The sequence below is a fragment of the Achromobacter aegrifaciens genome, from assembly GCF_902859965.1.
Classification (GTDB): Bacteria; Pseudomonadota; Gammaproteobacteria; order Burkholderiales; family Burkholderiaceae_B; genus Achromobacter; species Achromobacter aegrifaciens.
This window is the reverse complement of record NZ_CADIKO010000003.1, coordinates 57,672-114,051: the sequence shown is the minus strand read 5'-3', so window position 1 is coordinate 114,051 and position 56,380 is coordinate 57,672. Positions and strand designations below refer to the sequence as shown.

Annotated in this window: 53 protein-coding genes and 1 tRNA gene (2 of these 54 only partly in view); 27 read left to right on the top strand and 27 right to left on the bottom strand. The window is 66.3% G+C overall.

Annotation, left to right across the window (positions count from 1 at the left end):
- The 7 genes in view from glyS to def are tightly spaced (at most 33 nt apart) and all read left to right on the top strand, a layout consistent with a single transcriptional unit that may run on beyond the window.
- Positions 1-1,519: the 3' portion of a glycine--tRNA ligase subunit beta gene (gene glyS, locus HV793_RS19545; RefSeq protein ID WP_175163783.1), read on the top strand. It extends 620 nt beyond the left edge of the window; 1,519 of the gene's 2,139 nt are visible here — the last part of the coding sequence; the start codon falls outside the window, past its left edge; its stop codon occupies positions 1,517-1,519.
- Positions 1,516-2,055: a D-glycero-beta-D-manno-heptose 1,7-bisphosphate 7-phosphatase gene (gene gmhB, locus HV793_RS19540; protein WP_054457520.1), complete on the top strand. Its 540-nt coding sequence runs from the start codon at positions 1,516-1,518 to the stop codon at positions 2,053-2,055. Before glyS ends, gmhB begins: the two co-directional genes overlap by 4 nt.
- A gap of 4 nt (positions 2,056-2,059) precedes the next feature.
- On the top strand, positions 2,060-2,788 hold the full coding sequence (locus HV793_RS19535; protein ID WP_054457522.1) for a lysophospholipid acyltransferase family protein: 729 nt from the start codon (positions 2,060-2,062) through the stop codon (positions 2,786-2,788).
- Positions 2,775-3,770 carry a M48 family metallopeptidase gene (locus tag HV793_RS19530; RefSeq protein WP_175213809.1) on the top strand — a complete coding sequence of 332 codons (996 nt, stop codon included), beginning with the start codon at positions 2,775-2,777 and terminating at the stop codon, positions 3,768-3,770. Before HV793_RS19535 ends, HV793_RS19530 begins: the two co-directional genes overlap by 14 nt.
- A 20-nt stretch (positions 3,771-3,790) precedes the next feature.
- Positions 3,791-4,933 carry a 2-aminoethylphosphonate--pyruvate transaminase gene (locus HV793_RS19525; RefSeq protein WP_175213808.1) on the top strand — a complete coding sequence of 381 codons (1,143 nt, stop codon included), beginning with the start codon at positions 3,791-3,793 and terminating at the stop codon, positions 4,931-4,933.
- A 12-nt stretch (positions 4,934-4,945) separates the two neighbouring features.
- Entirely contained in the window at positions 4,946-5,341 is a 396-nt protein-coding gene (gloA, locus tag HV793_RS19520) for a lactoylglutathione lyase (RefSeq protein ID WP_054457526.1), read from the top strand.
- A gap of 33 nt (positions 5,342-5,374) precedes the next feature.
- Entirely contained in the window at positions 5,375-5,908 is a 534-nt protein-coding gene (gene def, locus HV793_RS19515; RefSeq protein ID WP_054457527.1) for a peptide deformylase, read from the top strand.
- 38 nt (positions 5,909-5,946) lie between these two features.
- Here the strand turns inward: def and HV793_RS19510 are convergent, their stop codons facing one another.
- Positions 5,947-8,193 (bottom strand): acyl-CoA dehydrogenase, encoded by a 2,247-nt coding sequence (locus HV793_RS19510; RefSeq protein ID WP_125473211.1) that lies wholly within the window; start codon positions 8,191-8,193, stop codon positions 5,947-5,949.
- Between the two features lie 153 nt (positions 8,194-8,346).
- On the opposite strand from HV793_RS19510, the gene HV793_RS19505 reads away from it, so the two are divergent.
- A complete protein-coding gene (locus HV793_RS19505; protein ID WP_175181095.1) occupies positions 8,347-9,576 on the top strand; it encodes a nucleoside recognition domain-containing protein in 1,230 nt (409 codons plus the stop codon).
- 50 nt (positions 9,577-9,626) lie between these two features.
- Here the strand turns inward: HV793_RS19505 and pyk are convergent, their stop codons facing one another.
- A complete protein-coding gene (gene pyk, locus HV793_RS19500) occupies positions 9,627-11,069 on the bottom strand; it encodes a pyruvate kinase (RefSeq protein ID WP_054457531.1) in 1,443 nt (480 codons plus the stop codon).
- A gap of 106 nt (positions 11,070-11,175) precedes the next feature.
- Here pyk and HV793_RS19495 point away from each other — a divergent pair, with 106 nt between their 5' ends.
- A complete protein-coding gene (locus HV793_RS19495; protein ID WP_125473214.1) occupies positions 11,176-12,318 on the top strand; it encodes a glycerate kinase in 1,143 nt (380 codons plus the stop codon).
- Between the two features lie 55 nt (positions 12,319-12,373).
- On the opposite strand, the gene rsmA is transcribed toward HV793_RS19495, so the two are convergent.
- Genes rsmA through HV793_RS19480 form a run of 3 tightly spaced genes read right to left on the bottom strand, consistent with a single transcriptional unit; the run spans position 12,374 to position 17,169 of the window.
- Complete coding sequence (gene rsmA / locus HV793_RS19490; RefSeq protein ID WP_119451439.1) at positions 12,374-13,165, bottom strand: 16S rRNA (adenine(1518)-N(6)/adenine(1519)-N(6))-dimethyltransferase RsmA; 792 nt, start codon at positions 13,163-13,165, stop codon at positions 12,374-12,376.
- A gap of 18 nt (positions 13,166-13,183) precedes the next feature.
- A complete protein-coding gene (locus HV793_RS19485) occupies positions 13,184-14,770 on the bottom strand; it encodes a peptidylprolyl isomerase (RefSeq protein ID WP_175213807.1) in 1,587 nt (528 codons plus the stop codon).
- Positions 14,767-17,169 carry an LPS-assembly protein LptD gene (locus HV793_RS19480; protein ID WP_175214056.1) on the bottom strand — a complete coding sequence of 801 codons (2,403 nt, stop codon included), beginning with the start codon at positions 17,167-17,169 and terminating at the stop codon, positions 14,767-14,769. Before HV793_RS19480 ends, HV793_RS19485 begins: the two co-directional genes overlap by 4 nt.
- Positions 17,170-17,338: 169 nt before the next feature.
- Here HV793_RS19480 and HV793_RS19475 point away from each other — a divergent pair, with 169 nt between their 5' ends.
- The 6 genes from HV793_RS19475 (at position 17,339) to HV793_RS19450 (ending at position 22,367) form a co-directional block, all read left to right on the top strand.
- A complete protein-coding gene (locus tag HV793_RS19475) occupies positions 17,339-18,379 on the top strand; it encodes an aminoglycoside phosphotransferase family protein (protein WP_119451437.1) in 1,041 nt (346 codons plus the stop codon).
- Entirely contained in the window at positions 18,379-19,065 is a 687-nt protein-coding gene (gene murU, locus HV793_RS19470; protein ID WP_175213806.1) for an N-acetylmuramate alpha-1-phosphate uridylyltransferase MurU, read from the top strand. Before HV793_RS19475 ends, murU begins: the two co-directional genes overlap by 1 nt.
- 147 nt (positions 19,066-19,212) lie before the next feature.
- Positions 19,213-19,911 carry a DUF6776 family protein gene (locus HV793_RS19465; RefSeq protein WP_054457540.1) on the top strand — a complete coding sequence of 233 codons (699 nt, stop codon included), beginning with the start codon at positions 19,213-19,215 and terminating at the stop codon, positions 19,909-19,911.
- A 121-nt stretch (positions 19,912-20,032) separates the two neighbouring features.
- Positions 20,033-21,658 (top strand): FAD-dependent oxidoreductase, encoded by a 1,626-nt coding sequence (locus HV793_RS19460; protein ID WP_175213805.1) that lies wholly within the window; start codon positions 20,033-20,035, stop codon positions 21,656-21,658.
- On the top strand, positions 21,655-21,882 hold the full coding sequence (locus HV793_RS19455) for a hypothetical protein (RefSeq protein ID WP_054457542.1): 228 nt from the start codon (positions 21,655-21,657) through the stop codon (positions 21,880-21,882). Before HV793_RS19460 ends, HV793_RS19455 begins: the two co-directional genes overlap by 4 nt.
- Positions 21,879-22,367 (top strand): MarR family winged helix-turn-helix transcriptional regulator, encoded by a 489-nt coding sequence (locus tag HV793_RS19450; protein WP_175213804.1) that lies wholly within the window; start codon positions 21,879-21,881, stop codon positions 22,365-22,367. Before HV793_RS19455 ends, HV793_RS19450 begins: the two co-directional genes overlap by 4 nt.
- On the opposite strand, the gene HV793_RS19445 is transcribed toward HV793_RS19450, so the two are convergent.
- The 6 genes from HV793_RS19445 to HV793_RS19420 all read right to left on the bottom strand — a co-directional run bounded on the left by HV793_RS19445 (position 22,364) and on the right by HV793_RS19420 (position 28,247).
- Positions 22,364-22,684: a 4a-hydroxytetrahydrobiopterin dehydratase gene (locus tag HV793_RS19445; RefSeq protein ID WP_119451434.1), complete on the bottom strand. Its 321-nt coding sequence runs from the start codon at positions 22,682-22,684 to the stop codon at positions 22,364-22,366. The two genes, HV793_RS19450 and HV793_RS19445, sit on opposite strands and share 4 nt — an antisense overlap.
- 69 nt (positions 22,685-22,753) lie before the next feature.
- Positions 22,754-23,401 carry a YiaD family glycine zipper/OmpA-like lipoprotein gene (locus tag HV793_RS19440; RefSeq protein ID WP_054457545.1) on the bottom strand — a complete coding sequence of 216 codons (648 nt, stop codon included), beginning with the start codon at positions 23,399-23,401 and terminating at the stop codon, positions 22,754-22,756.
- A 233-nt stretch (positions 23,402-23,634) separates the two neighbouring features.
- Positions 23,635-24,951 carry an MFS transporter gene (locus tag HV793_RS19435; RefSeq protein WP_225589007.1) on the bottom strand — a complete coding sequence of 439 codons (1,317 nt, stop codon included), beginning with the start codon at positions 24,949-24,951 and terminating at the stop codon, positions 23,635-23,637.
- Between the two features lie 41 nt (positions 24,952-24,992).
- Complete coding sequence (gene argE / locus HV793_RS19430; protein WP_175182156.1) at positions 24,993-26,177, bottom strand: acetylornithine deacetylase; 1,185 nt, start codon at positions 26,175-26,177, stop codon at positions 24,993-24,995.
- Positions 26,178-26,207: 30 nt separating this feature from the next.
- A complete protein-coding gene (locus HV793_RS19425; RefSeq protein WP_054457547.1) occupies positions 26,208-27,410 on the bottom strand; it encodes a pyridoxal phosphate-dependent aminotransferase in 1,203 nt (400 codons plus the stop codon).
- Between the two features lie 42 nt (positions 27,411-27,452).
- Positions 27,453-28,247 carry an HpcH/HpaI aldolase family protein gene (locus HV793_RS19420; RefSeq protein ID WP_175213803.1) on the bottom strand — a complete coding sequence of 265 codons (795 nt, stop codon included), beginning with the start codon at positions 28,245-28,247 and terminating at the stop codon, positions 27,453-27,455.
- Between the two features lie 165 nt (positions 28,248-28,412).
- Here HV793_RS19420 and HV793_RS19415 point away from each other — a divergent pair, with 165 nt between their 5' ends.
- Entirely contained in the window at positions 28,413-28,892 is a 480-nt protein-coding gene (locus tag HV793_RS19415) for an Lrp/AsnC family transcriptional regulator (RefSeq protein ID WP_054457549.1), read from the top strand.
- Between the two features lie 26 nt (positions 28,893-28,918).
- Here HV793_RS19415 and HV793_RS19410 read toward each other — a convergent pair whose 3' ends face one another.
- The 6 genes from HV793_RS19410 to HV793_RS19385 form a co-directional block, all read right to left on the bottom strand.
- Entirely contained in the window at positions 28,919-29,575 is a 657-nt protein-coding gene (locus HV793_RS19410; RefSeq protein WP_175213802.1) for an HAD family hydrolase, read from the bottom strand.
- A 100-nt stretch (positions 29,576-29,675) separates the two neighbouring features.
- On the bottom strand, positions 29,676-32,108 hold the full coding sequence (locus HV793_RS19405; protein ID WP_175213801.1) for a TonB-dependent siderophore receptor: 2,433 nt from the start codon (positions 32,106-32,108) through the stop codon (positions 29,676-29,678).
- Between the two features lie 87 nt (positions 32,109-32,195).
- Positions 32,196-33,164, bottom strand: a complete 969-nt coding sequence (locus HV793_RS19400; protein ID WP_175213800.1) for a FecR family protein — start codon at positions 33,162-33,164, stop codon at positions 32,196-32,198.
- Positions 33,161-33,676, bottom strand: a complete 516-nt coding sequence (locus HV793_RS19395; protein WP_054457552.1) for a sigma-70 family RNA polymerase sigma factor — start codon at positions 33,674-33,676, stop codon at positions 33,161-33,163. The genes HV793_RS19400 and HV793_RS19395 overlap by 4 nt, the downstream gene beginning before the upstream one ends.
- Positions 33,677-33,872: 196 nt before the next feature.
- Positions 33,873-33,948: transfer RNA gene (locus tag HV793_RS19390), tRNA-Lys, on the bottom strand.
- A gap of 151 nt (positions 33,949-34,099) precedes the next feature.
- Positions 34,100-34,846 carry a 3-oxoacyl-ACP reductase family protein gene (locus HV793_RS19385; RefSeq protein WP_175213799.1) on the bottom strand — a complete coding sequence of 249 codons (747 nt, stop codon included), beginning with the start codon at positions 34,844-34,846 and terminating at the stop codon, positions 34,100-34,102.
- Between the two features lie 115 nt (positions 34,847-34,961).
- Between HV793_RS19385 and HV793_RS19380 the strand changes: the two genes are divergently transcribed.
- Both HV793_RS19380 and HV793_RS19375 read left to right on the top strand, forming a co-directional pair.
- Positions 34,962-35,579, top strand: coding sequence for a TetR/AcrR family transcriptional regulator (locus HV793_RS19380; RefSeq protein ID WP_054457553.1), 618 nt, complete (start codon positions 34,962-34,964; stop codon positions 35,577-35,579).
- Positions 35,580-35,583: 4 nt separating this feature from the next.
- Complete coding sequence (locus tag HV793_RS19375) at positions 35,584-37,173, top strand: sensor domain-containing diguanylate cyclase (protein WP_175213798.1); 1,590 nt, start codon at positions 35,584-35,586, stop codon at positions 37,171-37,173.
- 3 nt (positions 37,174-37,176) lie between these two features.
- Here the strand turns inward: HV793_RS19375 and HV793_RS19370 are convergent, their stop codons facing one another.
- Entirely contained in the window at positions 37,177-39,264 is a 2,088-nt protein-coding gene (locus HV793_RS19370) for an AsmA family protein (protein WP_175213797.1), read from the bottom strand.
- Positions 39,265-39,610: 346 nt separating this feature from the next.
- Here HV793_RS19370 and HV793_RS19365 point away from each other — a divergent pair, with 346 nt between their 5' ends.
- Complete coding sequence (locus HV793_RS19365; RefSeq protein ID WP_175213796.1) at positions 39,611-41,533, top strand: LTA synthase family protein; 1,923 nt, start codon at positions 39,611-39,613, stop codon at positions 41,531-41,533.
- Positions 41,534-41,552: 19 nt separating this feature from the next.
- On the opposite strand, the gene HV793_RS19360 is transcribed toward HV793_RS19365, so the two are convergent.
- Complete coding sequence (locus tag HV793_RS19360) at positions 41,553-42,158, bottom strand: DNA-3-methyladenine glycosylase I (protein ID WP_054457558.1); 606 nt, start codon at positions 42,156-42,158, stop codon at positions 41,553-41,555.
- 239 nt (positions 42,159-42,397) lie between these two features.
- On the opposite strand from HV793_RS19360, the gene HV793_RS19355 reads away from it, so the two are divergent.
- Positions 42,398-42,859, top strand: a complete 462-nt coding sequence (locus HV793_RS19355) for a YkgJ family cysteine cluster protein (RefSeq protein WP_059373686.1) — start codon at positions 42,398-42,400, stop codon at positions 42,857-42,859.
- Between the two features lie 8 nt (positions 42,860-42,867).
- On the opposite strand, the gene HV793_RS19350 is transcribed toward HV793_RS19355, so the two are convergent.
- Both HV793_RS19350 and HV793_RS19345 read right to left on the bottom strand, forming a co-directional pair.
- On the bottom strand, positions 42,868-43,731 hold the full coding sequence (locus HV793_RS19350) for an alpha/beta hydrolase (RefSeq protein WP_175213795.1): 864 nt from the start codon (positions 43,729-43,731) through the stop codon (positions 42,868-42,870).
- Positions 43,732-43,919: 188 nt separating this feature from the next.
- Positions 43,920-44,702: a helix-turn-helix transcriptional regulator gene (locus HV793_RS19345; RefSeq protein ID WP_119451421.1), complete on the bottom strand. Its 783-nt coding sequence runs from the start codon at positions 44,700-44,702 to the stop codon at positions 43,920-43,922.
- A 104-nt stretch (positions 44,703-44,806) separates the two neighbouring features.
- Here HV793_RS19345 and HV793_RS19340 point away from each other — a divergent pair, with 104 nt between their 5' ends.
- The 3 genes from HV793_RS19340 (at position 44,807) to HV793_RS19330 (ending at position 46,061) form a co-directional block, all read left to right on the top strand.
- A complete protein-coding gene (locus HV793_RS19340; protein ID WP_054457561.1) occupies positions 44,807-45,247 on the top strand; it encodes a Fur family transcriptional regulator in 441 nt (146 codons plus the stop codon).
- A complete protein-coding gene (locus HV793_RS19335) occupies positions 45,244-45,663 on the top strand; it encodes a hypothetical protein (protein ID WP_054457562.1) in 420 nt (139 codons plus the stop codon). Before HV793_RS19340 ends, HV793_RS19335 begins: the two co-directional genes overlap by 4 nt.
- Before the next feature lie 110 nt (positions 45,664-45,773).
- Complete coding sequence (locus tag HV793_RS19330) at positions 45,774-46,061, top strand: hypothetical protein (protein WP_054457563.1); 288 nt, start codon at positions 45,774-45,776, stop codon at positions 46,059-46,061.
- Between the two features lie 11 nt (positions 46,062-46,072).
- Here HV793_RS19330 and HV793_RS19325 read toward each other — a convergent pair whose 3' ends face one another.
- Genes HV793_RS19325 through HV793_RS19305 form a run of 5 tightly spaced genes read right to left on the bottom strand, consistent with a single transcriptional unit; the run spans position 46,073 to position 50,491 of the window.
- On the bottom strand, positions 46,073-47,092 hold the full coding sequence (locus HV793_RS19325) for a fumarylacetoacetate hydrolase family protein (RefSeq protein WP_175213794.1): 1,020 nt from the start codon (positions 47,090-47,092) through the stop codon (positions 46,073-46,075).
- Positions 47,089-47,631 carry a VOC family protein gene (locus HV793_RS19320; protein WP_054457565.1) on the bottom strand — a complete coding sequence of 181 codons (543 nt, stop codon included), beginning with the start codon at positions 47,629-47,631 and terminating at the stop codon, positions 47,089-47,091. The genes HV793_RS19325 and HV793_RS19320 overlap by 4 nt, the downstream gene beginning before the upstream one ends.
- Positions 47,632-47,639: 8 nt before the next feature.
- Positions 47,640-48,617, bottom strand: coding sequence for a Bug family tripartite tricarboxylate transporter substrate binding protein (locus tag HV793_RS19315; protein ID WP_175213793.1), 978 nt, complete (start codon positions 48,615-48,617; stop codon positions 47,640-47,642).
- Between the two features lie 30 nt (positions 48,618-48,647).
- The gene (locus HV793_RS19310) at positions 48,648-48,851 is read right to left on the bottom strand and encodes a hypothetical protein (protein WP_054457567.1); all 204 of its coding nucleotides are present in this window, start codon (positions 48,849-48,851) and stop codon (positions 48,648-48,650) included.
- On the bottom strand, positions 48,848-50,491 hold the full coding sequence (locus tag HV793_RS19305; RefSeq protein WP_175213792.1) for an FAD-dependent monooxygenase: 1,644 nt from the start codon (positions 50,489-50,491) through the stop codon (positions 48,848-48,850). The genes HV793_RS19310 and HV793_RS19305 overlap by 4 nt, the downstream gene beginning before the upstream one ends.
- A gap of 172 nt (positions 50,492-50,663) precedes the next feature.
- Here HV793_RS19305 and HV793_RS19300 point away from each other — a divergent pair, with 172 nt between their 5' ends.
- Entirely contained in the window at positions 50,664-51,404 is a 741-nt protein-coding gene (locus HV793_RS19300) for a helix-turn-helix transcriptional regulator (RefSeq protein WP_225589009.1), read from the top strand.
- A gap of 25 nt (positions 51,405-51,429) precedes the next feature.
- Here HV793_RS19300 and HV793_RS19295 read toward each other — a convergent pair whose 3' ends face one another.
- A complete protein-coding gene (locus HV793_RS19295) occupies positions 51,430-52,395 on the bottom strand; it encodes a LysR substrate-binding domain-containing protein (RefSeq protein ID WP_054457570.1) in 966 nt (321 codons plus the stop codon).
- A gap of 626 nt (positions 52,396-53,021) precedes the next feature.
- Here HV793_RS19295 and HV793_RS19290 point away from each other — a divergent pair.
- The 3 genes in view from HV793_RS19290 to HV793_RS19280 are tightly spaced (each overlapping or abutting the next) and all read left to right on the top strand, a layout consistent with a single transcriptional unit that may run on beyond the window.
- Complete coding sequence (locus HV793_RS19290; RefSeq protein ID WP_125472049.1) at positions 53,022-54,368, top strand: MFS transporter; 1,347 nt, start codon at positions 53,022-53,024, stop codon at positions 54,366-54,368.
- Positions 54,368-55,459 carry a M14 family metallopeptidase gene (locus HV793_RS19285; RefSeq protein ID WP_175213791.1) on the top strand — a complete coding sequence of 364 codons (1,092 nt, stop codon included), beginning with the start codon at positions 54,368-54,370 and terminating at the stop codon, positions 55,457-55,459. Before HV793_RS19290 ends, HV793_RS19285 begins: the two co-directional genes overlap by 1 nt.
- Positions 55,459-56,380, top strand: the 5' portion of a protein-coding gene (locus tag HV793_RS19280; protein ID WP_175213790.1) for a M14 family metallopeptidase. 170 nt of this gene lie beyond the right edge of the window; only the first 922 of its 1,092 coding nucleotides appear in the window; its start codon is at positions 55,459-55,461; the stop codon falls past the right edge of the window. Before HV793_RS19285 ends, HV793_RS19280 begins: the two co-directional genes overlap by 1 nt.

Below are 56,380 nucleotides of genomic sequence, written 5' to 3'. Positions count from 1 at the left end.
CGTATCCTTCGCCGACGCCGACGCCTACGCCGCCACCCTGGCCGAAAAGGGCCGCGTGGTGGCCTCGTTCGAAGGTCGCCGCGACGAGATCCAGCGCCAGTTGCTGGACCATGCCGGCCGCCTGAACGCCACCCTGGGCGACGATCCCGAAGTGGCCGCGCTGCTGGACGAAGTCACGGCCCTGGTCGAACACCCAACCGTCTACGTGGGCCAGTTCGAAGAGCAGTTCCTGCAAGTGCCGCAGGAATGCCTGATCCTGACCATGCGGCTGAACCAGAAATACTTCCCGCTGTTCGATCCGGCTACCGGCCGCCTGACGCACCGCTTCCTGATCGTCAGCAACATGCACACCGACAATCCGGTGAACATCATTGAAGGGAACCAGCGCGTGGTGCGCCCGCGCCTGGCCGATGCGCAGTTCTTCTTCGAAACCGACCGCAAGACGCCGCTGGCGGCGCGCGTCGAACAACTGGGCTCGATCGTCTACCACAACAAGCTGGGCACCCAGCTGGAACGCGTGGAGCGCGTGCGCGCCATCGCCCGCGGCGTGGCCGAGCAACTGGGCGGCGACGTCTCCGCCGCCGACCGCGCGGCCATGCTGGCCAAGGCCGACCTGGGCTCGAACATGGTGGGCGAATTCCCCGAGCTGCAAGGCGTCATGGGCGCCTACTACGCGGCCGGCGACGGCGAGCCCGACAGCGTGGTGCAGGCCCTGCGCACGCAGTACCGCAACCGCTACGACGCGCCCGTCACCGCCGACACGCTGACCGCGGCCACCCTGTTCATCGCCGAGCGCGTGGAAACCATGGTCGGCATCTGGGCCATCGGCCTGGCGCCCACCGGCGAGCGCGACCCCTTCGGCCTGCGCCGCGCCGCGCTGGGCCTGATCAGCGCCTTCGAACAACTGGCCGCAGGCGGCTGGCTCAAGATCAGCGAGGCCGGCCCCCTGTCGCTGGACGGCCTGCTGGAACTGGCCGCAGGGACCTTCCCCGCCGGCAAGATCCCCGCCGACACGCTGGCCGAAGTCCGCGCCTTCATCTACGAACGCTACCGCAACCAGCTGATCAATGACTTCGACCGCAATGCCGTCGAAGCCGTGATCGCGCTGACCCCGCCGTTGCACCAGGTGGCCGAGCGCGTGCGCGCGGCCGCCGCCTTTGCGCAGCTGCCCGAGGCCGCCAGCCTGGCCGCCGCCAACAAGCGCATCGGCAACCTGCTCAAGAAGGCCGAAGGCGAGATCGGCGCGGTGAACGATGCCGCGCTCGTGGAACCGGCTGAAAAGGCCCTGGCCGCCGCCGTTTCCGCGCTGCGCCCGAAGGCCGAGGCGCAACTGGCCGCGGGCGACTTCGCCGGCAGCCTGAGCACGCTGGCCCAGGTCCGCGAAGCCGTGGACGCCTTCTTTGCCGACGTCATGGTCATGGCCGAAGACCCGGCCGTGCGCGCCAACCGGCTGGCCCTGCTGGGCCAGTTGCATGGCCTGATGAACCAGGTCGCTGACATCTCCAGGCTGGCACAGTGAAACTCATCATCCTAGACCGCGACGGCGTCATCAATCAGGACAGCGATTCGTTCGTCAAGAATCCGGACGAATGGATCGCCCTGCCCGGCAGCCTGCAGGCCATCGCCCGGCTGACGCAGGCGGGCTGGAAGGTGGTGGTCGCCACCAACCAGTCGGGCCTGGCGCGCGGCCTGTTCGACATGGACACCCTGACGGCCATCCATACCAAGATGCGCCGCGAACTGGCCGCCGCTGGCGGCAGTATCGACGCGGTCTTCATGTGCCCACACGGCCCCGATGACAATTGCTCCTGCCGCAAGCCCAAGCCCGGCATGTTCGAACAGATCGGACACCGCTACGACGTCGACCTGGCTGGCGTGCCGGCGGTGGGCGATTCGCTGCGCGACCTGCAGGCCTCGTCGTCGGTCGGCTGCTCGCCCTGGCTGGTGCTGACCGGCAACGGCAAGAAAACGCTGGCCAAGGGCGGTTTGCCTGACAACACCCGCGTCTGCGACGACCTGTCGGCCGTGGTCGACGCGCTGCTGCAGGACCATTGATCCAATGGCCCGCCTACGTTCGCTGCTGTACTTCCTGTTCCTGGCCGTCACGGTCATTCCCTATGCCTTCGCCTGCATCCTGTGGGCGCCGCTGCCGCTGCACTGGCGCTACAAGCTGACCGTGGGCTGGCCGCGCCTGGCCATCTGGGGCGCGCGCTTCTTCTGCGGCATCCGCTGGCAGGTCAAGGGCTGGGAAAACCTGCCCGACGGCCCGGCGGTGCTGCTGTCCAAGCACCAGTCGGCCTGGGAAACGCTGTTCTTCCCGGCCCACATGCCGCGCGAAGTCTGCTTCGTCTACAAGAAGGAACTGCACATGGTGCCGTTCTTCGGCTGGGGCTTGGCGCTGCTGCGCATGATCCCGATCGACCGCGCCAAGGGTCGCGATGCCTTCGATCAAGTGGTCAAGCAAGGCCAGACGCGCCTGGACGAAGGCCGCTGGCCCCTGCTGTTCCCCGAGGGCACCCGCGTGCCGCCCGGCAAGACCGGCCGCTTCAAGATGGGCGGCGCGCTGCTGGCCTCGCGCACCGGCGCGGTCGTCATCCCCGTGGCGCATAATGCCGGCGAATGCTGGCGCCGCAACGCCTTCGTGAAGTATCCGGGCATGGTTACCGTGTCCATCGGTCCCGCGATAGAATCCAAGGGACTCTCCCCCGAGGAACTGAACAAAAAGGTTCAGGACTGGATCGAAGGGGAAATGCGGCGTCTCAATCCAGAAAGGTATGGCCAGCACTGATCAGCTCGAACTCCTGTTCGACGAACAGCAGCACGACGCGCCCACGGGCGCGCCGCCGCTGAACGCCGCGCCAAAGGCTCCGGCCGCGCCTGAGGCGGCCTCGCCCAAGCCGGTCCCGCCCAAGCCCCTCTTCCCCGATCTGCCGCCGGCCGCCGCCCCTGCGGGCGAACCGCTGCTGACGCTGTCGCCCAACGCGGCCTCGCTCGTCCCCACGCCCTGCCCCGACCCGCTGCCGCCCGGCGCGCGTTGGCGCGAGGTCGCGACCGAGCAGCAGTCCATCGGCTTCGTGCTGCTGCGCTCGCGCCGCCGCAGCATAGGCTTCGTGATCACTGACGACGGCTTGCGCGTCACCGCCCCGAACTGGGTGACGCTGACGCAGGTGGACGACGCCGTGCGCGAGAAGGCCCGCTGGATCCTGACCAAGCTGCGCGAATGGCATGCCCGCAAGCAGCAGCTGGCCATGGCGCATACGCGCTGGCAGCCGGGAGGCGAACTGCCCTACCTGGGCAAGCGCATCGTGATCGGCGTGGGCGGCGACAGCCGCCAGGCCAGCCTGTCGGGCGATGCCGACGCCCCCCAGGACGGCGACACCCTGTGGCTGGCGCTGCCGTCCTCGGCGGACCAGGGCCGCATCCGCGATTCGGCCCAAGCCTGGCTGCAGCAGCGCGCCGGCGCCTGGTTCGGCGCGCGCCTGGCCCACTTCCTGCAAGTCAGCGGCCTGAAGATCCGGCGCTGGCGCCTGTCGTCGGCCGCCACCCGCTGGGGCTCCTGCACCAGCGACGGCAACATCATGCTGAACTGGCGCCTGATCCATTTCGCGCCCGCCATCATCGACTACGTCATCGCCCACGAGCTTGCCCATTTGCGCGAAATGAACCACAGTCAGGACTTCTGGCGCGAAGTGGGGCAGATCCTGCCCGATTTCGAAGACGCCAAGAACATCCTGCGACGTCACGACCCCGCATCCTTGCCTCAGTTCTGAAGCATTCTGGAGACACGAAAATGTTGCTGCTGATTCCGGGCCCGGTCACGACCGACGCGCGGGTGAAGGCCGCCATGGCGCAAGACTATGCACCGTGGGACAACGATTTCCGTCAGACCTACCGGCAGGTCTGCGATGGCGTCCTGCGGGCGGCGCAGGCGTCGCCCGACGAGCACGCCGCGCTGGCGCTGCCGGGCTGCGGCCACTTCGCGGTGGAAGCCGCCATCCGCAGCTTCATCCCCGCCGGCGGCCGCCTGCTGGCGCCCTCCACCGGCGCCTACGCCGCCCGCCTGCAAAAGCTGGCCGGCGATGCCGGCCGCGTCGCCGTGCCGCTGCCCGTAGGCCCCACAGAGCGGATCGATCCGCAAGCGGTCGCGCAGGCGCTGGAACAGGATCCCACGCTCACGCACCTGGCGCTGGTCTACAGCGAAACCGGCAGCGGCATCTGCCACGACGTGCCCGAACTCGCGCGCATCGCGCATGCGCTGGGCCGCCGCGTCATCGTCGACGCCGTATCCGCCTTCGGCGCGCTGCCCCTGGAGCTGCACGCCCTGCCCGCCGTGGAGGCAGTGGTGCTGACGGCCAACAAGTGCCTGGAAGGCATGCCCGGCGCCGCCTTCGTGGTGGCGCGGCGCGACAGCCTGGAAGCGGCGCGCGGCATCGCCGGCAGCTGGTCGCTGGACCTGGCCGACATCTACCAGCAAAGCCAGCAGCCCAATGCCGGCCCGCGTTTCACGCCGCCCGCGCCCACGCTGGCCGCGCTGGCCGTGGCGCTGGAGCTGCACCGCGAAGAAGGCCGCGAAGCCCGCCTGGCGCGCTACACCGCCAACATGCACACGCTATATGATGGCGTCAGGGAACTGGGCCTGGCGCCTTACCTGCCGCCCGCGCTGCAGGGGCCCATCGTCGTCAACGTCCGCGCCCCGGATGCGCCGACCTGGAACCTGCAATTGTTCGTGGACGCCCTCAAGCGCCGCGGCTACGTGCTCAGCAACTTCTACAACACCGAACAACCTTCGTTCCGGGTCGGCTGCATCGGCGCCTTCGGGCCAGACCAGATGCGGCAGGCAGTCGACGCCATGGGCGGCGCGCTGCGCGACATCGGCATCACCCGGGAAGCCGCCGGCAACGGCGGATTCTTCCCGTTCCCCCTCACCGCTTAAGGAAACCATCCCATGCGTATGCTCCACACCATGCTGCGAGTCGGCAATCTCGACAAGTCCATCGACTTCTACACCAATGTGCTCGGCATGCGCGTCCTGCGCCGCAACGACTACCCCGAAGGCAAGTTCACGCTGGCCTTCGTCGGCTACCAGGACGAATCCGAAGGCGCCGTCATCGAACTGACCCACAACTGGGACACGGACAAGTACGACCTGGGCACCGGCTACGGCCACATCGCCCTGGAAGTGGACAACGCCTACGAAGCCTGTGACAAGGTCAAGGAAAAAGGCGGCAAGGTCACGCGCGAAGCCGGCCCGATGAAGCACGGCAAGACGGTCATCGCCTTTGTCGAAGACCCCGACGGCTACAAGATCGAGTTCATCCAGAAAAAGGGCCGCCAGGACTGAGCCCCGCGCGGCCAAAGCCAGGAAGACACCTCAATGATCCACACCATCCTGAAAATGGGCGACCCGCGGCTGCTGCGCGTGGCCGCGCCCGTGGAGCGCTACGACACGCCCGAGTTGCATGCGCTGATCGACGACATGTTCGAAACCATGGCCGCCGCGCAAGGGGTGGGCCTGGCCGCGCCGCAGATCGGCGTGGATCTGCAGCTGGTGATCTTCGGCTTTGACCGCAACGAGCGCTATCCCGACGCCCCCGCCGTGCCGCAGACCATCCTGTGCAATCCCGTCATCACGCCGCTGTCGGACGAGATGGAAGACGGCTGGGAAGGCTGCCTGTCGGTGCCGGGCCTGCGCGGTGTGGTGCCGCGCTACCGCCGCATCCGCTACAGCGGGCGAGATCCCTACGGCCAGCTCATCGAACGCGAGGCCGAGGGTTTTCATGCCCGGGTGGTGCAGCACGAATGCGATCACCTGATCGGCCGGCTCTACCCGTCGCGCATCCAGGACTTCAGCAAATTCGGGTTCACTGAAATCCTGTTCCCGGACATGGATCCGAATCAGGACGACTAAGGCCCCGCTCCCGCCTTGCGGGGGCTTGCGTCCCTACTCTAAGCCTCGCCGGAGTCCGCCTTGGCGGCCTGCGGCGACAACTCCTCGGGCGCGAAATCGTCCACCTGCAACACCCGCGAGACCAGGGCTTCGGCCTCTTCCAGCGAGGCCGCCTGCGCGTCGGTAATGGCGCCGCGCTGATGGGCTTCGCGCCAATCGCGCACGCCGGACTGGCGCAGGCGGTCGCGCAGCGGCTGCACGGCGTCCGCCAGCGCGAAGGCGCGGGTCAGAAGGCCTACCGGATCGTCGCCGGCAGCGCCGGCGTCGCGATGCAGGTCGGCCGCCAGGCGCACATGCGTGGGCGAAGGCTTGAGCAGCAGTTCAGCGCATTCCCGGGTCAAGGCGTCGCTCGGCCCCTTGGCCAGGCGCAGCGGCAGGATGGCCGCGCGCAGTCCCCACGACAACACGCGGCCCGGCAGATTGCGCAGGACCTGATCCATGCTTTTCTCGATGCTGGCGTAGCCCTGCTCCAGGCACCACTGCACCAGCGGCAGATCGTCGTGCTTGCGGCCCTCGTCTTCCCAGCGCTTGAGCACCGCCGACTGCAGATACAGTTCGGACAGGATGTCGCCCAGGCGGGCGGAGATCATTTCCCGGCGCTTCAGGCCTCCGCCCAGCTGCGCCAGCGTGGCATCGGCCAGCAGCGCGAAGCCCGAGGCATAGCGGCCCAGCCGCCGGTAGTGGCCGGCCACGGGACCGGATGAAGGCGCAGGCGCCAGCACCCCGCCAGTCCAGGCGCGGCCGATGGCCCGCAGCGCGTTGATGCCTGTGTGGCGCAGATGCCGCCAGAACACGTCGTGGAAGACCTCCATGCCACGGTCTTCGTCGGGGTTGCCCAGCGCCAGGATTTCCGGCATCAGATAGGGATGGGCGCGGATCGCGCCCTGGCCGAAGATGATCAGGTTGCGCGTCAGGATGTTGGCGCCCTCGACCGTGATGGCGATGGGCACGGCGCGGTACAGCGCGCCCAGGTAATTGCTGGGACCGTCGATGACGGCGCGGCCGGCATGGATGTCCATCGCGTCGTTGACCGAGCCGCGCATGCGCTCGGTGGCGTGGTACTTCATGATGCCCGAGACCACTGCCGGCTTGACGCCCTGGTTCAGCGCGGCGCAGGTCAAGCGCCTGGCGGCTTCGACCAGATAGGCATTGCCCGCCAGCCGGGCCAGCCCTTCCTGCACGCCCTCGAACTTGCCGACGGGAATGCCGAACTGTTCGCGCACGCGGGCATACATTCCCGTGGTGTGCGCGCACATCACGGCGGCCGCGGCCGACAGAGACGGCAAGGAAATGCCCCGCCCCGCCGCCAGCGCGCTCATCAGCATCTGCCAGCCATGCCCGGCGCGCTCGGCGCCGCCGATCAGCGCGTCCAGCGGCACGAACACGTCGCGCCCGCGGTTGGGGCCGTTCTGGAAGACCTGCATGGCGGGCAGGTGGCGGCGCCCGATCTCCACGCCGGGCGCTTCGGTCGGCACCAGCGCGACCGATATGCCAATGTCCTTGGCGCCGCCCAGGATGCCGTCGGGGTCCGATAGCTTGAAAGCCAGCCCCAGCACCGTCGCCACCGGCCCCAACGTGATGTAGCGCTTGTGCCAGTTCAGCCGGATGCCGATCAGTTCGCGCCCGTCGATCACCTGGCGGCAGACCACGCCCGTGTCCACCATGGACGCGGCGTCCGAACCGGCCTCGGGGCTGGTCAGGCCGAAGCATGGCACCTCGCGGCCGTCGGCCAGCCGCGGCAGCCAGTAGTCGCGCTGCGCCGGCGTGCCGAACTGCATCAGCAATTCGCCGGGGCCCAGCGAATTGGGCACCATGACGGTGACGCCCGCGGTGATGGAGTAGGCCGAAATGCGCCGCACGACCTCGGAGTGCGCATAGGGCGAAAAGCCCAGGCCGCCGTAGCGCCGCGGAATGATCATGCCGAAGAAGCGTTCGGCCTTCAGGAAGTCCCATACCTCGGGCGGCAGATCGCGCCGGTTCCAGGTGATGTCCCATTCGTCCAGCATGGCGCAAAGCCGCGCCAGCGGGCCGTCTATGAAGCGCTGCTCGTCCGCGGTCAGCGTGGCCGCCGGCACGTCCAGCAGCTTGCGCCAGTCGGGATTGCCGGTGAACAGATCAGCATCCCACCAGGTGTCGCCGGCCTCGATGGCTTCGCGCTCCGTCGCCGACATGGCGGGCAGTGCGTTGCGCGCCCAGCGGTAAGCGGGTTCCGAGATGCGGCGCCGGCGCCATGCGTTGAAGTCCATGAGTTTTCCTCACTGTTATGGCCCCAGGCCCCAGGGCGTATCAGGTCAAAGTACCAGAATTGGCGGCGTCGGGCCAAGCTGCGGCCTGCCGACTCTGCGACAATGGGCCTCGGCGCGCAGCGCGCAATCCATCGCTATCCGGGCAGTCTCCGCATGCTGAACAAACTCTGGCTGGGCTTTTTCCTTACCGCGGCCGCGGCGGCGCTGTACCGCTGGCTGGTCATCGGCGACCCCGATGTCTTCCGCATGATGGTCGCCAGCCTGTTCGACATGGCGCGCGTGTCGGTGGAAGTGATGGTGCTGCTGTTCGGCACGCTGACGCTGTGGCTGGGCTTTCTGCGCATCGCCGAGGGCGCTGGCCTGGTGGAAAAACTGGCGCGCGTGCTGGGACCGCTGTTCGCGCGCCTGATGCCCGGCGTGCCGCGCAACCACCCGGCCATCGGTCTGATCACGCTGAACTTCGCCGCCAACGGACTGGGCCTGGACAACGCCGCCACGCCCATCGGCCTGCGCGCCATGCGCGAACTGCAGTCGCTCAATCCCACGCCCGAAACCGCCAGCAACGCGCAGATACTGTTCCTGGTGCTGAATGCGTCATCGCTGACCCTGCTGCCGGTGACGCTGTTCATGTTCCGCGCGCAGCAGGGCGCGCCGGACCCGACGTTGGTGTTCCTGCCGATCCTGCTGGCCACCAGCGCATCGACCCTGGCAGGTTTCCTGGCCGTGGCGGCCTGCCAGCGCCTGCGCCTGATCGATCCGGTCGTGATGCTGTGGCTGGGCGGCACGGCGCTGCTCATGGGCGGATTCATGGCGCTGCTGGCCAGCATGTCGGCGGCGGCCATCGCCTCGCTGTCGTCGCTGCTGGGCAATCTGGTCCTGTTCGGCATCCTGATCGCCTTCCTGGTGGCGGGCGCCTGGAAGAAGGTGCCGGTCTACGAGGCCTTCATCGAAGGCGCCAAGGAAGGCTTCGACATCGCCAAGAGCCTGCTGCCCTATCTGGTCGCGATGCTCTGCGCGGTGGGCGTGCTGCGCGCATCGGGCGCGCTGGATTTCCTGCTGGACGGCATCCGCTGGCTGGCGGTGCAAGCGGGATGGGACACGCGCTTCGTGGATGCCCTGCCTACCGCGCTGGTCAAGCCATTCTCGGGCAGCGCGGCGCGCGCCATGATGCTGGAAACCATGACGCATTTCGGCGTGGACAGCTTCCCCGCGCTGCTGGCCGCGGTGGTCCAGGGCAGCACCGAGACCACCTTTTACGTGCTGGCGGTGTACTTCGGATCGGTGGGCATATTGCGGGCGCGCCACGCGGTGGGCTGCGCCCTGATTGCCGACCTGGCCGGCGTGCTGGCGGCCATCGGCGTGTGCTACTGGTTCTTCGGCTGAAACCCGCCGCGCGGCAAGGAGCGCCAGGGCGGCGCTCCTGCCCCGCCGTATCAATCCACCAGCAGGATCTTCATGCCGTTGGTGCCACCGCTGTCGCGGTAGAAGTCGCCCTTGGTCAGGATCACCCAGTCTCCGGTCTGCACCAGGTTGCGCTTGCGCAGCTCATCGATGGCGGCGTTGCTCAGGTCGGCAGGCTCGTAGTCCGACGGCGCGAACGGAATCGTGTAGACGCCGCGGAACATGGCCACGCGGTTTTGCGTGATGCTGTGCGGGCTGTAGCAGTAGATAGGCACGCCCGAGCGGATGCGCGACATGATCAGCGGCGTGTGACCGCTTTCGGTCAGCGAAATGATGGCCTTGACGCCGGGAAAATGGTTGGCCGCGTACATGGCCGCCAGCGCGATGGTCTCGTCGCAACGGGTGAAGGTCTCGCCCAGGCGGTGATGCGACTTGGTCGAGGTCGGGTGCTTTTCCGCGCCCAGGCAGACGCGGGCCATGGCCTGCACGGTTTCCACGGGATACTGGCCCGATGCGCTTTCCGCCGACAGCATGACGGCGTCGGTGTAGTCCAGCACCGCGTTGGCCACGTCGGACACTTCGGCGCGCGTGGGCATGGGGCTGGAGATCATCGACTCCATCATCTGCGTCGCGGTGATGACGACCTTGTTCAGCGTGCGGGCGTGCTGGATGATGCGCTTCTGGATGCCGACGAGTTCGGCATCGCCCACCTCCACGCCGAGGTCGCCGCGCGCCACCATCACGCCGTCGCTGGCGCGGATCAGCGCGTCCAGCGCCTCGTCGTCGGCCACGGCTTCGGCGCGTTCGATCTTGGCGATGATCCACGCCTGGCTGCCGGCGGCCGCCAGCAGCGTGCGCGCCTCATCGATATCGCTGCCATAGCGCGGGAACGACACGGCCACGTAGTCCAGTTCCATCTCGGCGGCCAGCTTGATGTCGACGCGGTCCTTGTCGGTCAGGCTGGGCGCGGACAGGCCGCCGCCGCGGCGGTTGATGCCCTTGTTGTTCGACAGCGGACCGCCCACGGTGACGGTGGTGTGGACCTCGTCGCCTTCGACGCTGTCCACCACCAGCACCACGCGGCCGTCATCCAGCAGCAGCTCATCGCCGACGCGGCAGTCCTGCACCAGTTCGGGGTAATCGATGCCGACGATGCTGGCCGTGCCCTCTTCCTTGGGATGCACGCGCGACAGCGTGAACGGCTGTCCGATCTGCAGTTGGACCAGCTTGTCCTTGAAGCGTGCAATGCGGATCTTGGGGCCTTGCAGGTCGCCCATGATGGCGACGAAGCGGCCCTGCTTGGCGGCGATCTCGCGCACCATGCGGGCGCGCTCGCGATGGTCGTCCGCGCTGCCGTGCGAGAAGTTCAGGCGGGCCACGTCCAGACCCGCGCGGATCAGCGCTTCTATGCGTTCAGGCGTCGAAGTCGAAGGTCCCAGGGTGGCGACAATTTTGGTGCGGCGCAATACGGGCATGACGATCCACTCTCGCTAAAACAACAAAAACGCTATGGTACGCCGGCCGCGCCCGCGCAGGTATCATGGGCATCACCTCAACCGAAAAACGAGCTCGACTGAACCCGTGAAAATCGTCATCGCCCCCGACTCTTTCAAAGAAAGCGTGTCCGCCCCCGATGCCGCGGCAGCCATTGCACGCGGCGTGAAGGCCGCTGTTCCCGGCGCTCACACGGTATGCATTCCGATGGCCGACGGCGGCGAAGGCACGGTCGAAGCCGTGCTCGCGGCGACCGGCGGCAAGGAGCGCCAACAGACGGTGAACGATGCGTTGGGCTACAAGGTCGACGCCGTCTGGGGCTTGCTCGAGGACGGCACGGCGGTGATCGAGATGGCCGCGGCGGCGGGCCTGGAACTCATCGCCCCTGCCAAGCGCGATCCGATGCGCGCCAGCAGCCACGGCGTGGGCGAACTGATGCTGGCAGCCTTGAACGCAGGCGCCAAGCGCATCATCCTGGGCCTGGGCGGATCGGCCACCAACGACGCGGGCGCCGGCATGCTGACTGCGCTGGGCGTGCGCCTGCTGGACGCTGACGGCCGCAGCCTGCCGCCCGGCGGCGGCGCGCTGGGCAAGTTGGCCAGCATCGATACCCACGGCCTGGATCCGCGCCTGGCCCAGATCCGCATCGACATTGCCTCGGACGTGGACAACCCTTTGTGCGGCCCACAGGGCGCCTCGCATGTGTTCGGCCCGCAAAAGGGCGCGACGCCTGAACAGGTGCTGATCCTGGATCAGATGCTGACGAATTTCGCAGATGTGTGCGCCAAGCACCTGGGCTCCGACCATCGCGACCACCCAGGCGCGGGCGCGGCGGGCGGCCTGGGATTCGCCGCCAAGGCGTTCCTGAACGCAGGTTTCCGGCCCGGCGTGGAGATCGTGGCCGAACTGGGCGGGCTGGCCCGGGCGGTCGAAGGCGCGACCCTGGTGTTCACGGGCGAAGGCCGCATGGACGCGCAGACCCTGCGGGGCAAGACTCCGGCCGGCGTGGCGAAGATCGCGCAGCGCGCGGGCGTGCCCGTAGTGGCGCTGGCCGGCTCGCTGGGCGAAGGCTACGAAGCGCTGCACGCCTGCGGCATCAGCGCCGCGTTCAGCCTGGCGCCCGGCCCCATCACGCTGCAGCAGGCGCTCACGGACGCCGAAAAGCTGCTGGCTGACCGCGCCCGCGACGTCATGCAGCTCTGGATGACCGCGCAGAAGCGCATGTTGTAGAAACCCAAACGAAGAAGCCCGCTTGCGCGGGCTTCTTCATTTTGCGGATCCAGCCTCACTCGGCCTGCAGCACTCCGGCCGCCACGAGCGCATCCGCCAGACGGATGTACCGGTCCACCGAAATATCCTCGGCGCGCGCCGTGGGCGCGATGTCCAGCGCTTCCCAGGGCACTTGCTGCGCCCAGTCCGCCAGCACCCGGCGCAGCATCTTGCGGCGCTGTGAGAATGCCCGCGCCACCACGGTTTCGAAGGCCCGCTCGCTGACCGGACGCAGACGGTCCGCCGGCAAGGGCACCATGCGCACGATCGCCGACACCACCTTGGGCGGCGGGTCAAAGGCTTCCGGCGGCACGTCGAACAGCTTGTGCATGCGGTAGCGCGACTGCAGCATCACCGACAGGCGGCTGAAGTCGCCTGAACCGGGCTGCGCGACCATGCGGTCGATCACTTCCCGCTGAAGCATGAAATGCTGGTCGCGGACGTGATCGGCCCAGGTCATCAGATGGAACAGCAACGGGCTGGAGATGTTGTAGGGCAGGTTCCCCACCACGCGCAGCGCAGGCCCGAACTGGGAAAAATCCACCGTCAAGGCATCGGCCTCGACCACGGTCAGGCGGCTGGCGTCGAACTGCTTGCGCAGGCGCGCCGCCAGGTCGCGGTCGATCTCGACCGCCGTCAGGTGATCCAGGCGTTCGAGCAACGGCCGGGTAAGCGCGGACAAGCCCGGGCCGATCTCGACCACGGTGTCGTCGCGGGCGGGCGAAACCGCCCGGACGATGGACTCGACCACGCTCTCGTCGGTCAGGAAGTTCTGGCCAAAGCGCTTGCGCGCCTGGTGCTGGGACATGTAAAGCCTGTAATGCGTTTAGCGGTTGTTCTGCTGGATCTTCTGCTGCTTTTCCAGACGATTGTCGATGTACGCCTGGGCGCGCAACTGCTCCAGCCAATCCTCGAAAGCCGGCTGGGCGCGGCGTTCAAACAAGGTCTGACGGGCCTTCATGCGAGCCATATCGTCGGTGGCGTCGTGCTGGCGGCGCTCTTCCACTTCGATCAGGTGCCAGCCGAAGGGCGATTGCACCGGTTGGCTGATTTCACCCGGCTTCAGGGCGTTCATGGCGGCCTCGAACGGCGGCACGGTTTCGCCCGGGTTCAACCAACCCAATTCGCCGCCTTGCGGGGCGGTCGCGTCCTGCGAATACTGGCGCGCCATGTCCTCGAACTTGGCGCCGCCGCTCACCAGGCGCTGACGCACCTGCTCCAGGCGCTGACGCGCCATTTCGTCGCTCATGACGGTGGAGGTCTTGATCAGGATGTGGCGCGCGCGAGTCTGCATCACTTCCACAGGGCCTTGGTGCGCAGGCGCCTGCGCGGGCGCGGCGGCGGGCTGCGGCGCCTGGGCCGGCGCCGGAGCGCGGGCCGTGCGGGCGGGCGCCGGCTGGGCGGTGCCGCGGTCCATCACCTTGATGATGTGGAAACCGTTGCCGCTCTGGATCAGGCCGCTGACCTGGCCTTTTTGCAGATTGCCGACGGCCTGAACAAACAGGTCGGGCCAGCCGTCCAGCGGGCGCACACCCATGACGCCGCCTTGCAAGGCTTCGGGACCGTCCGAGGCCGCGGCGGCCAGGCTGGCGAAGTCATCGCCACGCTTGGCTTGCGCCAGCAGGCTTTCGGCCTTCTTGCGCAGCACCGCCAGCTGCTCGGGCGACGAACCTTCCGGCACGCGCACCAGAATCTGGGCCAGGGCGTAGAGCATCGGGCCCGACGGCGCAGCGGCCTGTTGGGGTTCGGGCTGCGGCTGGGCCTGCGGTTGCGGGGCTGCCTGCGGCGCGGCGCCGAACGCCGGATTGCGCCGCTGATCCTTCAGGAACGCGTCGACTTCGGCGTCGGAAATCACGATCGTGGAATCCACCGCGCGCTGACGCAGGCGATCCGTGCGGATCTCGTCGCGCAGCGACTTGCGATAACCGTCCCAGCTCGTGCCGGTTCTTTCGATTTCCAGGCGTAGCTGGGCCACGGTGATCTTGTTGCGGGACGCAATGGTCTGGATGGCTTGGTCGATTTGCGCATCATCCACGCGTATGCCCAGGCGATCCGCCTCATGGCGCTGCACGCGCTCCATGATCAGGCGTTGCAATACCTGATGCTGCAAGGTCTGATCATCGGGCACCTGGATGCCCCGGGTCTTGAGCTCGCTCGAAATGCGCAACGACGCATCGCGCAATTCGCGCAGCGTGATCACGTCCTTGTCCACGACAGCAGCAATGCCATCGACGAACTGCTCGCGCTGCGGCGCGGGCGCAGCGTTCTTCTGCGCGGCGGAATTCGGCTTGGCGCCATTGTTCGCGGCCTTGCCGCCCTGCTCGGCCGCATGGGCCACGGGCAAGCCGGCGCACACGGCCAACAGCAGCGCATTGCCAGAGAGGCGGCGCAAAGAGTGCAACCTACGCATCATTCATACCTTTCAAATGTGGTCCCGGCAGGCACAGGCGGCGTAATGCGCGTGTAGCCGGGGATACTTCTGTTCAGCAGGTTCATCGGGTCGGTTCCCAGGGAGCCCAGACCGGTCAGTTCAAGCTGGAAGAACACCGCAGAGTTCGCGTCCGTGGCGGAGACCGCATATCGCTGGTAGACCACGCGGCCCACCCAGCAGCAATCTCCCTTGTACTCCAGGCCGGCGATGGCCTGCGTCACGCGGGGCGATTCCGTCGTATCGGCAATCGTGCTGGAAGGCCCGGAACGCAAGGAATAGTCCACCCGTCCGACACCATACCAGCGCTTGCTGAACGGCCACTGTACCGCCATGCTGACCTGGTTCTGGCCCTGCGGCTGATAGTAGACACCAGGCTGAGGGTCACGCTGATAACGATAAGACAAGGCAATCGTGGTCAAACGTTGCGGCGCCCAGCGTGCACTGATCAGACCGCGAGACCAATTGTTGTCGTATGGGTTGTATTGCGCAGCGACTTCAGTACTGAGCGTGTCCGTGAGCGCTGCGCTCGCACCAACGAGGAAGTCCGAGCGGACGTTTTCACGCGGCGTTTCGCCGGGCAACGTGACCTTCTGATCGGCGAAATACAAGCGCTGCGCGACGGCCAGCGACATGCGCTCAAAACCCGTATTGGCGTCCAGCCAGCGCGTGGTCAGCGCCGCCGTCAGTTGGTTCGCGTTCGCAATGCGATCCCAGCCGCCGCTGTAGATATTTTCCTCGAATGCCTGCGAGAAGCTGAAATCGGCCAGCGACGTGTCGTAGACCGGCAGCTTGGACTGGTCACGGTAAGGCACGTAGAGGTAGTACAGGCGCGGTTCGAGAGTCTGTGTAGATGCCTTGCCAAACAGGGTCGTATCGCGTTCGAAAATCAGGCCGGAATCCAGCGACATGATGGGCACCGTGCGCGATTGCGACTGCGGGTAGCCAAACGAGGTGCCCGCGCTGGACGTCCCAGCATTCAAGCCCAGCCAGTCCCTGCTATACCAATTGGTCTGGTATTGGGTGTAGTTCACCCCCGCCTTCGGAACTATGAACCAGCCGGGGCGCACGATCGGATAGGAAACCGTGGGATATGACTGCAAGCGGTCGCCTTCGGGGCCTGTGCGTGCGCCGTTCAGCAGGGGCTTCTTGAAGCGTACGGCAGTCGAGGTCCAGTCCACATCGAAGCCACCCCAATCGTAGCGTGCTCCGCGGAAGAAGAGTTCGGGTTCCTTATCGTACGGCGGCGACAACGGCGCATCCGGATCCTGCAGCGTCTGATACTTGTAGACCTGGGCGTATGCACTCCAGTAGCCGGAAGGCGATCCCCAGCCCACGCGCGCGCGCTGAGGCAGATAGGTTGTGGATGCCTGATTCAAGCCCAGCTGGGAAATATCCCGAAAATAATTGTCGTCCGAGACCTTGGCGAAATCCCAATCTGCATAGAAGCCATGAGAGAACGTCTGCTGGTGACGCCACCAATACATCCAGCGGTCGGTGCCCGTAATATTGTCGTTGGGCAAGTAGGTGCCATTCAGATCACCTGCGAAACCCGGACCAAGATACCGAAACTCCCCTCCGAGCTGCAGCCCGCGCTTGGAGAAGTAGCGCGGCTGCACGGTCATGTCATAGTTCGGCGCCAGATTCAGGTAGTACGGAATCGAAAAATCGAAACCGCCCTGGCTGGTCGTGCCATAGGTCGGCATCAGGAAGCCCGACTTGCGCTCCCGCTTGACCGGAAAGGTCATGTAAGGCGACGCCAGGATGGGCACGTCCTTGAAATACAGCACACCGCTGCGGGCCACACCTTCGTTCTCATCGAAGTCGATGTCGACGGTATTGGCCTTGATGTACCAGGACGGCGTTTCGCAGGCGCAGCCGCTGTACGTCACCGTGTGCAGCCGCATCTGCGAGCGGCTGAAGATGTCCGCATGCTCGGCGACGGCGAAGCCGCCGTTGGCGCCCATCCAGAAATTGGGTTTTTCGATCTCGCCCGAGGACTTGTCGACGTTGAACTTGGCATTCGGCCCGATCACCAGGGTGCCGTCGCGCATCATGCGCGCGCTGCCCTGCACGTCGACTTCGCCCGTGTCCTTGCGGTAGTTGATGCGGTCGCCCTTGATCACGCTGTCGATGCGGCGCACCTGGGCATTGCCCGTCAGGGTCAGGTCAGAGTCGGGATCGCCATCAATGCTGTCCGCCTCCATGAAGGCGGGAATGCTGTCGTCCGGCAGGCGGTGGATCCGCAGGCCCGGCGAGGTGCGCAACACGGGAGTCGCCGAGGTCGACGACGCGGCGGGAGCGCTGCCCTGGCTACCTTGGGCCTGGACGGCTCCGGCGGCGACACTGACAGCAGAGAGGATCAACCATCGAACCTTGCGCACGAGTGAAAACAGCCCTTTTTGACGATGGTGGGAACGCGACACCGGCACCCACGGAGGGCCAATGCTAACGGAAACGAGCCGGTATTATAGAGAAGCCGCGCCATAGGCCCAGACTTATGTGCTCGGGACACAATTCTCAGCAATATTGCCTTTCTGACACGGATCTTCCTTGAAAAACGATCACGACCCCCGCCTGGAGCAGATCCGCCACTGGCTGGGCGGCCTGCCCGCCAGCCTGAACCTGGCCATCGACACGCTGCGTCCGGCGTCGGCCGACGCCAGCTTCCGCCGCTATTTCAGGCTGGACGCCGGCGAGCGCACCTTGATAGTCATGGACGCCCCGCCCGCACACGAGGATTGCCGGCCCTTCCTGCACGTGGACCGTCTGCTGGCGGACGTCGGCCTGAACGTGCCTGCAGTGCTGGAGCAGGATCTGGACCAGGGCTTGCTGCTGTTGTCCGACCTGGGCGAGCAGACCTACTACCAGCGCATTCAGGCCGGACTGCCGGACAGCGAACTGCAGACGCTGTATCGAGAGGCCCTGGCCGCCCTGGTCCGCCTGCAACAGGCCTCCACTGCCGGCCTGGGCACTTATGACACCGCCCGCCTGGCTGACGAACTCAAGCTCTTCCCCGAGTGGTACGTGCAGAAGCATCACGGCGTGACGCTGGACGACAAGACCGCAAACGCGCTGGAAAAGATCTTCGCATTACTGTCCGCGAGCAATGGCGGACAGGCCCAGGTGCTGGTGCATCGCGACTACCATTCGCCCAACCTGATGGTCTGCGACCAGCCGAAGTACGGACCGAACCCGGGCATCATCGACTTCCAGGATGCGCTGGCCGGCCCCATCACCTATGACCTGGCCTCCCTGGTGACGGATGCCCGCACGACCTGGGAAGAACCCCAGCAATTGGACTGGGCCATCCGCTATTGGGAAATGGCGCGGGCGGCCGGCCTGCCGGTGGACTCGGATTTCGCGGAGTTCCACCGCGCCTATGAATGGATGGGCCTGCAACGCAACCTGCGCATCCTGGGCGTGTTCGCCCGCCTGAATCACCGCGATGGCAAGGCGCATTACCTGGCCCACATTCCGCGCATGAACGGCTACGTGCGCCAGGTGGCCCAGCGCTACGGCGTCTTCACGCCGCTGCTGCGCCTGCTGGACAAGCTCGACGACCGCCAGGTCAGCGTCGGATACACCTTCTGATGCGGGCCATGATCCTCGCGGCGGGCCGCGGCGAACGGATGCGCCCCCTCACCGACCGCCTGCCCAAGCCCCTGTTGTCCGTGGGCGGCCAGCCGCTCATCGTCTCGCACCTGCGGCGGCTGGCGGCCGCCGGCATCCGAGACGTGGTCATCAACCATGCCTGGCTCGGCCACGAAATCGAGCAGGCGCTGGGCGACGGCAGCATATACGGCGTACAGATCCGCTATTCGGCCGAAACCTCCGCGCTGGAAACCGCCGGCGGCATCGTCCAGGCGCTGCCGTTGCTGGGCGACGAGCCCTTCCTCGTCGTCAACGGCGACGTCTGGTGCGACTGGGACCCCGCCGCGGCCGCAGGCTTGGCGCGCACATTGCCTGAAGGCGGCGCCTGGCTGCTGCTGGCGGACAACCCGCCCCAGCATCCGGCTGGCGATTTCCGCCTGGATGCCGACGGCAGCGTCCATGCCCAGGGCGAACCTCGTTTGACCTTTGCGGGCATCGGCGTCTACCATCCCTCGTTGTTCGCCGACGTCCCCCGGGGCGCGGCAGCGCCCCTGGCGCCTCTGCTCCGGCAAGCCATGGCCCGCGGCCTGGTGCGCGGCGCGCGCCACCAGGGCAAATGGACGGATGTCGGCACGCCGCAGCGGCTCGCCGACCTGGATGCCGAGCTCACCGGCCAAGCACGCTGATGTCCACATATTTCACAATATCAAGGTGCGCAACCAGGCTTGTCCGCGCACCCAACGGTCCCGGCTAACGGGGTATTCTCTAGCGCTTTGACCTGCGCGCGCAGCGCGCGGGCGAGCAAACACACAGGAAGTTTTCTAGGAATGGGGATGTTTGGAAGATCGCAACGGGCTGTATTCAAGCCTTCCGTATACCAGCCCGGTCAACGCACGCGCCGCATGCCGCGCTGGCTGGTCCTGCTGCTGGTGGGCATCGCCCTGGGCGCCGGCGGCGTGCTCTTCCTGCAGACCAACTACGGCCCGCAACGCCTGACCGTGGAGCAATCCGAGCAGCTGCACAGCGAACTGAGCACCGCCAACCTGGAGCGCCAGCGCCTGCAAAGCCAGCTTGAGGAAGCCACCCAACAACGCGACGCCAACAAGTCCGGCCATGAAAAGCTGACCGCCGACCTTTCTGAAGCCCGCAGCAAGATTGACACGCTGAACAAGGAACTGGTGCTGTTCCAGGACGCCATGCCCGCCGACCCGCGCGGCGGCAACCTGGGCATCCGCTCGGCCACCTTCAAGCGCGCGCCCGGTCTGCTGGACTACCAGGTGCTGGTCATGCGCGAGGATCGCCAGGGCGCGCCGTTCAAAGGCACCCTGACCTTCTCCATCGACGGCACCTACCCCAACGGCCGCGCCGCCACCGTCACGCCGGAAGGCCCCGCCCTGAACGTCGACCGTTACGACTACGCCCTGGGCCAACTGAAGCTGCCCGACGGTTTCACTGCCAAGGTCGTGGTGCTGCGCGTGCTGGACGGCGCCCAGAAGCAGCAGGCGATGCGCATCTATTACGTGCGCAACTGATAGATACGCCGCGCCCGAAGACCCGCCCTGATCCGGCGGGTTTTTTTTGCCCCAAAAATATAGTTGCGCGCGCAACCTCTTAAGCATATAGTTGCGCAAACAACCAATTTCTGGAGACAGCATGCCGCTCCCCGCGCACGTTCCCGTCCTTATCGCCGGCGGCGGCCCCGTCGGCCTGACGCTGGCCGCCCTGCTTGCCGAATACGGCATCCCCTCGCTGACCCTGGAGGCCGACGACGACTATTGCAGCGGCAGCCGCGCCATCTGCATCTCGCGGCGGTCGCAGGAAATCATGGGCTGGGTCGGCGCCGACCGGCCCCTGACCGCCACCGGTCTGGCCTGGACCGGCGGCCGCAGCTACTTCCGCAACAGCGAAGTCCTGCATTTCGAGATGCCGCACGATCCGCTGCAGCGCTACGCGCCCATGGTCAACATCCAGCAATACGCCGTCGAGGAGTACGCCCATCAGGCCATGCAGCGCCATCCGGCGCTGGCCGAGCTGCGCTGGTCGGCGCGGCTTGCCGGCCTGAGCGCCGACGCGGACGGCGTCACGGCTGAAGTGGACATCGAAGGCGGCCGCCAGACCGTGCGCGCCGATTGGCTGATCGCCTGCGACGGCGGCCGCAGCACCGTACGCGAGGCCATGGGCCTGAAGCTGGAAGGCATGCAGTACGAAGGACGCTACGTGATCGTGGACATCGAACAGGAGTCCAGCCGCCCCGTGGAGCGCCTGGCCTGGTTCGATCCGCCTTCCAATCCCGGCTCTACCCTGCTCATGCACCGCCAGCCCGGCAACGTGTGGCGGGTGGACTACCAGATCCGCGACGACGAGGACCCCGAAGAGGCCGTAAAGCCCGAGAACGTGCTGCCCCGCGTGCAAAGCCATCTGGACATGATCGGCGAAACCGCGCCTTGGAAGCCGCTGTGGATCTCCATCTACAACGCCAAGTGCCTGACCTTGGAAAACTACCGCCACGGACGCGTGCTGTTCGCCGGCGACGCCGCCCACCTGGTGCCGATCTTCGGCGTGCGGGGCCTGAACTCGGGACTGGACGATGCCGGCAACCTGGCCTGGAAGCTGGCCTGGGTGCTGCGAGGCCAGGCTCCCGACAGCCTGCTGGACAGCTACAGCGTGGAGCGCGTCCACGCCACCCGCCAGAACCTGACCTATGGCGCCAAGAGCACCGAATTCATGGCCCCGCCGGACTTCGGATTCCGCCTGATGCGCGAGGCCGCCCTGCGCCTGGCGCTGACGGATGAGCGGGTGCGCCAGCTGATCAACCCGCGGCAATCGGCGCCCATCTCCTACGATGCCTCGCCGCTGAACCTGGATGATGGCGCGCCGCAGGCCGGCGTAACCGCCGCGCCCGGCCAGCCCGCGCCCGAATCGCTGCTGCATGATCGCGGCGCGCCGCTGCATCTCAGCGCGTGCTTTGGCGCCGGCTTCGTCGCGCTGGCGCTGGCTCCCGACACCGCTCTGGCGGCCGAACTGGACGCCCTGGCCGCCGCCACCCGCAACTCGCCCCAGCCGCTGCGCGTGCTGAAGACGGGCGATGATGCCTTGCAGGACCCGCACGGGCAGCTACGCCAGCGCTACGGCGCGCAAGCCGGCGCCGTCTACCTGCTGCGGCCTGACGGCTACGTGCTGGGACGCTGGATTGCCCCCTCGGCCGCCACCCTGCGCGCCGCGCTCAAGCCCTACTACCCCTCGATCGCACTGGACGCGCACAAGGAAGAGCTAGCATGAACAACGATGAACTGGACCAGGTCTATACCGCCATGGCGCAGACCCTGACGCGCGTCGGCGAAGAACAGGCGTCGCTCTTCCTGTCGATCCTGAGCCTGTCGCTGCTGGCCCGCGTGAGCGATGCGCGCGACGCCGCCGCGCTGCTGGCCCAGGCGGAAGCCGCCTGCCTGGCCAACGGCCCTGTGGCACACTATCCCGCCTCCGCCCCTGCCCGCCCGACGTGAAACAGCCCGCCCTGGAACGATTCCTGACCTACCGCCTGCACGTGCTCAACAAGATCACGGACAGGGACACGAATCGCGCCTATCTGGAAGAATGCGGGATTCCTCTGGGCGAGGCGCGCTGCCTGGCGGCCATCGGCCGCTACGCGCCCTTGTCGGTCAACGATCTGGCGCTGGCGGCCAATCTGAACAAGGGCCAGGCCAGCCGCTCAGCACAGGCGCTGGTGGACCGCGGCCTGGTGGAAAAGACCATGTCCGCCTCGGATGGACGCGGCGTGGTGCTGGCGCCCACCCCGGAAGGCCTGGTGCAATACCAGCGCGTCATCGACCTGATCGCCCGCCGCAATGAAGAGATCTTCGGCTGCCTCAGCGCCGACGAGCAGCTCCTGCTGGGCGACATGCTGGACCGCGTGAACAGCCATTTGCAGCCCGACGCGGACGGCTCGGAAGAGCCGCTCCCGCCCACGCCGCCAGGAAACGCGCCCTAAGCCTTGGGCGCGGTGGCGCCCAATTGCGCTGCCGCCTCGTCCATGAACTGCGCCATGCGCACATCCAGCTCGGTCACGCCGCCGGCGTCGTGGGTGGTCAAGGTCACGTCCACGCGGTTGTAGACGTTGGTCCATTCCGGATGATGATTCAGCTTCTCCGCAAACATGGCGACGCGCGTCATGAAGCCGAATGCCGCATTGAAATTGGGAAAGCGGAAACGCTTTTCGATGGCGTCGCGCATCGCCACGGCCTGCCAGCCAGACAGGGCGGCCACGGCGGTATCGGTGCCGATGCGGGCGGGAGGGAACATGCTCATGACGGACTCCAAAAAAAACGGGCGGCGGCGCGTTGCGCCAGCCGCCTCGGACACTGGGCTGGCCCAGGTTTACTGCTGGACCGCGTACAGGTAGATCTCCACCCGGCGGTTCAGCGCGCGGCCTTCGGCGGTCGCATTGTCGCCGATCGGATCGTTCGGCCCGCGGCCCTCGACCGTCAGGCGGCCCGCTGCCACGCCCTGCTTGCTGAGGTAGTCGGTCACGCTCTTGGCGCGGTTGACCGACAGGGTCTGGTTATGCGCCAGGGCGCCCGTGCTGTCCGTATGGCCGACCACCTTGGCCCGCAGTTCAGGATGCTGGTTGAGCGAGCGCGCCACGCTGTCCAGCACCGGCAACAGCGCGGGTTTGAGCTGCGTCTTGTCGGTATCGAACGACACGCCGCTGGGAATGTTGACCTTGAGACTGCCGTCGGGCATTTCGACCACGTCGATGCCCAGCGACGAAGCGCCCGACTTCTGCACGTCTTCCTTGACGACCTTCCAGTTGTAGCCAACCAGGCCGCCCGCCACCGCGCCGATGCCGGCGCCGATGGCCGCGCCCTTGCCGTGGCCGATCAAGGCGCCGATGCCGGCGCCGATCGCCGCCCCCGCGCCCGTGCCCACGGCGGTATTGGTCTGCTGCTGCGTGGCGCATCCCGCCAGCAATGCACCCGCCGCCGCAACGACTGCGATCCGGTTGAATATTGTTCTTGAGCTCATGGCAACCTCCACTTATTCCGTCGGTGTGCCGGATCATTCCGGCCAGACCATGCTAGCAAGCACACGAAGGGAGGCAGGCAACATTTTGTACTATCAGGAAGGTCCTCAAGATAGTGCAGCCGCGCTGTGGAACACGGCCGCAGCCTGGGCGGAAAGACGCTCAGGCCCGCAACAATGGGCTACATTCCATCCGCCGCCAGCCGGCCTCCGATGCGAAGGCCGGCGCCCGGCGCCTAACGCTGCTGGAACGTCCGGCGCGCCACGTTCAGCGACACCATCGCCATGAGCGCAATGGCCAGCAGGTAATAGCTGGGCGACAGCTTGGAGTCGGTGGTCGCGATCAGCCAGGTCAGGATGAATGGCGCGAAGCCGCCAAAGATCGTCACTGCAATGTTGTAGCCCAGGGACAGGCCAGTGGTGCGCACCTGCACGGGGAAGATGGCGGACATCAGCGCCGGCATGGGCGCGAAATACGCCGTCGCCAGGATGCCCAGGATGACCTGGACGATCATCAAAACGCCCACCGTCGGATACGACACCAGCAGATAGAACAAGGGATAGCACAGCAGCGCGGTCGAAAGGGCCGCGGCCATCATGATGCGCGCGGGTCCAATGCGGTCGGCCAGCGCGCCGACGAAGGGCGCGCCTACCGTCATGATGACGCCCGTGACCAGCGTCGCCAGAAAACCGATGGTAGGCGGCAGACCCAACTGGCGGATAGAGTACGTAGGCATGTACAGGGCCAGGTAGTTGCCCACCGAGCCCAGCGCCACGAAGCCAACGGTAACCAGCAGCCGCAGCTTCTGCCCCGCGAACATGTCGCTCAGCGGCGAAGCCGATGCCTCTGCCGCGCTGAACTCCGGCGTTTCATCCATGTGATGGCGGATGTAGTAGCCCACCGGCGCGATCAGCAGGCCGAACACGAACGGAATGCGCCAGCCCCAGCTTTCCAGCTGGGCCTGGGTCAGCGTCGCGTTGAGCACCGCGCCGAACAAGGCGGCCAGCAGGATCGCCGCGCCCTGGCTGGCGACCTGCCAGCTGGCGTAATAGGCGCGCCGGTCCGGCGCATATTCAATGAGGAAGGCCGTGGCGCTGCCGAACTCCCCGCCCGCCGAAAAGCCCTGGATCAGCCGGGCGACCAGGATGATGATCGATGCGGCCACGCCGATCTGCGCATGCGTGGGGACCACCACGATGATCAGCGTGCCTATCATCATCAGGAAAATGGACGCCGTCAGCGCCGCCTTGCGGCCCGCCCGGTCGGCATAGCTGCCCAACACGATGGCGCCCAGCGGCCGCATCAGGAACGACACGCCGAAGGTGGCCAGCGCCAGCAACAGCGAGGAGCTCTCGCTGGCGGACGGAAAGTACAGCTTGGCGATGATCAGCGCGAAGGTGCCATACGCGATCATGTCGAACCACTCCAGCGCATTGCCGATGGACGCGGCGATCACCGCGCGCCGCGCCTGGGCGCGCCGGTCGCCTGCCGGCGCCGCCTTGCTGCGGCCGGCGGCGGCCGCATTCCACGTTGTCTTCTCCGAATAAGCCATTTTTCCCTCTGTTATTTTCTAAAAATTAACGATCGATCAACTCATTGGCCGGTCATCGCAAGATGGCCCGCCAGCTTTTCCATGAACTGTTCGCACAGGCCGATCTGCGACAGCGCGACATACTCGTCCGGCCGGTGCGCCTGCTGCAGATTGCCGGGACCGCAAATGACCGCCGTCATGCCGGCCCGCTGGAACAGGCCGGCCTCCGTGCAATACGCCACCTTCTCGGTGCCGCGCGCGCCAGTCAGCGCCTGCGCCAACCGCGCAATCTCGGCGGTGGCGGCGGTATCGAAACCGGGCACCTCGGCCAGCGCTTCCAGCTCGATGTCGGCCTGCGGGTTCTCCGCCTTGATGCGGTCGCGCAGCTCGCCAGTGATGTAGCGGCGCAAACCGCCGATCACATCTGGCGCCAGCACGCCCGGGATGGTGCGGAATTCGAACTCGAACTGGCAACGGTCCGGGATCGTGTTGACGGACAAGCCGCCCGAGATCGTGCCGGTGTTGGCCGTGGTGTACGGCACCTCGAAGTCCTGGTCGAAAGGGCCGTTCTGGCGATGGGCGTCGGCCATGTCGCGGATGTGGCAGATGGCGCGCGCCGCATATTCGATCGCGTTGACGCCGCGCGGCGTCAACGAAGAATGCGCGGCATGCCCATGCACGGTGCAGCGGTACAGATTGCTGCTCTTGTGGGCGGAAATGACGCGCATCTCGGTGGGCTCGCCCACGATGCAGCTATCGGGGCGGATATCCAGCTTGGCCAATTCACGCAGCATGATGTCCGCCCCCAGGCAGCCGACCTCCTCGTCATAGCTCAGCGCCAGATGCAGCGGCACGCGCAAACGCCGCGACGTGAACGACGGCAGCATGGCCAGCGCGGTTCCGATGAAGCCCTTCATGTCGCAAGTGCCGCGGCCATATAGGCGGCCATCGCGCACCTCGGGCGCGAACGGATCGCTGCTCCAGGCCTGGCCGTCCACCGGCACGACGTCGGTATGGCCGGACAGCACCACCCCGCCCTGGGTGCCGCCGTCCGCGGCAGGCACGGTCACGAAAAGATTCGCCTTCTTGCCGTCGGCGTTGTAGATCAATCGGGGCGCCAGACCGGTCGCGGCCAGGTGGTCGCGCACCGTTTCGATCAAGCCCAGATTGGACAGGCGGCTGGTCGTGTCGAAACGCACCAGCCGTTCTATCCATTCCAGGGAACGGGGAAGCTCTGCAGTATTCATGGGTCGTACCCTAAGGTTGAGGCCTGGCGCTCACGCAGCCTTGCTCCGCGCCGCGTCCAGAAAGCGCGCCAGTCTAGCCACGCCTTCATCCAGGCGCTCGTGCGCGCTGGCATAGCACCAGCGCAGATAGCCCTCGCCCTCGGGACCGAACGCCATGCCCGGCGCCAGGCCCAGCCCGCCGCGCACGACCAGATCCTTGCAGAACGCCAGGCTGTCCGACACGCCCCGAATGCGGAAGAAGGTGTACATCGCCCCCGGCGCCGCACCCGCGAGTTCAACCCCGGGCACCTGCGACAGCTTCGACGCCAGATGGTCGCGCGCCAGCCGCAGCCGCTGCACGGTACGCGCGATGACGGGCTCGCCCTGTTCAAGCGCGCAAAGCGCGGCGGTCTGCACGAAACCCGGCGTGCAGGTGTTGCTGTATTCGATCAGCTTGCCGATTTCCGGCAGCAGCCCGCGCGGCACCACGACCCAGCCCACGCGCCAGCCGGTCATCAGCCAGGCCTTGGAGAACGAATTGCAGCTGACCACCCGGTCGTCCGGCGCAGCAATGTCCAGGAAGGTGGGCGCCACCGCGCCTTCGTAGTAGTAGCGTTCATACACGTCGTCGGAAATGATCCAGATGCCGTGCTTGCGGCAGTGCTCCAGCACCGCGCGCTGCTGCTCGGCGGTCATCACCCAGCCCGTCGGGTTGTTCGGCGAATTCACCAGAAGCGCTCGCACGTCCGGCGTCAGGACGCTGAGCAAGGCGTCCAGGTCCAGGCGCCAGCCACTCTCGGAGAACGACAGCGCAACCGTCGTCACGCGCGCCCCCAGCACCTTGGGCATTTCCACCAGGTTGGGCCACAAGGGCGTCACGGCGACCACGTGATCGCCCGCGCCCACGATGGCCTGCACGGCCGTCATCAGCGCCGACGTGCCCGAGCTGGTGACTGCGATGTTGTCCACATCACGTTGACCGTGCAGCCCGCTCACATACCCGGCCAGGCGTTCGCGCAACGCAGGCACGCCCAGCGTCTGTACATAGAAGGTCTGCCCGGAAGCGATGTGGGCGATGGCCGCGTCGCGGAACGCGGGCGGCGTCTGCTCATCGGGTTCGCCGAACCAGAAGGGCAGCACGTCGGCGCGGCCCATGCCCGCATTGGCGACTTCGCGGATTTGCGACGAACGCAAGCTCTGCACGCTGGCGCGCGCGCTCGCCGTGACGCCGCCGGTAGATACTGCTGTATTCATGCCTGTTCCTGACTTGCCAGTAGATTGAGATCGCGCCGCCACTCAGCGGCATGCCTCGCTGAACTGCGCGCGCGCCTGGCGGGCGCCGCGGGCCAGCCAGGCCACATCCGAGTGCAGCGCAATGAATTGCACGCCCAGCTTGCGGTAACGCGCGGCCTCTTCGGGATCGTTGGCGAAAATGCCGACCGCCTTGCCCGCCGTGCGGCCGGCGTCGATCACGCGGCCCACGGCCTCGCGCACCTCGGCGTGGGCCATGTCGCCCAGCCGGCCCAGGCTGGCGGCCAGGTCGGCGGTGCCGACGAACAGGCAGTCCGCCCCAGGCAGCGCGGCAATGGCTGCCACGTTGCGTACCGCCTGCGCCGATTCGATCTGCAGGATCGCGCAGGCCTGCTCATTGGCCCGCCTGACGTAGGAAGGGTCCTGCCCGTACATGCCGGCCCGCACCAGCCCCGCCACGCCGCGCACGCCGCCATTGCCTTCGCACGGAAAGCGCATGGCCGCGATGGCGCGGCCCGCGTCCTCGGCCGTGTCGATGTTCGGGAAAATGATCGTCTGGGCGCCGCAATCCATCGCGCGCTTCACCAGCGCGGCATCGTTCACCGTCACGCGCACGACCGGATACGCGGCGGCGCCATGCGCGCGTGCCGCGTCGATGGCCTGCAATTGCGCCGTCAGGCCCGCCATGTCGTTGGGCGCATGCTCCATGTCGACGACCAGCCAGTCGAAGCCGCAATGCGCAATCGCCTCGGCCACGGCCGGGCTCGCCAGGGTCAGCCAGCACCCCTCGGAAGGCTCCAGGGCCAACAGCTTCTTGCGTATCGGATTCGGATCTTTCATGTCTGCTCCATAGTGTTCAAACGGGGAGCATTCATGACGTCGACGCCCCCTCCAGCAATCGAACAAAGATACCGGAGCGGAATCGCGAATATTTCCGAATTTTCGACGCGAATGTGTAATATTTTGGATTGAAATTAGCGAAACCTTCAATTTCTTGGAAAAATCGTGCAAAGCAAGAATTTCGATCCCACGGACCTGCAGATCCTGGCCGCCTTGCAGGTCGACGGACGGCTTTCCAGCGCCGATCTGGCCGAGCGCGTTTCGCTCACCCCCTCCCCCTGCTGGCGACGCGTCAAGCGCCTGGAGGACGAGGGCGTGATCCGCGGCTACCGGGCCGAGGTCGACGTCAAGAAGCTCGGCTTCGGCGTAACCGCGTTCGTCTGGATTTCGCTGGACATGAAGGGCGCCGAACACGTCAAGGCGTTCGAGGACGCCATCAAGGACGTGCCGGAGGTGCTGACCTGCCATTGCGTGTCGGGCCGCTACGACCATCAGCTAACGGTCATCGCCCGCGACCTCGACGCGTTCGGCGACCTGGCGCGCTATGTGCTTGGCGCCCTGCCCGGCGTGAAGGAGGTCTACACCTCCTTCGTGCTGAAAGAGGTCAAGGGGTTGGGGGATGCGATTTCATTGCCGGCGGACTGACGCACGGCATCCACGGCGGCCAGCCATCAGGCCGCGTTGAACCGCGCAAGCCACGGCAACGCCGCTTCCAGCCGGGGGGACTCCAGCTCCGGCTGCGCCGCGCCTTCAGGCAGCGTCAGCCCCACCCGGTTGTGCCAATACGTGCGCAGGCCCACCTTGCTGGTGCCGAACATGTCGTAGCCGGAGCCCGCGACGAACGCGGCCTCGGACGGCTGCACCTGCAATCGGGCCAAGGCCAGCTCATAGGGGCGCGGGTCAGGCTTGTAGTAGCCCGCCTCCTCCGACGTCACCACCACGTCCCAGTCCACGCCCAGCAAACCGGCGGCGCGCTGCCCCAGACGGGCGGAACAGTTGGTGACCACGGCCAGGCGGCAATGCGGCCGCAAGGCCTGCAGCAATTCACGGGCGCCATCCCAGGCGGGCAGCTCGTCCCAGCCCGCCTCCAACGCGGCGGCCGCCGCCGCCGGCAGGCCGACCGCGGACGCGGCCTCCTGCACCAGGCGCTCATAGGGTTGATAGGCGCCGCAGCCATAAGTTCGGCGCAGGTACTCCGCGCGCCAGGCGCGTCCGGCGGCCTCGGAGCCGGCGGCGCGGTTCCATACGGTCCAGGAATCGAGCAAGGCCGTCAGCAGGTCGAACAACACGGCCCGGGGATAGGCGGGTACTGCGGCGGGACTGGACATGCGCGGCTCTCTCGGGTGGGTACGGACCCACTATAAAGAGCAACGCAGCCGCTGTGGTTCAACCTGCGTTTACCCAGAATTAAGCCTGAACTTAATCGTGCTACCAGCGGTACGCCACCCGCGCCATGATGGTCCGCTCCAGACCGTAATAGCAGTTGGTCACGCTGTCGCACGCCGCCACATAGCGCTTGTCGAACAGGTTGCTGGCGTTCAGCGAGAACTGGTAGCTCCCCATGTCGTAGCGCAGCGCCGCGTCCACCAGCGTGTAGGCAGGCACATGCACCGCATCCGGAATGTCATTGGTCGACCCCATGTAGCGCACGCCCGCGCCGAACCACAGGCCGGCCAGCGGCCCCGTCGCCGACAGGCGGTAATCGGCCCACAGCGACGCCATGTGATCGGGAATGTAGGGCGGACGCTTGCCCAGGTTGACCGCCGTCCGCGCCGCCTTGGTCACCTTGACGTCGTTGTAGGTGTAGGACGCCAGCACGTTCAACTGCGGCGTGACTTCCCAGGTGCCTTCCAGCTCGATGCCGCGCGAACGGATTTCGCCGGTCTGCACGCTGAAGCCGGGATGGGCCAGGTCCGCGGTCGACACATTGGTCTGCCGCAGGTCAAAGAGCGAGACCTGCGCGAAGCTGCGGGCGCCCGCCGGCTGATACTTCAGGCCGATCTCATACTGCTTGCCGCGCGTGGGCTCGAATGGCGTGCCGCCGTAGCCCGCGCCCGCCACCGGCTCGAAAGACTCGGTATACGACGCGTAAGGCGCCAGGCCGTTGTCGGCCAGGTAAACCAGCCCGACCTTGCCGCTGAATTGTTCGTCGTTGCTGCGGGTCGTGGTTTCCACGCCGGTGCGCAGGATCGTCTCGCCCGTGGTGGAACGCGCCCAATCGTAGCGGCCGGCCAGTTGCAGCACCCATTTGTCGTAGAACTTGATCTGGTCCTGCGCATACAGGCCGAACTGCCGGCGCACCTGATTGGTATCGTTGGACGCCTGCGGTGTCGCGCCGGGGAACGGCCGCCCATACACCGGGTCCCACACATTGATCGGATCCACCGCGGCCGTGCGCAAGCCGTAGAGCCGGTCAAAGCGCGATTCCTGATAATCCGCGCCCAGCAGCAGCGTGTGCGCCACCGGCCCATGCGCAAGATTGAACTGCGCCTGGTTGTCCAGCGTGAACAGGTGGAAGCCCTCTTTGCTGACCAGCGAAATGCGGCGCAGGTCGGTGTAGGGTTCACGCGTCTGCACCCAGCCTCCGTTCGCCCCCAGGCTGCGGTAATCGACGTCCAGCGTGGAATAGCGCAGGTTCTGGCGCAGCGTCAGCTGGTCGTTGACCCGATGCTCGGCCAGGTAGCCGATCTGCGCCTTGCGCCGATCGGTCTGGTCGAAGGTCGGGTCACCCGTGAAAAAGTCCACCGGAATATGGCCGTTGGCGACCGGCCAGAGCGTGCCCGCAGCGGGCAGGAAGTTGGCCGTATTGCCCGTGCGATCGTGCTGGTACTGCGCGAGCAGCGTGATCGAGGTCGCCGCGCTGGGCTTCCAGGTCAGCGACGGCGCCAGTAGGACGCGGTCGTCATCGACGTGGTTGGTCTGCGTGCCGCCCTCGCGCCCCACCGCCGTCAGGCGGTAAAGCCACTGGCCCGCATCGTCCAAGGGACCGGTGAAGTCGCCGGAGAGCTGCTTGCGGTCGAAGCTGCCGTACTGCACCGCCAGTTCGCCGCTGCGCGTATCCAGCGGACGCTTGCTGACCTGGTTGACCAGCCCGCCCGGCACGGTCTGCCCGTACAGCACGGACGAAGGACCGCGCAGGACTTCCAGACGTTCCAGCGTGTAGGGGTCGACCTCCCAGCCGCCGTAACCGCCCGAGTAGGCCAGCTTCAGGCCGTCCAGATACTGACCGTTGTTGGCGACGTTGAAGCCGCGCACATAGTAGGTGCCGCGGCGCGTGTCGTAGATGGGTTCGGTGCGCACCCCTGCGCTATAGCGCAAGGCCTCGTCCACGCGGCTGACGCCCTGCGCCGCCATCTGCGCCTGGGTGATGACGCTGATCGACTGCGGTGTCTCGATCAGCGGCGTGTCGGTCTTGGTGGCGGTCGCGCTGTTACGCGCGACATAGCCGTCGACCGGTCCCCAGGCCTGCTCGCCGCTGCCGTGCACCGTGATCGGCTCCAGCGTGCTGGCGGCAGCGCCGGACGCGCGCCGAATCGTATAGCCTGCCTCGCCGCGCGCAATCGCCTCCAGCCCGGTGCCTGCCAACAAGCCGGCGAACGCCTCCCTGGGCGCCACCGTGCCTGACAGGCCCGGGCTTTGCAGCCCGGCAGTCAACGCCGGATCGAACGACAGGATCAGGCCGGCCTGCTCGGCGTAGCGATTCAGCGCGGGAGCCAGAGGACCGGGCGCCACGTTGACCGTGCGGGCAACTGCCGCAACGGACGCATTCGACGACTGCCCCCAGACGGGATGAACTGCGGCCAGCGCGGCCGCGGCGGACAGCGCGCGCAAGATACGCACTGTGAACTTGGAATGACTCATGAGCGGACGACCCTCTCCAGATTGATGGCTACTCATGAGTCATGACGAAGCAAACCGCGACAGGGACAGCGGAATGCAGATTTTTTTTCAACGACGCTGCACCAGCACCAGCCAGGACGTGTATCGGTTGACCGTGATGGGGAGGCTGGCCGCCAGCGATGCCAGGGCCTGATCGGGCGCTTCCAGCGGGAATACGCCCGACACGCGCAGGCCATCCAGAGAACCCGCGTCGTACTGCAGGCGCCCCTTGCGGTAGCGGCTCAGCTCCGCCAGTACATCGGCCAGTGGCTGGTTATCCACCACCAGGCTGTGCCGTGTCCAGGCTAGCGCCTGTTCTGCGTCTACTGGTTCAACCTCGCCGACTTGGCCCGCGCCCATGCGCACGCGCTGCCCCGCCGCCAGATCGGCGCACACCGGCGCGGGAGCCTGAGCGCAGGCCCGCACACGGGATTCCTGCACGACCACATCCGTATGGCCGTCGCCGCGCCGCACCGCATAACGCGTGCCCAGCGCCTGCGCCGTGCCGTCCGGCGTCTGCACCACGAAGGGCCGTCCCGCGTCCTCGTGCGCCACGTCGACGAGGATCTCTCCTTGCCGCAAGGTGATCAGCCGTTGCCGGGCATCGAAGCGCACGTCGATCGCCGAATCGCTGTTCAAGGTAATGCGGCTGTGGTCGTCCAGTTCGATGACGCGCCACTCGCCGACTCCGCTGCGGTGATCGGCCAGCAGCCAGGCCGGCGGCGCCATGCGCCACAGGCCGGCCCCACACACCAGCAATGCCAGCGCGGCCGCTCCCAGTGCGCGGCGGCCGGTACGCGGCTTGCGGTCGGCCTGCTCCAGGATGCGGCGGGCTGCCGCAGGCGAATCGAAGGCCGCGGCCCGGTCGAAACTTCCCCAAAGATCCTCAAGCCGGCGATAGACCCGTTCGTGCTCGGGATCCGCGGCCCGCCACCGCAGACAGGCTTCGCGGTCGGCGTCGCTCGCGCACTCATCGCGCAAGGTGGCCATCCATTGGGCCGCGTCCGTCACGACGCAAGGAATAGCGTCTGCCTTCACGCCGCCTCCATCACCAAGTAGCAATGGGCAAGCGCGCGCGCGACATACTGCTTCACCATGCTGGAAGAGACGCCCAGTTCGACCGCGATCTCGCCGTAGTTCCATCCCTCCAGCCGATGCAGCAGAAAGGCGCTGCGCGGCTTGGCGGGCAAGGCATCGAGCATGCGCGCCAGTTCCGCCAGGATCTCGACGGTTTCAAGCAACTGTTCGGGAGCGGGCGAGGTCTCGCCACCATGCAGGATGGCCCAGCTTTCCAGGCAAACCGCCTCAAGCTTGCGCCGCCGTGCGTCGTCGATCACCAGCCGGGTGGCGGTCGTCGTGAGGTAGGCGCGCGGCGTCCTGATCGCCGCCAGATCGTCGCGGCCGATCAACCGCACAAAGGTGTCCTGCGCGAAATCAGCCGCGTCGCAGGACGAGCCCAGCTTGCGGCGCAGCCACCCGACCAGCCAGCCATGATGATCGCTGTACCAGGTCAACAAGGCCGCGTGGCGGGCGGTATCGGGAGCGGACATGGTGCGCGCGAGGAAATACTGGAATAAGAATGATTAGCAATCATATCAAAGTCCATGCCCCGCCATCGCGCTTTTTCCACCGCTGCGCGGATGCGTTTTCCCTACACCCGGCGATTCACGCAGCCTGCCCTGACATCAGCTTGACGCGGCAAAAACAAAAGGCCGTTGACGATGACGTCAACGGCCTTTGAAATTCTGGTGGGCTGTGAGTGGCTCGAACACTCGACCTACGGATTAAGAGTCCGCTGCTCTACCAACTGAGCTAACAGCCCTGCAACTTCACTCAGTCTCGTCCGCTTTGCTGCGCGTTGTTTAGTCCGCTGCCGCTGCGTTTCGTTATGTGTGTAGTGCGAAGAAGCAAGATTATATGCAGCTTTTTTGGTTTGTGCAAGTCAGGTGGAAAAAACTTTTTCCAGACCGGCCTCAAGCCGCAAATCCGCCGTCCACCGCCAGGCTCGCACCCGTGACGTAGCGCCCTTCCGGCCCGGCCAGGAACGCCACCATGCCGGCGATGTCACGCGCTTCGCCGTAGTGCGGCAAGGACAGCACCGCCACCAGATCCTCCGCATGCGCGCCGTCGGCGGGATTCATGTCGGTGTCGATCGGGCCGGGGTGCACTACGTTGGCGGTGATGCCACGTGCGCCCAGGTCGCGCGCCAGGCCCTGGGTCAGGCCGACCAGCGCGGACTTGCTGGCGGCATACAGCGCGACACCTGCGCGGCCCGCGCGGCCTGCCAGGCAGCTGCCGATGTTGATGATGCGTCCGCCGTCCGGCATGGACGCCTGTGCCGCCTGGATGGCGACGAAGGGCGCGCGCACGTTGATGTCCATGGTGCGTTCGTAGTCGTCGAGGCTGGTCTCGCCTATCGCGCCGGTCAGGAAGATGCCGGCGTTGTTGACCAGCACGTCGATGGGGCCCAGCTCGGCGATGGCCCGGTCGACCGCGCCGCGGACTGCGGACGCGTCTGCCGCATCTGCCTGGATGGCGAGCGCGCGGCGCCCGTCCACCGACAGTTCACGCGCCAGCGCCTGCGCACCGGCGGCCGAGGAGGCGCTCACGTAAGTGAACGCCACGTCGGCGCCATCGGCTGCAAGGCGGCGCACGATGGCGGCCCCGATACCCCGGCTGCCGCCGGTGACGAAGACAATTTTTCCAGTCAGATTCGGCATTGCGATACCCATATTTGTAGTGATCAGTACAAATATATTCGCCGAGCCCTCCATCGCCCGTCAACTATTTTTTTATCAATCACCACAAAAATCCCTGCCGGGTAAAATCACGCCTATGGCAGAACGTGGGCGCCCCAGGAACTTCGACCGTGCCCAGGCCTTGCGCAAGGCCATGGACGTCTTCTGGTCGAAGGGATATGACGGAGCATCGCTGACCGACCTCACGGCGGCGATGGGCATCAATTCGCCCAGCCTCTATGGCGCATTCGGCTCAAAGGAAGGACTATTCCGCGAAGCGGTGGAGCTCTACCGCGAGACCGAGGGTGGCTCGGCCCGGCGTGCGCTGCAAGAAGCGCCCACGGCGCGCGAAGCCATCCAGTCCATGCTGCTGGCGTCCGCCGAACGCTTCACCGCTCCCGGCACGCCCTCGGGCTGCATGATCGTGCTGAGCGCGCCGGCAGGCTGCGTAAATCCGGCCGGCGTGGGCGACTTCCTGGGCGACAACCGCCGCGACATGCAAAGCCGCATCCTGGCCCGCCTCAATGCCGGCGCCTCGCATGGCGAACTGCCGGCCGGCGCCGACCTCAAGAGCCTGGCCGCCTTCTACACCACCGTGCTGCACGGCATGTCGATCCAGGCGCGCGACGGCGCCAGCCGCAAGACCTTGCAAGCCGTGGCCAGACAGGCAATGAGAGCCTGGGACGCGCTGACCGAAAGCATACCCAACGGATAACGTCATGTTCCGGATCAATCTGCGGCATCTCATCCTGTGGATCAGCTTGCTGTCGGTTGTGCTCGCGCTGATGGGCAGCCTGCATGCCAGCTACCTGGTGCAGCGCGACCTTCTGCTGCGCACCGCGCTGGAACTCAATCAGGCCTACGCTTCCAAGCTGGCTTCCGTGACCGACGTGTTCCTGACCGACCTCAGAAACTATCTGTCGTATAGCGCGGAAATGCTGGCCGACATGGAAGTGCACCCCGAACACATGGTGGCCGAGACGCAGCGGCAGGAACGGCAACTCGGCCAATTCAACTCCACGTTTGTCGTGTCGCCGCAAGGCAAGGTACTGGCGGCATCGACATCGGACCGCGCGTTGCTGGGCCAGCAGCTGAACAGCGAGGCCGTCAGGCGCGCGCAAGCAACCTTGCTCCCCACGGTCAGCCCTCCGTTCATGGACCTCAAGAACCGCTGGCTGATCCTGTACACCCACCCTATTTTCTCGGCCGACCACCGCTATCTGGGGTTTCTCGGCGGCACGCTTTACCTGCATGAGCACAACATGCTGGATCACCTGCTGAGCCAGCACTTCTACCGCGGCGACTCCTCTCTTTACGTCATCGATCGCAACGGCACCCTGATCTATCACCCCGACCGCGGCCGGTTGGGACAAAGCGTCTCCAAATCCGACGCGTTCGCCCCCGCCTTGCGGGGCGAAACCGGTGAAATGCGCTTCACCGACGACGACGGCCACGCCTTGCTGACGGGCTATGCGCCAGTGCCCGGCATGGGCTGGAGCATCATCGCGCAACGCCACGTCGACGCCACGTTGCAGCCCCTGGGCGATCTGCTTCTGACCACGGCTCTCCATACCCTGCCCCTGCTGCTGCTTTCCGTGGCTTCCATCTGGCTGCTGTCGCGCTGGATCGCCCGGCCGCTAGGCGAACTGGCCGGCATCGCCAAGCACATGCAGAACGCGGATTCGGCGGATCGCATCCGCGACGTGCGCTCCTGGTACTTTGAAGCCGCGCAACTCAAGCGCGCGCTGCTGGCGGGCCTGTCCTCGATCCATCACAAGATCCGCGACCTGCGCCGTGAAACCACCACGGATACCTTGACGGGCCTCTTGAACCGGCGAGGAATGGACGAGGCGCTGGCGCTGCTGCAAGCCGAGAAGCAACCGGTGGCCGCCGTGGTCATCGACATTGACCACTTCAAGCACATCAATGACCGCTACGGCCACGCGGTGGGAGACCGCGCACTGCAGTCCCTGGCCAAGCTGATGGGCGAAGGTTCGCGCAGCGGCGACACCGTGGCGCGCGCCGGCGGCGAAGAATTCGTCATGCTGCTGCCCGGCGCACCCCTGGAAGCCGCCATCGCGCTGGTCGAGCGGCTGCGCCAGCGTATTGCCACGGAGCCGGGCGCCGTCGCCACGCCCCTCACCATTTCGGCAGGCGTGGCGGCCTACCCCGCACATGGCGCGACGCTCGACGCCGTACTACAGCGCGCCGACCAGGCGCTCTACTACGCCAAGAACCATGGCCGCAACGCCGTCTGCGTCGCGGACGACGATGCCCAGGCCGGAGCGCGCCGGGCCTCGCCGGCCTGAGCCCTATTTGCCTTTGGGCTGAGCGGGCGGCGGGGCCTTGGGCGGCACGCGCATCTCCTTCAGCAAGGGGCCGCAGGCATTGTCGTCGGTGGTGCTGGGCGCAACCAGCGCCAACAGCCCGGCGGCCGGCGTCAGCAGTACGCCCAGGGCCACCATGCCCGCGCCACGCGCCGCCAGCGGCAACACATGCACGCCTACGTCCGGCGATCCGAACGTACCCCGCACATACAAGGGAGAGCGCAGCGAGAAGATGCGGAAGCCCTTGCTGTCCGGGGTGATGTCCAGGTCCATCTTCTCGTTCTTGAAGTCAGCCGTGCCGGTAATGCTGATCAGCGCGTTCTCGGTGTCGAACACGAACACGCGCGGCGTCATGACGCCGTTCTTCATTTCCAGATCGGCCGCGCCGCAATTGATCTTCACCTCGTCGTCGCCGAACAGCTTGGAGACGACGTAGTTGCCCACGTTGAGCCCCGCGATCTCCATCAGGCTGCGGCTGATGACGCCATCGTTGACCAACATTTTCACATCGCCCGTCGCCGTGCCCAGCAAGGCGGCCACCGAATTTCCCGCGCCGCTCACCGCCATGTCGCCATTCAGCTCGCCCAGCGTTTTCTGCATGGCAGCTGTGGCGGGAAACAGCTGCTTGAGCCGCAGGCGGCGCGCGCTGATGTCCACGCGCCCGGTCAGGGTCGAGCCGGAGCCGTCCAGCCGTATGGTGGAATTGATGTTGCCGCCGGCCATGCCGAAGCGCAGGGGGTCGAGCGTCAGCTTGCCGTCCTGCAGCACCAGGTGCACGGACAGGTCCGACAGCGGCAGCTTGCTGTCGTGCACGATGCGGCCGGCGTCCAGCGCAACGTCCGCATCCATGTCACGCCAGCGGTCGGTGCGGAATGCCTGCGTGGGCAGCACCTTGCCGCCCTTGGGCTTGGCCGGCGCGTCCTTGGCCTTGTCCGTTGCGGCGCCCGCCACCTTGCCCGACGGCACGCCGATCAGCGGCCCCAGGTCCTCCATGCGCAATTGTTTGGAGGAAAGCTTGCCGGTCAGCTTGGGCCGGGGCATACCCAATGCGAAGCTGATGTCGCCATGCAGATCGCTGTTGCCTACCTTGCCGTTGAAATCCTTGTAGTCGAACACCGCCCCGCCGGGATTGCGCAGCTTGGCCACCAGATGGCCGTCAGTGGAATACGGCGGCGTGTCCGGCAGGGTGACACCCGTCAGCGGATACAGCTGCGCCATGGACGCGCCCGACAGCTTCAAACGCAGATCCAGCGAGCCAAGATTGACCGGATCGGTCAAGGTCCCCGCGACTGACGCCCGGGTACCGCCGATGGTCACGTCCGCCTGCACAGGAAAAGGCTGGCTGGCGTCCTGCAGGGCAAGCATGCCGCCAACCTTGCCTTCGCCCTTGGTGGCCAGGCCCTTGAACTTGCCGTCCAGCTTCCAGCCGAATACGTAGTCGCGCGGCGACGTCGCGGCGCCACCCTCCGGTGCCGCGAAGGCCGTCCCGGCTACGTCCGCGAACGGCACTGGCTTGCCCAGCGGATCCACCATCACGGTCAGGTCCGCCTTGAGGACTTCGTCCACCAGCGCCGCGCGGCCCTTGTCAAAGCCGATCTCGTTGATGTCCAGCACCCAGGGCGAAGGCTCGCCGGTTTCTGGCAACGTAAATTCCCAGTTGGCGCGGCCGTCGGCCAGGCGCTGCAAATCGGCGGCGGGTTCGGTCAGCTGGATGCGGCGGATGACCACGCGCTGGCGCAACAGCGGCAGGAGCGCCAGGCTGAACTCGCCGCGCTTGAGGGTTGCGAACTGGGGGGCCTTGGCCCAGGGCACATTGGCCACCGAGATATCGTTGGCAATCACATGCGGCCATGGCACCCAGGCCCGCCAGCTGCCTTCATCGGGCTCGCGAGTCCATTTGACGCTGAGATCGCCGTTGATGGCGAAGGGGCGTCCGATCGCGGCGCTGGCCCGTTCGTTGATGAAGGGCTTGGCGCGGTTCCAGTCGAAGGTGGCGATCACCGCCACCAAAATCGCCACGAGGAGCGCCGCTCCCCCTACAATCCCGATCGCTATTTTTCCTGAGCGCGTCATGGTTATTATCCTTGGCATTGCGGCCGGCGCACCGCTACCGGCCCTCGTTACCTTTAAGGGTATCGCGGCCCGCAGGGCCAGCCAGGCTTTCCGGCCCCATAATGTGTGCGGATTTTTCCTCGCCCGGCTCTCCAGGCGGCGGCGCCCGGCGCGTGCCAGCCGGGGTTTGCGCAGCATGGCGCGTGCCCAGCCCTGGGACGGCCGGTTACAAACCGAAATGGCTTCCTACGGCGAAATGTGACCCAGACGTCGGCGCCTACCGAATTTTCGACGCCGGTCACGCTCAAATGCCTGAACGACAGACCCCGGCCCCTCTGACCGGGCAGCAGAACAACCTGGAGGCCCGATGCGGCATTCGACCTTGATTTTCGTGGTAGCGGCATTTGCGCTGCTGACGCTCAGCCGCCTGGCGCTGGCCGCCTGGCAGTCCAAGCGCGTGCGCAATGCCGGGGGGCTCCTCCCCCTGCTGCTCGGCGGGCTGCGCATCGACGCGCACCAGATCGCCGTGCTGGCGGCGCTGCCGGCCGTGCTGTCGCCCTTGTTCGGACACATCCCGCTGGCCGCCACGCTGGCCGGCTACTGGTATTTGGTCGCCTTCATCCTGCTGGCCTTCCTGGAAGTGGCCACCCCGCCCTTCATCCTGGAATACGACTCCCGCCCCAACCGCCTGTTCGTCGAATACCTGAAGCATCCGCGCGAAGTCTCCGGCATGCTCTGGCGCGGCTACAAGGGCGCACTGGTGGGCGGTCTGGCCGTCGTGGCCCTCATTGGTTGGGGCGCCTACGGCCTGTTCGGCCACGCCCTGCCCGACGCGCAACTGAGCTGGTGGCAGATGCCGCTAGCCAGTCTGGCGATCCTGGCCATCGTCATCCTGGCCATCCGCGGCACGCTGGGCCACCGCCCGATCAACCCGTCCTCGGTCGCCTATAGCTCGGACGGCATGCTCAACACGCTGGCGTTGAACTCGCTCTATAACGTGTTCTATGCCGTCTACAGCATGAAAAACGAAAAGTCCGCCTCCGCCGTGTACGGCGGCATGGACGACGACAAGATGCACGCGAGGGTGCTGGCCCAGGCAGGCCTGCCCAACCCGCCCGCCAACCCCGACTACCCCAGCCTGCACCGCCAGGTGGCCACCCGCAAAACGGCGCGGCCGCTGAACCTGGTGATCATCCTGGAAGAAAGCCTGGGCGCGCAGTATTGCGCCGGCCTGGGCGGAGCCGACCTGACGCCGGAACTGGACGCCCTGGCGCGCGAAGCCTGGACCTTCACCCGCGCCTATGCCACCGGCACCCGCTCGGTGCGCGGGCTGGAAGCGGTGGTCACGGGCTTTCTGCCCACTCCGGCGCAGGCGGTGCTGAAGCTGCCGCGCTCGCAGCGCGGTTTCTTCTCGCTGGCCGACCTGCTCGGACGCCATGGCTACCATTCGCGCTTCATCTACGGCGGCGAATCGCACTTCGACAACATGAAGGGCTTCTTCCTGGGCAACGGTTTCAAGCAGATCGTGGACCGGCCCGATTTCGTGGACCCGGCCTTCGTCGGCACCTGGGGCGCGTCGGACGAAGACATGTTCAACCAGCTTGACCGGCTGCTGCGCGAAGACGGCGACCAGCCCACCTTCACGCTGGCCTTCAGCGTGTCCAACCATTCGCCCTGGGAGTACCCGGCAGGCCGCATCCAGACCGACGGCAACCCGGCCACCGTGGAAAACACCGTGCGCTACGCCGACTGGGCGCTGGGCCGCTTCTTTGAACGCGCCAAAGCCTCGCCGTACTGGGAGAACACCGTGTTCCTGATAGCGGCGGACCACGATTCCCGCGTCTTCGGCGCCAGCCTGGTGCCCGTGCGCCACTTCCATATTCCGGCCGTGATCCTGGGCGCCGGCATCGAGCCGCGCCGCGACGACCGCCTGATCAGCCAGATCGACCTGGCGCCGACCCTGCTGTCGCTGATAGGCGTGGACACCGAGCACCCCATGATCGGCCACGACCTTACCCGCAGCACGCCAGGCCGAGCGATCATGCAGTACGACAACACCTACGGCTATCTGAAGGAAGACGATCTGCTGGTGATGGCGCCCAACAAGACGCCGCTGCAGTATCGCTACACGGCGCCCGAGGAATACGCACCCGTGCCGCTGGATCCCGAGTTGGCGGCCGAGGCGCTGGCGCATGCGCTGTGGCCCAGCTGGGCCTATCGCGAAGGCCGCTACAGCCTGCCGGAACAGGCTGGCGCATCCTCCGCCTCCGGCGACAAGCCGGCCCTGTGAGTTCCCTGCCCCGCGGCCGCTACGCCGGCCGCTTGAACGCTTTGCGGGCTTTCTCGCTGGCGGCGTGGCAATGGCAATCGGGGCTGTGGTCATTCACCATGCCCACCGACTGCATGAAGGCGTAGACGGTGGTGGGCCCGACAAATTTCCAGCCCAGTTTCTTCAGCGCCTTGGACAAGGCCTCGGATTGCGCCGAGGTCGAAGCGCCGCGGGTCGACGGCGCCCCCTTCGGGGCTTCGAAGCGCCACAGGTAGGCGCCCAGCGAGCCTTCGCGCTCGATCATTTCCAGCGCACGGGCGGCATTGTTGATGACGGCTTCGATCTTGCCGCGATGGCGCACGATGCCGGCGTCGTCCAGCAGCCTCAACACCTCTTTTTCGCCGAAGCGCGCCACCTTGGCGGGCTCGAAGTTGGCGAAGCCGCGGCGGAAAGCGTCGCGCTTGGACAGGATGGTGCGCCAGCTCAACCCCGACTGGAATCCCTCCAGGCAAAGCTGCTCGAACAGCGCCCGGTCGTCGCCCTCGGGGTAGCCCCATTCGGTGTCGTGGTAGGCCATGTACTCGGCGGAGGTGTCCACCCAGCCGCAACGGATCAGACCGTCGGGGGATTCGGTATTTGCGTTCAAGGCAGGCTCCTGGGCGCTATCGGGGCTACCGATGCTACCGCAGCAACGTCCCCGATAAAAGTCCGCCCATGCGCAAAAAAAGCATGGCGGCCGCCGATCATATCCCGCTACTATTTGCAGCCCTGATCCCGCGCCGGCCCTGTCCGCGCGCGTCCCGGCGCTGTACGGGGGGTCTGCATCATGCAGCCCGTTTTGCGAGCCAGCCGGGGCCTGGACAGGTTTTCAGCCTTCCGCGCGCCATGTCCCTGCTAGAGTCCTCTCTTATTTCCTTCGTCTCTCCCGCCGTCCTGGCAGGCGACGACCCGGCCGCCAACCCCTGTCTGGACTGCGGGGCGTGCTGTGCGCATTTCAGGGTGTCGTTCTATTGCGGCGAACTGGCAGGCGAGAACGGCGGCCATGTGCCGGTGGAACTGGTCACCCAGATGAGCCCGCTGCGCGCGTGCATGAAGGGCACGGAAACCGGCGGCGGCCGCTGCATCTCGCTGCGCGGCGAACTCGGCCAGCCCGGCATCCATTGCGCCATCTACGAAAACCGCCCCACGCCGTGCCGGGAATTCGACATCTGGATGCCGGACGGCTCGCCCAATCCGGATTGCCAGCGCCTGCGCCTGGCGCTGGGATTGGCCCCGGTGCCGCCCCGGCCGGACGCCGAGAACGACCCGCAAGGCCCGCTGCACCCCAACCAGCCCGCCGCGGCCTGAGTCGGGTTTCAGCCGGCGCAGGAATGGCCGGCCTGCGCCAGCATCGCCTGCCCGGAGCAGACATCGGCCGCGGGGGCCCGAACCCGCTTGCGCATTCGGACGATGTCGGGGTCCTTGCCCAGGAAGCCCAGCACATTGCGCATCACGCGTTCGCGCTCCTGGTCCACGCAGATCATGTGATAGCTGTCCTCCAGCATCACCACCGTCGACTGGGATATGCGCCGCTCCAGGAAGCGGGCTGAGCGCGGACTGGTCAGCTCGTCCTCTTCCGCATGCATGATCAGAGTCGGGCAGCGCATGCGCTCCAGCCCGCGCCGCACCATGCCGCGCAACCGGTCCACCTGGCGCACGCAAGCCAGCGGCACCCACTGGTAATGGAAACCGTCGCCGCGCGCGAACCCCGCCTTGATGAAGGCGCGCACCAGTTCGCTCTTGACTCCATATGGATCTTCCTCGCGCACGCGAATCCGCCGCCGCAGGCCCGGCAGGCGATACACCAGGTAGCGCACGGCCCGGTACCAGGGCGTGCTCCATCCATCCAGGAACACCGGCGCGGACAGCGACACCAACGCGCCGCGCGTGTGCGATTCGCGCTTGCATAGCTCCACCGCCAGCAGCGCCCCCAGGCACATGCCGATGACATGCAGTACCTCGTATTGCGCACAAAGTTCGCGATAGCGCTGCGTGACCACCGCTATCCAGTCCTCGACCGTCACGTCAAGCAGGTCTTCCGGACAACCGGCATGGCCTGGCAAGGTCACGCCGTGGGGTTCGACCCCGGCGCGCGCCAGCACCTTGTGCATGGCGCCCATGTCGAATTCGGTGCCGCCCAAGCCGTGGATAAGCAGCGCGCCGACGCGTTGCTGGCTCACGGCGCACTCCCGGCCGGCGGCAACGCCAATAAAAACAAGTCATTCATGAAACACCCCTGAAGCATGGCGGGCAGGACGAAAAGGCCTGTCCGACCCTGGCGTCATACTAGGCAGGGGGTGTCCGGGAAGATCGGCAAAACTGTCGGAGAACCGTGAAAATCCGTAAAGCCCACGGCCGGGGGGCTGAACTACTCGCGTTCGGCCAGGTAGCGCGTAGGCGTCACGCCGAAAGCGGCGCGGAAGCTGCCGATGAAGGCGCTGGTGCTCTCGTAACCCACCGAGAGGCCGGCCTCGGTGACCGAGCCGCCGCGGCAAAGCAGCTCCAGGGCGCGCAACAGGCGCGCCTGCTGGCGCCATTGCCCCAGCGTGACGCCCGTTTCCTGGCGGAAGCGGCGCATCAGCGTGCGCGAGGACATGCTCAGGCGCTGCGCCCACTCATCGATGCCGGCGGTGTCGTCTGGCCGGTCCAGCAGCGTATTGGCCAGATCCTGCAAACGCGGATCGACAGGCATGGGCAACAGCACGGGTTCATGCTCGCGCTGCTTGAGCTCTTCCAGCAGCACGTCGAACAACTGTTCCTGGTAGGCGGGAGACAAGGTCGTGTTCGGCTGGACCGACGTGAAGCGGTCCATCAGGGCTTCGATCAGCCTGGACGCGGGCCAGGAGCGGCAGCGGTCCGGCAGGCGCCCGCAGGCGTCGCGGCGCACGTACAGGAAGGACCCGCGCGCCTCGCCGAACCAGCGCGCGCCGTGCTGCACGCCGGGCGGAATCCAGCCCAAACTGCCCGGCATCACCGTCCAAACCTGGGCGCCCGCCTGCACCAGCACCAGCCCCTCGTGCACGAGCACCAACATGCCCTCGTCATGGACATGAGAGGGTACGGCAATGCCTTTGGATTCACGCCGTCCCTGGACGCTGAACGGCGTCAGCAATACGTCCGGCAGGGGAGGCGCAACGGCCACGTGAAGCATGGTTGGCAGGTTTGAGCTACAGGTTGACGGTTTCCGGTGAGCGGATCCAGTTGGAAATGTACATCATTCTCACCTGGATATCAGCCACGCAAGGAAAACCTCCCATGGACCACTCAAGACTGCGCCATGCCGGCATCAAGGCCACCTTCCCGCGCATGAAGATCCTGGATCTCTTCTATCAGCACGCCGGCCTGCACATGAGCCCGGCCGACATCTACCGCAACCTGCTCTCGGACAGCAGCAACATCGGACTGGCCACCGTTTATCGCGTCATCACGCAACTTGAAGGCGCCGGCCTGCTCAAACGAACTCAGCTCGACGCCCACACCACCGTGTACGAGCTCAACGACAAAGGACACCACGACCATCTGGTCTGCACCGATTGCGGACGGATCCTTGAGTCCAGCGACCCGGCCATGGGCCAGCTGGTCAGGAAGATCGCCAAGCGCAGCGGCTTCCTGCTGGACTCCTACAGCCTGGTGCTTTACGGCCACTGCGGCTGCGGCAAGAACGCCGCCGCCCTTCCTCACGGAGAATTCGAATGAACCACGAACAGTTTTTCTTCCACGACCTGTCCCAGTTTCCCATCGTCACGTCCAGGCATGGCGGCGCGCCCGACGGCTATTCCGCCAGCTGGATACGCGAAATGGAAATGCTGGTAAACAACCCCCAGAGCTTCGTCATGGTCGTGCCCGACATGCGGCAGGAAGCCGGCCAGGCCGACCGCAAGGCCATGATCGAATGGCAGACCGCCAACATGCCGCGCCTGAAGGCCCGCTGCCGGGCATTCATCGCCGTGGAGGGCAATGCCGAAGCGTTGGACAAGATCCGCAAGCGCGGCGAAAAGATGACCCGCGCCTTCGGCGTGCCATTCCTGGCCGTGGCCACCGTCGGCCAGGCGGCGCAATGCGCCCGCGAACTGCTGGGCCAGTCGGGCCCGGGGGGCTTTATCGTCGACTAGAAGGGCCCGTCGATTTAAGAGTTGGCCGCCAGCGCCGTTGTCCATTGATGTCAGGGCGCTGGTACCCGCCGGGTTGCGCGCCCCTTCAACCCCAGGACCGGCCGCCCAGCATGAATCGCGCACTCGCCTGCATTTTTTGCCAATCGACGCTTGCGCAAGGCGCCCCGCTGCTCGAACAGAACGGTGCAGCCATCTGCAAGGCCTGTGCCGACAGCTTCTCGGCCCGGTTCTCCGAACGCGCCTGGACCATGGCGGCCAGCCTGCAGGAACAGCTCGACGTGCTGCTGGACGAAAGCCGGCGCGCCCTGGCCCATAGCGAATTGATGGCGGAGCGCGCCCGCAGCTGCGGCCTGAACCTGCACGATCTGTCGGCCATGCCGGCGCGCACCCTGTCCTGAAATCCCCGCGGTCAGCGCCCTCCTCCTGCGATTTGCACACGTTGGTCGATGGCGCCGAACGGCGCATCGCCATCCGGTCCGCGCGCCAGGATGCGCACGCGATCGCCATGCCGCAGGTAGGGCGGCAGCCGCGCTTCCGGCACTCCGTCGAGCTGCGCGCGAACCCGCGCTTCGGTAATGCAGGCGCTGCCCGCGCCCGGATCCGCATTGCTGATGGTCCCCGCGCCGACGATGCTGCCTGCCGCCAGGCTGCGCGTCCTGGCAAGGTGCGCGATGATCTGTGCGAAGTTGAAGACGATCTCGCTATTGGCGTGAGGCTCGCCGAAGCGCTCGCCGTTGATCTCGATGCGCACGGGCAGGTCCAGCATGCAATCCTTCCAGGCGGCGCCCAGCGCGTCCGGCGTCACCGCGATGGGCGCAAAGCTGGTCGCCGGCTTGCTCTGGTAGAACCCAAAGCCCTTGGAGAGCTCACCCGGAATCAGCCCGCGCAGTGACACGTCGTTGAGCAGGACCACCAGCGCGATCAAATCGGCGGCCCGGGCGGCATCGGTGCCCATGGGCACATCCTTGGTGATCACGGCGACCTCGGCTTCCAGGTCGACCTGATGGGCCTCGTCGATCGCCACGATGGCGTCCTGCGGCCCGATCATCACGTCCGACCCGCCCTGGTACACCAGCGGCTCCTCTTCGTAGCGCGGCGGGATGGGCTCCCGGCGCCACTGGTAGATCAAGCGCGCATGATTGCGGTAGACGGAGGCATCCGCCCACTGATAGGCCCGTGGCAACGGGGCCATGCACTGGCTGGCGTCGAACGCGCCCGCGCCCGCCCACTCGGCGGCGTCGAGCTCCTGCGCGCGGCGGGCGAGCTGCGGCGCCAGCGCATCCCAATCATCCAGCAGGGTTTGCAGCGTAGCGGCGCAGCTCCCCGCGGATATCCATCGCAGGCCCGACGGGCTCACCAGCATCAGCTCGCCGTCACGCGCGCCGTTCCTGCGCGTCGCCACGCGCAATGGCAAGGCAGGCTTGGTCATGCCAGTCTCCCCGGCGCCGCCGCGGCGCCTCGCTTGTCCTCGGTCCAGCGGTCCAGCGCCGCGCGGGCCTCCCGCACATAGCCCTCGACGACTTCGGGCGCGGCCACTTCGACCGTCAGCTCCAGCCGCAGACCGTTGGGATCGAAGAAATAGATCGATTCGATGTAGCTGTCGTGGTCCGTAACGCCGACCACTTCCACGCCATGGGCCTCCAGCCGCGCCTTCATGGCAAGCAGATCGTCGCGCTGCGGCACCCGCAGGGCTATGTGATTGACCCACCCGGGCGTGTTCGGCGATGGCAGCGCCGCGGTCTGGTCGCCCAGGTCGAAAAACGCGATGCAGGAGCCGTCCCGCATGCGGAAAAAAATATGCACATAGGGGCAGAATTCACCGGTGCTGGGCACGGAGTCCTTCTTGATGACATGCACCAGCGGCAAGCCCAACAGGTCTTCGTAGAAGCGTCGGGTCTCCTCGGCATCCCGGCAGCGCCAGGCGAAGTGATGCAGTCCCTGCACGGGACGAGCGGCGGTATGGTCCATGCGATTCCTCAATCGAGCGAGATCTTGTTGGCGCGGATGACTTCGCCCCAGCGCGCCGATTCGGCGCGCGCCAGAGTCCTGAATTCATCCGGCGTTCCGGGCAGCGGCTCGAAACCGAACTCGGCAAAACGCTTCACCACGGCGGGATTGGCCAGCGCCGCATTCAATTCCTGGTTCAGGCGCGCAACCGCTGGCGCCGGCATGCCCTTGGGGCCGAGCATGCCTTGGAACGCGAACACCTCGGCGTCCGGCACGCCCAGTTCGGCCAGTGTCGGCACATCCGGCAGCAGCGGCGAACGGGTCTGCGAGCCGATGGCCAGCGGCCGCACCTTGCCCGCCTTGATGATGGACGCGCCCGAAGCCAGGTCCAGGAACATCACCGGCACCTGCCCGCCCATCACGTCCTGCATGGCAGGCGCAGCGCCGCGGTAAGGCACGTGCGTCAGACGGGCGCCGGTCCGGCTCTGGAACAGCTCCATGGCCAGATGATGCGGCGAGCCGTTGCCGACCGAGGCGTAGTCCACCTTGCCCGGCTCGGCCTGCACGCGCGCCATGAACGTCTTGAAGTCCGCAGCCGGAAACGCCGGATTCACCACCAGCACGAGCGGAAACTTGCCGATGGCCCCGATATAGGTGAAGTCCTTTTCCGGACTGAAGGCCAGCTTGCGGAACAGGTGCTCGTTGAAGGCCAGCACACCGTTGTCCGCCGACATGACGGTGTAGCCGTCGGGCTTAGCGTTGGCGACCTGCTCCGCGCCGATATTGGTCGCGGCCCCCGGCCGGTTGTCGATGATGATCTGCTGGCCCAGCGCGGCGCGCATGGACTCGGCCAGCGTGCGCGCGAGGTTGTCGGTGCCTCCGCCCGCGGGATACGGCACCACCCACTTGATCAGTTGGTCGGGATACTTGCCCTGGGCGCGGGCCAGCGGCGTGGCGGCGGCCAGGGCCGAGGCCCCCAGCGCCGCGAGGAAATGGCGTCGGTTCAAGTCTGTCTCCTTTGGAATGGTCGTCGCCGGTCAGTCGGCTGAAAGCGAAGGATTGGGCAGGTCAAGCAAGGCGTGCTCGATGGCGTCCAGGCAACGCTGCTCGTCCTGGACCTGCTCGAACAACAGCAGGGCCAGGCGCGCCAGAAACAAGGACTCACGCCCGCGCCCGGCGGTCGCGATGGCGTTGCTGCAGCGGGCATAGATACGGTCCTGGACCGCGGCGTCGACAATCATTGAATGGCTCCTTGCGCCCCACAGGCGCGTTCGATGGCGGACAGCACGGTGTCCAGCGATGGCGAACGCCACCGGCCGCAGACATGGCCGTCGGGCCGCAACAGATAGGCCATGCCGGCCTGCGGCGACTCCGCGTGCGCCGCAGGCGCGGCACAACGGCAAGGCAGAAACCGCCACGCAGGCGAAGCCGTCAGCGCTTCCAGCGCCTCCTGTTCCGGCCAGCCTCCGAACGCCAACAAAGTGAAACTGCCAGGCGTCAGCAGATCGGTCAGGTGCCCGCCGCCCGCCGTCCCGCCGTCCGTCAGCGGCGCGCCTGGCGCCCAATCGCCCCCGCCCTCGTCATCCGTCGACAAGGGCGATCCCGCATAGGCGATGGCTCGCGTCTGCCGCGGATTGACCAGGCGCGCGATGCCCGGATGCCGGCCCGCCAGCGACAGGCAGGCCTCGCGCATCAGATCGAAGCCGCGATGCGGCGGCGACATGAACTCGGTACTGCGCATGGCGTTCTCGGCATTGACGTGGAACGCCTGCCGCCGTTCGCTGCAATAGCTGTCCAGCAGAGCATCCGCGCCCTTGCCTTGCAGCACGGCCGCCAGCTTCCAGACCAGGTTGTCGGCATCGTCAAAACCTGAATTCAAGCCGCGCACGCCGAAAATCGGCATGGCATGCGCGGCGTTGCCAGCGAACAGGATGCGGCCATGCCGATAGGCATCCAGCGTCATCGCGCCCGCGCGGTACACCGAAGTCCACACCGGCGTCCAGGGCAGATGTCCTTCGCCGATGGCGTCCAGATGCGTCTGCACGAATGCCTGCACCTGATCCGGCTGCAAGGCTTGCGCGGCATCCGCGCCGGCCGCCAGTTGATAGTCCACCCGCCAGATGTTGTCCGGCTGGCGATGCATCAGGATGGTGGTCCCGCGCGCCCAGGGCGGGTCGAACCAGGCGCGGCGCTCCGCAGGATGGTCGCTGGCGAGCTCGATATCGACGATCGCGTAGCGGCCTTGATAGCCCGTACCCTTCAGCTCCAGACCCAGGCTGGAGCGTATGAAGCTCTGGCCACCATCGCAGGCCAGCAGCCAGTCGGCGCGCGTCTCGTAGCTGCCCAGCGGATTTTCGACCCGCACGCTCACGCCCCCGGCGTCGGGACGGCATTCGACCACCTTGCTGGCCCAGCGAATATCCACCCGCCCCGGGAAGCGGCCATTGATGTCGTCGATGGCGTCCAGCAGGAACTGTTCGATGTAGTACTGCTGCAGATTGATCATCGGCGGGTACTTGTCGCCCGGCGTCGACGGCATGTCGAACACCAGCACCTCCTCGGTGCCGTAAAAGCTGCGGCCCCGGGTCCAGGCCAGGCCTTTTTCCATGAAGGCCGGCGCCACGCCCAAGCGGTCCAGGATTTCCAGGCTGCGGCGCGAAATACAGGCCGCGCGGCTGCCCTCGCAGACCGAGTCGTCGGCCTCGATCACCACGCTGTCCAGGCCCAGTCGGGCCAGACCCAGCGCGGCCGCCAGCCCCACCGGACCGCCGCCCGCAATCAGCACGCGATGATGCCGGGCCTCACCGCCTTCCGCGTTGAGCCGGGGCAGCGACGGCGGGTAGCGCCGGTACTCGAAGGGTCCGATTCTTTCCAAGGGCATGCGCAAGTCCTGAACGTGTCATCAAAAAAAGGCCGTATTGGCTTGCGTCATATTCTGCGGGGCCGGACTGGTTAATATGTCCTAATTAATCAGGACAGACTAACCCGCTATGAAATTGCTGCCGCTGCCGCCGCGGCCCCTTCCTCCCGGCCAGGCGCTGAGCATTGCACTGATGAATGCAATCGGCGCCGAAAACTTCGCCGCCGGGGTGCTGGACGCGCTGGGCACCACCTTGCCCGCCAGTCATTGCACGGTGTTTGCGCTGCGCAGCAGCGGGCGTGTGGAAGCCGTTTCGAGCGCCAGCGCCATCGGTGAAGTCGCGACGCTGACCGCCATCGAATACATGCGCCTGGGCTTCGACAAGCAGGACTCCAACATGATCTGGCTGTCCCGGCGCAAACCCGCCAAAGCGCGCCAACTCTGGATCGGGCATCAATTCGCCGAAGAGGTCGCCGATGCCCACTACCGCCGCGTCTGCTATGACGAGCCCGGCATACGCGAACGCATGTCGCTGCTGGCCGTGTTCCCTGACGGCTACCGGGTGGCGGTCAGTCTGCACCGGAACTTTTCGTATCCGGACTACGGTCCCAAGGACTTCGAGCGCATGTCGCAACACGCGTCGCTGATCGCGGCGGCAGTCATGCGCCATGTCCAGGTGACCCGGCGCGCGCCCGCGGACCAGCCGCTGCAGGTACAACTCTTGACCAAGCTATCGGGCCGCGAACGGCAACTGATCACGCATGTGCTCGACGGACTGACCACCAAGGAAGCAGCCCTGGAAATGGGCGTGTCCGAGACCACTGCCCTGACCTATCGCTACCGGGCCTTCCAGCATCTGGGCGTGCGCAACCATCGGGAGCTCATGGCGCTGCTGGGCGCGAGCCTTCCCAAGCGCGGCAGGCCGGCGCGCTGACCCAAATTCCGGGCGACAGCCGGCATCACGGCAGGGCCAGTCCCGCGGAGTCCATGAGACCGGATTTTTGCGCGCTGGACCGCCCTTCCTTGGAGGCAGCGAACATGGAGTCCCGTGTGGCGATCAGGCAATCGATGAAGCACTCGGCGGCCGGCGTGGGCGGCGACTCCTTTTTTGCCAGGATCGAAATGCGGGCAGAAGGCAACTCATGCGCCAACGGCATCATGCGCATGTTCGCCGGCAGGAGGTCATGCTCGAACAAAGGGCGTACGAAAATGCCCAGCGCATCGCTTTTTGCCATGATGGCCAACGCCACTGCCACCGAATGGCAGGAAATGGTGTCGCGCGGCAAAGACAGGCCGTGCGCGGCGAAAGCCAGCCTCAGCAGGTTTGTGGGGGCTTCCGGGTTACCCGGCACGAGCCAGGGCGCGTCATGCAACTCAGCCAGGCTGCGCGCCTTGCGCAGCGGATGCCCCAGACGCGCGCCGACCGCGAGCGGCAGCGTGAACAGCGGACGATGCGCGAAACCGTCGATGATCTCGCCGTCGTACTCGGTTTGCACCAGAAAATCGTAGCGTCCGGACTCCAGCTGCTCATGGCTGTAAGGCGGCGCCACTTCATTGAACGAAACCGCCACGCGCGGCATGCGCGCGCGGAATGCAACCAGTGCGTCCGGCACGACGACCAGCGCCGCCGAACTCACGGCCAGGTTCAACGTACCGCCTTCACCATCGCGCATCTGACCGATTTCCTCACGCGCGCGGCGGGTCTCCTGCAGGATGACGATGGCCCGTTTGTACAGCGCCTCGCCGTAGGTAGTCAGCTCCACACCCTTGACGCTGCGGCGCACGAGATCGACCCCCACGGTCTGTTCGAGTTCGCGCAAGCTGCGGGTCGCGGCGGGCTGCGTCACGGAGAGCGCTCGCGCCGCGGCGCGGATGCTGCCGTGCTCGGCGATCAACGCGAAGGCGCGCAATTGGCGTAGGTTCATGCGTTCGGCTCCGGCGGACTTTTGCGGAATACAAAAGGACAGATCACTGCGCGCAACTTCGGTTTTTCATTCTATGGCAACCATATAGCAGCGGCGCACAGATGTGCTCGCGCGGAATTCACCGGCAGCCTGCGGCAGGAACGCCGCCACCGGCGCGGCCACCATTCATGCAAGGCACGATTCGCCCCCGGGGTATATGCGCAGGACTTTCCAGGTCACCCGCCCTATAAGGAAAAGTATTCATTAGAACTCAAATCCTGTCTTTTTCTTATTTCAAGGCGTCCTTATAGTGCCTCTCAAAGAAGGGGGGCCGAGACCAGGATGCACAGACCGCGCCCCCCCGAGAGACACCAGGGAAAACCATGCCTGCCGATCGGCGTGGCCGCCCCATGACGACACTGACGCGCCTGTGGCGTGACGCCCCGAATCTGAATCGCCATTCCATGTTGGCGACCGGATCAAAACACTGGGGGAAAGGGAGGCTGCTCTATATAAAAAAGTGTTCACCAAATCGAATTTTCTTTCTTTTTCTTATCCAAGGGCATCCGTATAGTGCCCTTCGAGAGGCGAGCCCAAGGCCCGGGACCACGGATCGGCGCACCTCTCACCAGACACCAGGGGAAACCATGTCTATCGCAATCGCAGCGACCGCGTCCAACGCGCTCCACACGCCGTCCATGCGCCGGCGCGTCATCGCTGGCACCACCATCGGCAACGCACTTGAATTCTTCGATTTCACCGTTTTCACCTTTCTGATGCTGGTGCTCGGCCCGCTGTTCTTCCCGGCCGCCTCGGGCTACGGCCAATTGCTCTTGACCACCGCCACCTTTGGCGTCGGATTCCTGATGCGCCCCGTGGGCGGCATGCTCATCGGCTCCTATGCCGACCGCCACGGCCGCCGTGCGGCCATGACGCTGACGCTGTGGATGATGGGCCTGGGCTGTGCCTTGATCGCCGTGGCCCCCACGTATGCGCAAATGGGCATGGTCGGCCCGGTCATGATGGTGCTGGCCCGACTGATCCAGGGCTTCGCCGCGGGCGGCGAGGTCGGCGCCTCCACCACCCTGCTGGTTGAACATGCGCCACGAGGCAAGCGCGCCTTCTATTCCAGTTGGCAGTTCGGCAGCCAGTCGCTGGGCGTAATGCTTGGCGCACTGGTCGTGACGCTGCTGACCATGGGGCTGACAACGGAACAGATGCAGGCCTGGGGCTGGCGCGTGCCATTCGTGATCGGCATCCTGACCGTGCCCGTGGGCGCCTACATCCGCCGGAACCTCGAAGAAACGCTGACCAGCTCACCTCAAAACACCGGCAAACCGCAACGCGCGACCGCGCACCGCGCCACCACTCACCAACCTTTGCGCCGCGTCTTCGCCGACTACAAGGTCACCATACTCAAGGGCATCCTGTTGCTCATCGGCGGCATGGTCAGCACGCAGATCCTCAGCTTCTACATGCCAGCCTATGCCAACCGGGAATTGGGCTTGCCGGCGACGTCCACTCTGTCGGCAAGCGTCGTGTTCGGCGCTGTCGGCTTCCTGATTGCGCCATTTGTCGGCATGCTTGCGGACCGCTATGGCCGCAAGCGCGTGATCTTCTGGTCGCGTCTGGCGACCCTGATCGTCCTGCTGCCCTGCTTCCAGTGGCTGATGACCGCACCCAGCACCGAACGGCTGATGTTGCTCGTCGCCCTGTTTGCGGTACTGGTGGCGCTGCAGTCGGCGCCGGCATTCACGATGCTTCCCGAACTCTTCCCCAAGGCCGTACGCACGACGGGCATGTCGGTCGTGTACGGACTGGGCATCTCCGTGTTCGGCGGCTTCGCGCAGTTCTTCGTGACCTGGCTGCTGCACGTTACCGGCAACTCCATGGCGCCGGCGTGGTTCCTGATGGTGGCGATAGCTCTTTCAACAGTGGTGCTGTTCTGGATCGACGACCGCACCCACGACGACATCGACGCTCAGGAGGCCTGATGCAGCTCGGTTCCAGCTACTTCTCGCGCAGCTACGAAGAGGCTCGCCACCGTTTCGTGCTCGCGGCCAAACCACTGGCCACGCACTTTCACTCCTACGTCATCGAACCCGCGGGCCGCGCAGGCGAAGCGTTGGCAACCGATGTCGCGTTGATCGGCCCACCGGACGCGGAACGGCTGTTGATCATGACCTCCGCCACGCATGGCGTGGAAGGCTTTTGCGGCTCGGGCTGCCAATTGGCCCTGCTGGACGACGCCGCCATGCTGGAACGCGCCCGCAGGGCCGGTGTGGCGTTGCTGCTCGTGCACGCAATCAACCCTTACGGGTTTTCCTGGCTGGCGCGTACGAACGAAGACAATGTCGACCTGAATCGCAATGACCAGATCTTCGACGGTCGCCCCCTGCCGCAGAACCCTGGATATGCCGAAGTACATGATCTGCTGCTGCCCAAGGAATGGCCGCCCGCCCCGTCGAACATCGCGCGAATCGAAGCCTACATCGCCGAGCACGGCCGGGCGGCTTTTGCCCAGGTCGTGACCCGCGGACAGTACACGCACGCCGACGGCCTGTTCTACGGCGGCAACCACACCACTGCGTCGCTACTGAATCTGCGCCATATCCTGCAACAGCACGGCAGTCGCAGCAAGCATATCGGCTGGATCGACGTGCATACAGGATTGGGGCCTCGCGGTCACGGCGAGAAAATCTACGCGGGCCGCCGCGACGCTGCCGCGGTCGCCAGGGCCCGCCAATGGTGGGGCAGCGATATCGCCGTTCCCTACGAAGGCAGTTCCGCATCGGTGGACATTACCGGCCAGTTGGCGGGCCTGATCTACCAGACTTGTCCGGACGCCTTGCACACGCCGATGGCGCTGGAATTCGGCACCGTTCCCCTTGACGCCATGATCGAAGCGCTGCGCGGCCGCAACTGGCTGCTTGCCCATCCAGAGGCCGACGACGCCAAGCGCGACGCCATCCTGAACGCCACGCTGGATGCGTTCTACTGCAACGCCGCCGATTGGCACGGCATGATCCTGGGCCAAAGCCGCGTGGCCGTTCTGCAAGCCCTGTCCGGCTTACAGGAGGCCTGATGCGAACCAGCGCGAGCTACTTTTCCCGCAGCTACGCCCAGGCGCGCGAGCGTTTTGCGCAGGCGGCCAGGCCGCTCGCCGATTCGTTCCACTCCTATGGCATCGACCAGACCGGCAGCGAAGGCGAGGCATTGAGCACCGATGTCGCCTACATCGGCGACCCCGACGCCGATCGGATTCTCATCATGACATCCGCCGTGCTGGGAGTGGAAGGATTCTGCGGCTCCGGGTGCCAGCTCGCGCTGCTCGACGATACCGTCATGCTGGCCCGCGCACGAGAGGCCGGCGTGGCCTTACTGCTGGTGCATGCGGTCAATCCTTACGGCTATTCCTGGATCGCCCGGACGGACGAGTACAACATCGATCTGAACCGCAACGGACTGCCCTTCGACGGACGACCGCTACCGGCAAACCCCGAATACGCAAGGCTGCACGACCTGCTGCTGCCCGAGGAATGGCCCCCCACAGAATCCAACCAGCAACTGATCGCCCAGTACATCGCCGAACACGGGCAGTCCACATTCGCGCAAGCGGTCTCGCGGGGCCAGTATTCGCACGCCAACGGCCTGTTCTATGGCGGTGACCGTCCGGCGGCATCGCTGCAAAACCTGCGCCGTATCCTGCACGAGTATGCGCGTACGCGTACCCATATCGGCTGGATCGACGTGCACACCGGCTGGGGACCGCGCGGCCACGGCGAAAAACTCTACGCCGGCCGCCACGACGACGCCGAAGTGGCGCGCGCACGCCAGTGGTGGGGAAGCGACATCACCGTTCCCTATCAAGGCAACTCGGTGTCGGTAGATATCTCCGGCCAGCTTGCCGATCTGATTTATCAGGCCTGTCCTTTGTCGCTGCCGACGTCCATGGCCATTGTTTTCGGGGCTGTCCGTTTCGACGCCATGGTGCATGCGTTGTGCG

What these genes read in the sequence shown, in the direction of transcription:
- HV793_RS19535 (WP_054457522.1), top strand. Translation starts at nt 2,060, where the DNA reads ATGGCCCGCCTACGTTCGCTGCTGTACTTCCTGTTCCTGGCCGTCACG.
- HV793_RS19530 (WP_175213809.1), top strand. Translation starts at nt 2,775, where the DNA reads ATGGCCAGCACTGATCAGCTCGAACTCCTGTTCGACGAACAGCAGCAC.
- HV793_RS19525 (WP_175213808.1), top strand. Translation starts at nt 3,791, where the DNA reads ATGTTGCTGCTGATTCCGGGCCCGGTCACGACCGACGCGCGGGTGAAG.
- gloA (WP_054457526.1), top strand. Translation starts at nt 4,946, where the DNA reads ATGCGTATGCTCCACACCATGCTGCGAGTCGGCAATCTCGACAAGTCC.
- def (WP_054457527.1), top strand. Translation starts at nt 5,375, where the DNA reads ATGATCCACACCATCCTGAAAATGGGCGACCCGCGGCTGCTGCGCGTG.
- HV793_RS19510 (WP_125473211.1), bottom strand. Translation starts at nt 8,193, where the DNA reads ATGGACTTCAACGCATGGCGCCGGCGCCGCATCTCGGAACCCGCTTAC.
- HV793_RS19505 (WP_175181095.1), top strand. Translation starts at nt 8,347, where the DNA reads ATGCTGAACAAACTCTGGCTGGGCTTTTTCCTTACCGCGGCCGCGGCG.
- pyk (WP_054457531.1), bottom strand. Translation starts at nt 11,069, where the DNA reads ATGCCCGTATTGCGCCGCACCAAAATTGTCGCCACCCTGGGACCTTCG.
- rsmA (WP_119451439.1), bottom strand. Translation starts at nt 13,165, where the DNA reads ATGTCCCAGCACCAGGCGCGCAAGCGCTTTGGCCAGAACTTCCTGACC.
- HV793_RS19485 (WP_175213807.1), bottom strand. Translation starts at nt 14,770, where the DNA reads ATGATGCGTAGGTTGCACTCTTTGCGCCGCCTCTCTGGCAATGCGCTG.
- murU (WP_175213806.1), top strand. Translation starts at nt 18,379, where the DNA reads ATGCGGGCCATGATCCTCGCGGCGGGCCGCGGCGAACGGATGCGCCCC.
- HV793_RS19465 (WP_054457540.1), top strand. Translation starts at nt 19,213, where the DNA reads ATGTTTGGAAGATCGCAACGGGCTGTATTCAAGCCTTCCGTATACCAG.
- HV793_RS19460 (WP_175213805.1), top strand. Translation starts at nt 20,033, where the DNA reads ATGCCGCTCCCCGCGCACGTTCCCGTCCTTATCGCCGGCGGCGGCCCC.
- HV793_RS19455 (WP_054457542.1), top strand. Translation starts at nt 21,655, where the DNA reads ATGAACAACGATGAACTGGACCAGGTCTATACCGCCATGGCGCAGACC.
- HV793_RS19445 (WP_119451434.1), bottom strand. Translation starts at nt 22,684, where the DNA reads ATGAGCATGTTCCCTCCCGCCCGCATCGGCACCGATACCGCCGTGGCC.
- HV793_RS19440 (WP_054457545.1), bottom strand. Translation starts at nt 23,401, where the DNA reads ATGAGCTCAAGAACAATATTCAACCGGATCGCAGTCGTTGCGGCGGCG.
- HV793_RS19435 (WP_225589007.1), bottom strand. Translation starts at nt 24,951, where the DNA reads ATGGCTTATTCGGAGAAGACAACGTGGAATGCGGCCGCCGCCGGCCGC.
- argE (WP_175182156.1), bottom strand. Translation starts at nt 26,177, where the DNA reads ATGAATACTGCAGAGCTTCCCCGTTCCCTGGAATGGATAGAACGGCTG.
- HV793_RS19425 (WP_054457547.1), bottom strand. Translation starts at nt 27,410, where the DNA reads ATGAATACAGCAGTATCTACCGGCGGCGTCACGGCGAGCGCGCGCGCC.
- HV793_RS19420 (WP_175213803.1), bottom strand. Translation starts at nt 28,247, where the DNA reads ATGAAAGATCCGAATCCGATACGCAAGAAGCTGTTGGCCCTGGAGCCT.
- HV793_RS19410 (WP_175213802.1), bottom strand. Translation starts at nt 29,575, where the DNA reads ATGTCCAGTCCCGCCGCAGTACCCGCCTATCCCCGGGCCGTGTTGTTC.
- HV793_RS19405 (WP_175213801.1), bottom strand. Translation starts at nt 32,108, where the DNA reads ATGAGTCATTCCAAGTTCACAGTGCGTATCTTGCGCGCGCTGTCCGCC.
- HV793_RS19395 (WP_054457552.1), bottom strand. Translation starts at nt 33,676, where the DNA reads ATGTCCGCTCCCGATACCGCCCGCCACGCGGCCTTGTTGACCTGGTAC.
- HV793_RS19385 (WP_175213799.1), bottom strand. Translation starts at nt 34,846, where the DNA reads ATGCCGAATCTGACTGGAAAAATTGTCTTCGTCACCGGCGGCAGCCGG.
- HV793_RS19380 (WP_054457553.1), top strand. Translation starts at nt 34,962, where the DNA reads ATGGCAGAACGTGGGCGCCCCAGGAACTTCGACCGTGCCCAGGCCTTG.
- HV793_RS19375 (WP_175213798.1), top strand. Translation starts at nt 35,584, where the DNA reads ATGTTCCGGATCAATCTGCGGCATCTCATCCTGTGGATCAGCTTGCTG.
- HV793_RS19370 (WP_175213797.1), bottom strand. Translation starts at nt 39,264, where the DNA reads ATGACGCGCTCAGGAAAAATAGCGATCGGGATTGTAGGGGGAGCGGCG.
- HV793_RS19365 (WP_175213796.1), top strand. Translation starts at nt 39,611, where the DNA reads ATGCGGCATTCGACCTTGATTTTCGTGGTAGCGGCATTTGCGCTGCTG.
- HV793_RS19355 (WP_059373686.1), top strand. Translation starts at nt 42,398, where the DNA reads ATGTCCCTGCTAGAGTCCTCTCTTATTTCCTTCGTCTCTCCCGCCGTC.
- HV793_RS19345 (WP_119451421.1), bottom strand. Translation starts at nt 44,702, where the DNA reads ATGCTTCACGTGGCCGTTGCGCCTCCCCTGCCGGACGTATTGCTGACG.
- HV793_RS19340 (WP_054457561.1), top strand. Translation starts at nt 44,807, where the DNA reads ATGGACCACTCAAGACTGCGCCATGCCGGCATCAAGGCCACCTTCCCG.
- HV793_RS19335 (WP_054457562.1), top strand. Translation starts at nt 45,244, where the DNA reads ATGAACCACGAACAGTTTTTCTTCCACGACCTGTCCCAGTTTCCCATC.
- HV793_RS19330 (WP_054457563.1), top strand. Translation starts at nt 45,774, where the DNA reads ATGAATCGCGCACTCGCCTGCATTTTTTGCCAATCGACGCTTGCGCAA.
- HV793_RS19325 (WP_175213794.1), bottom strand. Translation starts at nt 47,092, where the DNA reads ATGACCAAGCCTGCCTTGCCATTGCGCGTGGCGACGCGCAGGAACGGC.
- HV793_RS19320 (WP_054457565.1), bottom strand. Translation starts at nt 47,631, where the DNA reads ATGGACCATACCGCCGCTCGTCCCGTGCAGGGACTGCATCACTTCGCC.
- HV793_RS19310 (WP_054457567.1), bottom strand. Translation starts at nt 48,851, where the DNA reads ATGATTGTCGACGCCGCGGTCCAGGACCGTATCTATGCCCGCTGCAGC.
- HV793_RS19305 (WP_175213792.1), bottom strand. Translation starts at nt 50,491, where the DNA reads ATGCCCTTGGAAAGAATCGGACCCTTCGAGTACCGGCGCTACCCGCCG.
- HV793_RS19300 (WP_225589009.1), top strand. Translation starts at nt 50,664, where the DNA reads ATGAATGCAATCGGCGCCGAAAACTTCGCCGCCGGGGTGCTGGACGCG.
- HV793_RS19295 (WP_054457570.1), bottom strand. Translation starts at nt 52,395, where the DNA reads ATGAACCTACGCCAATTGCGCGCCTTCGCGTTGATCGCCGAGCACGGC.
- HV793_RS19290 (WP_125472049.1), top strand. Translation starts at nt 53,022, where the DNA reads ATGTCTATCGCAATCGCAGCGACCGCGTCCAACGCGCTCCACACGCCG.
- HV793_RS19285 (WP_175213791.1), top strand. Translation starts at nt 54,368, where the DNA reads ATGCAGCTCGGTTCCAGCTACTTCTCGCGCAGCTACGAAGAGGCTCGC.